Genomic DNA, 54517 nt, shown 5'->3' with positions numbered 1-54517 from the left:
GTCCGGGATGTCCACTTCGCAGGTGGAGACCACGGCCCGGCGGCGCAGCGTCAGCACAATGCGCGGGCTGCGCAGCACTTCCACGCCGCCCACGTTGCAGCGGATGTTGATTCCTTCGATCATGGTTATTCCGCCGTGATGATAAGTTCGTCTTCCTTTGGTTCGGCGGCCTGTTTGGCCTTCTCCGCCGCCTGTTCCGCCAGTTCCTTGCTGGTGGGCGTCTTTGCCTGTGCCTTTTCCGTCTTGACCACAGGCGGATTGTGCTCCACAAAGCCCAGCGTGGCCGTGATTTCGTCCGTGGCGTCATTCTCCGCTGTCTGGAGCTTGGAGAAAACCACCTGCCGCACGCCCCGCGCCAGCAAGTGCCGGTTCGCCACCGTGTAGATTTGCGGGTTCGCCTTGTCGTCCACCTTGCGGAACATGCCGGAAAGCGTTTCCAGTTTGTCGTAGCAACTGGAATCCTCGTCCGTCACCAGGTACAGCGAAATCATGATGTCGCTGTCCTCAAAGCCCTGCGGCGTCTTTTTCTTGCCGGAGGAACCGTCCACCTTCTGTTCATCGAAGCGGACCTTGCCGTCCACGCGCAGGGAACGCAAAATGCCCGGCACCTCTTCCCCGGCCAGAGTCACCACGCCGTCTTCAAAGGTGATCAGCTTCGATGTTTGTTCCTGCCCGCCATTGGCCTGACTCATGCCATACCCTCCATCATGGAAATCTCCCCTTGCAGATATTGGCGCATGGCCTCCCCGAAGTCCTCCGCGTTCTGGACATTGGGCAGGATGATGTCCCCGTAAATACTGATGGTCTGGCCGCCCGTATCGCCGCCGGTACGCCGTGAACCGCCGCTTTGTTCAGCGTCCGGCACGTCAAAGGACGGCGCTTGCGGAATGACCACTTCCGGCGTTTCCATCTCAGGCATGGAAGGCAGTTCCGGAGCCGCCATGGCCGGAGCTTCCGGCATGGCAGGAACCGCAACTTCCAGTCCGGGCAGTTCCGGCACGGCTCCCGTGCGCAGCTCCAGAGGAGCGGGAGAGGGCAGCGTCGGGGCTTCCATTCTCAGCGGAGGCACGGCGGGGATTTCCGCTTCCATACGCAAAGGCGGCATATCCGGCACTGCGGCCTGCCGTACGGCGGCAGACAGTTCCGATGCTGCCGGAGTTTTCGGAAGATCCGGAACGGCGTCCTTTGCGGGGGTGCCGAGACCGTTCCACCAGTTGCGGATGGCCCCGCCCACGGCGGAAAGCGCGCCGGACACTTTGGAAACAAGCCCGCCCTGGGCACTGGTCACACCCTCGGCAAGCGTGGTCATCATGCGCGCCCCGGAAAGCGTGAGCTGAGAAAGCGGCCCCACATGGGCGTCCGAAAACGGCAGGTACTCACGCACCTTGGTAAATACACCTTCCACGGATTCCACCACGGATGACGCCATGCTCTTGATGCCGTCCACAAAGGTGGAAAGCAGTTTCGCCCCGGATTCAAAGAGGTTTAGCCCGCCGAAAAATTCCAGCACGGCGTTCCAGGCTTCCGTTATCTCAGCCAGCAGGGACGCCCCGAAGCCCGCGATACCGCCCACAATGGCGTCCCACGCGCCGGAAACAATGCCCTTGATGCCTTCCCATGCCGCGCTCGCCGCGCCACTGGCCGTATCCCACGCGCCTTGCAGACCGGAAAGGATGGATACGCCGAAGCCCGTAATGCCGGAAATGATGGAATCCCACGCCCCGGTAATCGTGCCCGTGATGGCGTCCCATTTCTCTACGGTCCAGGCCGCTATGCCGCCCCATAAATCATTCCACCACGCGGCAATTTCATCCCAGTTTTGAACAAGCCACGCCCCGGCGGCAATCAGACCCGCGATAGCAATGACAACCAGACCTATGGGATTGGCGCTCATGGCCGCGTTGAGAACCCACTGCACGGCGGCCCACGCCTTTGTCGCGGCAGATACCGCCACCATGACACCGCGCACGGCCAGAAGCGCGGCTTTCCAGGCCACAAACAGCCCCAGCACATAGCCGAGTACCTTTCCGAGATTCGACCAGGCGAAGGGGTCCGCTGCCGCGTTGGCTTCATTCGTGGCCCCGCCAAGGTCCAGCAGCCAGCCGCACAGCGCCGAAACGCCGTCTATCAGGTGCCCGATGACGGAAGCAAACAGCCTCACTCCGTCCACCAGCCAGGCAAAGCCCGTGGCCAGTCCTTCCAGCACTCCGCCAGCGATCTCTCCCAGGGCCGCGCCGAAGGCTTCCCAGGACGAGGCGGCGCTGGTCACTTCGTTGCCCGTGAACAGGCCGAACAGACCGGAAAGCGCCTGCATGAGTTCGGCCACTGCCAGACGCACGGGCACAAAAATAACGTCGATGCGCGCAAAGGCATTGGAAAGCGCCTTGCTGAATCCCTTGAACACCGCTTGGATACGGTACACCACGCGGGAAACCGTGGTCACAAGCCCCACCAGTCCGGCGGCCTTGATTTGCGTGGCCAGTTCGCCCCGGATTTCTCCGCTGCCGTCCTTGAGCGTCTGGAACACGGAAAGCACGCCCTTGACCGTCAACGTGATCTTGTTCCAGCATTCGTGCAGGTAATCCGCCATACCGCCGAAGTTGGTACGGTATGCGGCATAAAGCAGCCCCAGCACGGCAATGGCGGCATATATCGGCGCGCCAAGGCCAAGCAGCGCAGTTTTCAGCGGCAGCAGGGCCTTGCCCAGCATGGCGGGCAAAGCCGAAAAGAACCACATGGACGCGGAAAGCGCCGTCAGCACCACCAGCGCCGTGCCCATGGCTCCGGCCAGTTGCAGCAACCATTGTCCTGCCCTGGTCTCGGCTGCGGCCCGCAGCATGTCCACAAATACGCCCAGCTTCTCCGCCGCCCAGCCGATGGACGGCAGAAAGGCGTTTCCCACAGATATGGCAAGATTAGTCAGCTTGTTGGACAGAAGTTGCAGCGTGTTGGCAACGGTCTTGCTGCGTGTGTCGAACTCCGCCTGCATGGAACCGGCGTAGTTGGCCTTGTCCCCCACAAGCTCGAACGCCTGAGAGAGATTGCCCATGTTCTGCAGAAGCGGCGCGATACTGCCCAGCGCTTCCTGCCCGAACATGGTTGTGAGCAGCGACATTTGCAGTTCTTTGGGCTTGGCCGCTATGGCTTCAAGGACCTTGAAAATCGTTCCCTGCGCATCGGTCTGCATGTCCTTTGCCAGTTGCGTGGCGGACAGGCCGATGGACGCAAAGGCGGCGGCCTGGTCCTTGCTCATGGCCGTGCCCTTGACCAGCGTGGTGGTGAAGCTCTTGAGCGCCGTCGCCGCCACTTCCGGGCTGGCCCCGGCGGAAAGGAAGGCCGCGCCGAGCGCCGCCACCTTCGTTTCCGACAGGCCGCAGACCATGGCCACCGCGCCCACGCGCTGGATGACTTCACCCAACGCCGGAGCCGTCGCGTTCATGTTGTTGGAAAGGTGGTTCACCGCGTCGGCCAGGGAATAAACCTGCGGCAATGTCAGATTCATACCCGCGCGCCAGTCGGACATCATCTTGCCCGCCTGATCGCCCGTAAGATCGAAGGCCACGCCCATTTTCGCGGCCTGTTCCGCGAACTCAGCAAGGTCCTGTTTGGCCACCCCGGACTGCCCGGCTGCGGCAATAATGGCCGCTATGCCGTCCGCCGCCATGGGGATGCGTCCGGCCATATCCATGACCGTCTTGTTCATGGCCTGAAATTCGGACTGCGTCTCGAAGTTGACCACCTTCGCCACGTCGGCCATGGCCGATTCAAAGGCCATGGCCTTGCTCGCCGCCATGCCGAACGCCCCCAGCATGACTCCGGCGGCCAGCGCCACCGGAGCCATGGCCAGGGCAAGATTGCCCATGCGCTGTCCCAGCGTCGCCACGCCGCCTTCCACGCTTCGCATGGCGCGCCGTACCCGGTCCAGAGGGCCGGAAATCATGTCCACCAGGGACAACGTGGCAAATACGCTGAAAACTTCCATCTTACTTCTTCCGCGCGGAACTTCCGCGCCTGTTGCCGTGAATCATGCGGGCCAGCGTGGTGAAATATCGCTCTTCCATCCACGCAGCCTGACCTACCTGTGCCCGCCATTCGGTAATGTCCTCAGACGGGGCACAGTGCAGCCAGTGAAGAATCAGCGCGTCCCCCTGCCCGAAGGCATCCGGGGGCGGCGCTAGTTTCCCAGTTCGGCGGAAATGCCCACGCCCTTGATGATGGCCGTGGCAAAGCTGGTGGCGATGCCGGGATACTCTTCCATGGCGTCCGTGAGCGCCTGCTTGTCGTCGGGATGAACGCAATCCAGCACCAAATTGCGGGACGCCTGCCCGGCGTTTTTCGCCGCCTTGTCCTGCAAACGCTGGATTTGCAGCTTGGTGGGCTTGGCAAAGCGGAAGGAAAGGGTCACGTCCTGCGCCTCTTCCGCGTTTTCCCCGGACCACGGGTCGGAAAAGGTGTGCGAGAAGGAAACATACTTGCGGTTTTCAAGCTGAGACATGGAAAACTCCTTGATGTTGCTGCGGGCGGGATTGCCCGTGTTTCCTCCAGCATGGCACAAAACAAAGGAGCGCGCCCGGAAAGGACGCGCTCCATGCGAACAGTTTTTGAACGGAAAATCAGGCCAGGGACGACGTTTCCTTCTTGGCTGCCGTGCCGTTCCACAGGATAGGCTCCAGGATAGTGAACTCACAGGAAATGGGGCTGGCGTTGTCGTCGCCCTGGGAGGCCCCGCCGCCGTCGAACTTCGTAATCTTGCAGCTTTTCAAGGTGTCCACCACCGTGCCCATGTCGTTGTTGGCATAGGCCACAATGATGGTGAACGGCGTGTGGTCATACAGACCGCCGTTGCCCAGCAGGCTTTTCTTGAAGATTTCCCATTCGTCACGGTCCAGCACCATGGAGCCGGAAGCCTCATAGTTGCCACGGCCCCAGCCACGCGGCACGGCACCGCGTCCGTAACGCGCTTCAATACTTTGACCGTCGGAATACTTGATTTCCGTAATGCCCACGGCTTCCCCGCTGGGCAGCACGACGTGCATGTCTTCCCAGTCGTAGTTGCGTCCGTTGATTGCCATGATGCCCCCTTATGCGGCCATGCGCGGGTCGAAGGTGGAACCCGCGTACACATAGCGCGGGTAGAGCTTGATCTGGCGGATGATGCCAATGCCTATCAGGGTAATGTCCACGGCTACGCCGTTGTTGGCTATGTCCTGACCGGAGGCAATGTCCACCACATACGCCGCAAGCTCCCTGGGGTTGGCCTTGACCATGGTATCCAAGGCGTTTTCAAGGCTGGCCTGCAAATACGCCAGTCCCGTGGCGGAATCCGGGCGCAGCGGGTCCCCGGCTTCGTCGTACATGCTCTTGAGCGCCGCCACGCGCATGAGCCGCACGGCCTTGAACACCGTGCGCAGCACTTCCTCGTAGCGGTAATCGCTGGTGGCGTCCGCCATGGTGCGGGAATCGCCCCAATACACACCGTCAAGCCCGGCGTATTTCTTCGCCGTCAGATATCCGGCATCTTCCAGCGTGCTCTGCACGGCTTCCCATCCTTCCGGCAGGGAAAGCTGCGATACCGGTCCGTCCTTCACGCGGCCCGTGGCCCGCTGCACGGGAATGGACATCACGCGCCCGGCCTGCAAACCGCCCGCGTTGCGCAGCCGGCTGGCTCCCGTGCTGTCCGTGACTTCTCCGTACTGGCAGCAGACGGTAACGAACCGACCGGCAAAGCCCTGTTTCTCCGCCAGCAGATATGCGGCAAAGTCGTTCAGGTCTTCACCGTCGCGCGGAAGGCGCGTCTCCATCTTGAAGTACGTCGGGCGTTGCAGGTTCCAGAGTTCTTCCGCCTTGGTCTGCGCCGCTGTCCAGTCCACGGAATCCGTCTCCCCGGCGATATGGACAAATTCCACATCATACAGGGCAAGCGGGCTTTCCAGGGCGTCCATCACGTCCATGATGGACGGAGTGGGAGCCAGCAGGCGGCATTCGTAGGTGGTGCCCGCTGTATAGCTCCCGTCCGGGAACGTCACGGTCACGCCGAAATCTGAAAGCGTCAGCTTCCCATCCACAGGGATAGTACGCTCACGCTCGAAATTATCCCCGCCGTCCGTGGAAATCTGATAAGTGCCCGTGTTCAGGCCGCCGCCTTTGACAATCTGGATCACCAGCTCAGCCCCGGCCAGCACTCCGCCTTTCTCCGCCGCAACCGTCACCTGCGGACTGTCTTCATCGCCCACACGGCTGACCGGACCCACGGCGCAGCGTACCGTCACGACGTATTCCGCGTCGGCTTCCAGCTCCGCGTCCTCCGGGAATACCAGCGTGGCTCCGGTCGCGTCTTCACTGGTGCCGATGACTACCTGTTCGGAAGAGGGGCTTGCTTCTCCGAAGGTTTTTCCGCCGTCTGTGCTGATCTTCAGCGTGGCCGTACCGATGGCGCCGGGTGTTTCGACCTTTACCACGATATCCGCATTCTTCGCCGCCACACCGGAGACCTGGGGCGTCACCTCGCTACCTGTGACCACGGCATCGCTGATGTAGCCCGCCTGCTGCCCCTGTACGGGCACGGCCACGATGACAGGTTCCTGCCCGCCCGTGACAAGCATGTCCCGTACATGCTCCACCAGCGGCCCCGTGCCCAGCATATCTTCAAGGTTAGTGCGCTTGCCGATAAGATACGCCTTGCCCACGGTTCCCTTGGAGCATACGCCCGCCACAATGGCCTTGCCGTCCACGCCGCCCGGCGCAAGCCCGGACGTGCCGTCTATAAGATAGGTCAGTACGTCGCCCATAGTTACCTCCGTCCGCCACCGATACGGCGGTATTTCAGCTCTTCCAGTGCCGCGCGGTATGCCGCATCGCTTACCAGCTTGTCGTCCGTCCAGTCCATAAAGCGCAGAAGCGCCGCCTGCTGCCACGAAGGCACACGGTGCCGGTCCGCCAGAACGGAAAGACTTTCCAGCGCCGATCCGACGTTTTTCTTGGCAGACGCCACATCTTTTTCCGTATCAGCGGGCGCTTCCGTCGCTTCCATTGTTTCCGGCGTCTGCTCCCGCGCTTCTTCGACATGCTCTTCCTCCCTTTCGGGAACAGTCTGTTCCATTGTCTGCTCCGTGGTCATCCCGACTTCGGGAGCCTGGACTTCCTCGTTCATCTTCTTTTTCGTAGCCATTCCGGCCTCCTTATGCTTTTCTGATATGAGGATTGATAGTAAAGGATGGGATCAGGTCCTCCCTTTCCTCCGTGGTGATGCGTCCGGTGAATGTCAGTACAAAAAGGCGGCTCGCCCTGGTGAAAACTTCTATGACCGCATCCCCCACGCGCTTGTCCGGCGGGCGGGAAAACGTCGCCTTCCGCACTTGGATTTTTACCCAGTTGCCCCGGCTGTCGTTGCCGCCGCGCGGAAGCGCCGCAACAAACGCATAGGAAAAACGCTCCAGCCATTCCCGGTCTTCACTCAGCACGTTGACGTTTACCGGCAGTTCCACCACATACAGCTCCCGCTTGCGCACCAGCATCAGCTTTTCCGTGCCGTCCTCGCCTTTCACCGTCTCCCGGCTCACCCCCAGCTTGCGCCCTGTGCGTGTGTACTTTTCCGGCAGGAACTGCATTTCCACGCGAGGACGGTCTATGGTCAAATTGTCCTTTTTCACCGCCGCCATGACGCGGCCTTCCGGCAAGCCCGCCGCCAGCGCCGCCCGCGTAATGACTTCCGTTGCAAATGCCTGCATTCGTGTTCCTCCTACCGGGAGAAGGCGTTTTTCATGAAATCGGCCATGACCGCGCGAACCTCGTCCATATCTTTTTCAGAAACGCCAAGGTACGGACGGGCCGGAATGTCCGATCCCGGATGATTGACCTTCTTCCGCACGATTCCTCCGAAAGCCAGCGCCTTCTTGCGTTTGGGCCTGATAACGTGCGGGGATGTTTTGCCACCTTTCTGATGAATGCGTGCGTAAGGAAGATTGCTGCCCACCATGACTCTGTCCGGCAGTGCAAGGTAATCCAGGGAGTCACGAAGCGCGCTGCTGTCATCCAGCGTCTTGCCGCCTTCCTCGCGTGCCCGTGCCGAGGGCTCCCATTTTTTGCCTTCCGGGTCTTCTTCCGCGTCAAAGCGTTCATGCGTGCCGGACAAAAGCGTGTCGCCCACCACTTCCATAAGCGCCAGCCGCCGTGATTCCAGTCCACGGCCCGCCGTTTCCAATGCCCGGTCAAGGCCGCCCCAGTTCAGGGAAACGCCGTTGCGCGCCGCCATCACAGCCCCCGCAAATCAAACAGCGGCGGGCGACTCACCACGGCAAAGGTGGGGTCTTCCCGGTCCGGGTTCGCTTCCGAAAGCGGCAGCTTCTGTTTGCCGGAAACAATGTCTTCCAGAAGGTCCGTGCAATACTTCCACTGTTTTTGCAGGGGGAGCCATTCGTTGTCGCTGCTCGCCTCCGTATCCACCAAGGACGTGATACCTTCCACTACGCGGTACGCGCTGATGACGGCGGTGATGTAACGCACCAGTTCCGGCACATACGGCCAGGGTTGCGGATAGCGATAGGAAAGCGCGTCGCTTACCTCCCCGGATACGGCTTCGATGGTGCGCTCCACAAGGCCGGGGTTTTGCTCCTCGCAGGCCGCCACATATTTTGCGTGCAGCAGGTCGATGATATGTTCTCTACGGCATAACAGCATCGGATCTCCTCATGGAGGGGAAGCGGAAAGCGGACATACCCTTTTCTCGCGTTTTGGAATATTTTTAGAATAGTCTAAAAACTTTCTCCTTCCCCACGCCCGCCCCGGAAAGAAAAACGCCTCTCCGGGGCGCTCAGGGCGTTTTCTCGCTAATCGACCACTATCGCCTTGCAGCTCGCCCGCGAAGGACGCGCCGGAAGAGGCTTCGCCTGTCCGATGAGCATGATGCCGCTGTCGTCCTGGCGGGGCACAGGCACAATATGCAGCGGCGTGGCCGCGTTGTTGGCCGAAATGGAGTCAATGGCGCAGTACCATACCTTGCCAGGCTGATTCTTCGCCACTGCCAGCAGGGTCTTGGGCTCCAGCTTAGGCAGCCATTCCCCGTCGTCTTCCGGGTTCGGATACGTTTCATCCATGAAGCGGATGGTGTAACCGCCCACTTCCGCGCGCCCGTCTTTCAGCTCCAGGCGGTACGGCTTGCTTTCCGCCGTGGACGTGTACTTCTCCACAATGTCCAGCAGCACGGCTGCCACGTCAGGCCCGGCCCAGAACTCTACGCTTCCGCCAAGCCCGGCGTGTTTCACTTCCTGCTCCATGCCTCGCAGCAGTCGGTACACGTCCGAAACTTTGGAAGAGGTCGTCAGCTTCGCGGCAGGTTCAAAGGAAAGCAGCGGGCCGTAGTCGATTTCATAGACTTCACGGCGTCCACCTTCCATGTCCACGGGCCAGGTCAGTTTGCCCGTGGATGCCACCACGGAACACATACCCTCAACGGTATTGCGCACGGTCTGGCGAATCTGATCCACCTTGCGCGTGCGCCAGGCCGTCAGCGCCGCCTTGTTCCCGAAAAGCACGCGCAAGTCGTTCAGCTCGCTGGCTGATACCGGAATCTGCACCTTGATGGGCAGCGGGGCCACGAACTCCATGTCCACGCTTTCGCCCTTCAACGAAACGGGCGTACCGTCACGCCGCACCACCGGAACCGACTGCACCACGGCTTTCAGCTCGGAAATACCGATAAGCGGCAGCGGATGCGTGGGTCTGTCTTTGAAAAGATTGTCCATGACCGTGGTTTCCAGCGGCGGCAGCGACTCCAGCGATGCCGCAATGGCATCCGGCGTAAAAAGTCCTTTCAGATGCGCAAGCATAATGATTCCTTTATGTTAGACTGTTTTAGACTACACGGCGAACACGCCGCGCCGCGCAAGGGAGGCAAGCTGGCCATTGGTAGGAACCTGGCCGTCCCCGGTCTTCAGAACACGCGCCTTGACCGTGCCGTGTACCACGCACGCGGCGGATTTCTCTCCGTTTTTCCCGGTGGGGTCGCAGGGCAGGTCCACCACGGCGCACGGCTCCGCCGTGTCCGCATACTTGAAAGGCGTGTACAGCACGTCGGACAGAACCAGCGTAACGGTAAGCGTATCCCCGGAAGAGGGCGAACCTTCCGGCGTCACGCCGTACTCCGAAAGCGTGGCCGACTGCCCCGAAAGTTTCCATTCCGAGTCGTAGGAAAAAACATAGGTGCCTACCTTGCTCCCTACCTTGGCCGCAAAAGTCGCGGCATCGACGCTGGCTCCCGTCACGCCGCTGCTTTCTTCCCCTATGGCGGCGCTCGCACCGTACACGTCCACGGCTTTCAGCAGCGTGCCCACGGCAAGGGAGGCCGTCACGTCTTCCGAAAGCGGCAGATGATGGATGATCGCGGGATGGTTGTCCGTGGCGGCCCGTTCGCCGCCGAAACTGAATGTTCCAAGATGCCCTTCATTCATGGCGTATCCTCCTACAGTTTGGCCGCCATCTTGGCGTAATCAAAGCCGGGTTCGCCGCCCGTATGGGACGGAGGCGCGGAAAAGTTGAAAGCCCGTTCATCCACGGGGCGTGCTTCCAGTTCGCGGAAATAGCGTTCTTCCATGCTCAGGCTTTCCGTTTTTCCGTCCGGGGCCGCAAAGTCCACGGTTCCCGTCTGCGTCGCCAGCTTGGCCGCAAAGTCCAGAACGGAGGCTTTTTCGGCGGGCTTCACCTTCCCGGCTTTCACCAGCTCGGAAACGCGCGCCTCCCGACGCTCGCCTTCCACCTTTTCTCGGTAGGCGGCAAAGTCCGCGTGCGCCTGGTCCGCCTTCTTTTCCGCGTCGGCTTTGGCGCTTTCGGCCTTTTCCTTGTCCTGTTTGCTGCTTTCAGCCTGCTTTTTCAGGCTCGCGTTTTCCGCTTTCAGCGTCTCAAGCTGCGCCGTGAGCTGACCCACCTGCCGTTGCAGTTCCTCAATACTCATGCTGTCTCCTTCGCCGCGCGGGGCGGCAAATTCCACGGTTATGGCGTCGCCGCCGTCTGCAAATTCCACAGCGGCCAGCCCGTCTATGGCCGGTTGCGCCGCTCCCAGAAGCGCCACATGCCGTAGGCTCACCCGGTCCGGCATCAGACTCATACTCACATGCCGGTAGCGCCCCCTGGCCACCAGGTCCCTAACTTCGTCCGGCACCTGGGAGAAGCTGGCGTACAGCCTGCCGCCTTCGCTTTTCAGCCGGTCCACCCAGCCGAAGGCCGGAGCCCTGTCGCTTTGCGGATGCCCGAAACAGAGCGGCGCGTCCCGTTTTTGCGGATCGTAACTCCGCGCTATGGCGTCCAGGTCTCCCGCTGTAAACGTCTGTTCGCGCCCGGAGCTATCCGTAAATGTCCCCGTGCGGGCTATCTCGATCCATTTGTTCTCCATGAAAAAAAAGCCCCTGTTTCCGTCACTATGACAGGAAAGCAGGGGCTCCGCCCGGAAAGGGCGCGTTCCATGCGAACTATTTTCAGACGCCTTCCGCGTCGTCTTTTCCGCACGATAAATGAGAATACTAGAAAGAATTTGATGGACAACAAAAAAGCCGCCTTTCGGCGGCTCTCCAACGCACTAGACTATTACCCAGCTACCATCCCAGGAAAAACTTTCAAAAGACTCTCTTTCCAGGGCTGGACCAGGCGGCGGCAGGACAAGCCCGCACTTGCCTGATGCTTTGTGTACGGCGCAAAGCACATAGCCATCATCTCGATTTTCTTTATCGGAATAGACGGCCCCTTCAATAATGAAAGTATCCGGTGTTTCCGCAAAAGTATTGCCGACCCAGAGCTTGGGATAGTCCGCATCTATATCTTGCGACAATCGCTGTCGAACAAGGTCTTTTGCTTCTGTTTCAGTCATGGCTTATTCCTTGCTGGCTACTTGTGCCCAGTCCATATCTTGATTCAGCTCCAGGTCATCCATCCTGTACCAGGAATAACCAAAACTCCTGTGGGCCTTGCCGAGTGTCTCATCACCGATTTTACCCGTTTGCGGATCCATGAAAATCAGCTTGCCGTTTATCTTTTCGCAAACCGTCGTGTGTCCGCTGCGACTTTTTCCCGGCCACGCCCATATTATGCCTACCCTTGCGCCATCTGGCAAGTCTTTCAGAGCCTTGAGCAAGTCCGTTTTATTCAAAACCGGATGCCTTCCCCAGACCCCTTTGACCTGCGGAGAATCGAAGCACTCATAGCCATAAAGGCAGGCATTTGCCTTCCCGTCATACTGGTTTCGTTTTGGCATAGCCGTTACAGGATATCCCCGCCGTCGTAATTCATAGACCGGAACACAGCGCTGACAGTTGATTTGATATGCCGTATCCACATGAAAATTGGGGTTCGCCTTTTCCGCCGCTTCCCTGTAGTCCATAGGCGGACCTTTCCTGATTCCGAGGGCTTTTTCCACGGTATCGGAAGTTGTCGAAGCCGGGCCGCGCTGTTCCGCATAGCTCTTTTTGTTCAGGTCCGGGTACTTTTTGAGGTCCAGGCCGTCCAGCCAGTCCATGCCCGGATTGCCACGGAAGCCCTTGTCCGCACCGGGAAAATGCACGAAATACTCATAGCCGGTCTTCGGGTCCTTCCAGACGCCGGATTTCGGCATCTCCTTCTGTACCGTCAGACCGCGCTTTTCCACTTGCCTGGAAGAAAGCGTCACCACATGACAATGACAACGGAAGCCGTTGGGCGGGTAGTTCGTTTTCCAGAACTCGTGATCCACGGGATAGACAAGCAGGTGCAGAATGGCATGGCTTGGCCGGGTGCGGACCATGCGCGCCACATATTGCAGATAGGGACGGGACGCCTTGACCGCCTGAATCTTTTTCCAGCGTCCGGCGGCGTAGGCCGACTGCATATTGGTTCGGAATATGAGTTCCACGCGCCGGTCGTGCCAGCCTTCCGCGCGTATGGCATCCGTGATGCGATCCCGGAAAGAGTCCAGAGTTTCCCCGTTTTCAAGCGCGGCCTGGATGCCGTCGCTCACCATTTGCACCAGGTCACGCCGTGCCAGTCCTGTGACATAGAACGCGCGTTGTCTCGCTCCTTCCGTCAATGCCCTGGCTTCCGCATCCGTCAGTTTGGCGCGTTGCTTCCACCAGGCTATGGCGGCTTCCGGCGTGACGCCTTCGTCAATGATTTCCCAGCCCGGCAGCTTCATGCGTCATCCTCTTCCTCTTCTTCCCGCACGGCTCCCGCACCGTGTCCGGCAGCCGCCGTCATGGTGAGGGCCAGGAACCTTTCCAGCTCGTCCGGCTTCATGGAGGGGGCCAGCAGTTCCGCCAGAGCTTCTTCCAGCTCGTCGAAACTCTTTGCCTCCCTGACCGCATTCTCAACTTCCGTGACAAAATCCGTGCTGGCACGGAGCGTGGAGGGCAACAATTTCCCTATGGCCGCGTCAAGCTCTTTCTGAGCCTTGTCGGCCAGTGTTTCTCTGTCCGCCGGAGCCGAAAAATCCGCGTTTCCCTCCATCGGCGGCATGGCTTCATCCTCAAGCGTGAACTCCTCCGGCTTGAGGCCAAAACGACCGGTGAAGTATTCCCGCGTGAACTTCGCGCCCATTTCCCGGATTTTCTTGCCAAGGTCAGCCTGCACGTTCAAATCTTCGGGTTCGTCATACTCTGCCAGCGGCGCAAAAACGCCAGGCCCGGCGTTGACCTGAGCATACAGCCAGGCGATCTCGTTCCAAGCGTCCGTGACCATGGCCTTGTCCGCGTCCGCCAGGTCGTCGGCCACACTCTTGTGCGCTTCCGTGGCCGCCAGACTGTTCTTGCCGTCGGTTTCAATGGTCAGCGTCTGCCCCATGAGAACCTTGCTGATAGCTCTGTCCTGCCTGGCCAGAAAGTCCTCATGAATCGCACCCTGCGTCTGCCCCGCGCTTTCCAGCTTGACATTCGCCCCGTGCGGGATGACGGCCACGGCATCCTGCACCATGCGTGAAAGCCCGCGCGCCATGTCCCGCTTTTCCGGCTCTTTTGCCTGCGCCGGGGCCTCGCCTACCACCCAGGGCATCCCGTGCCGTTCCACAAAGCGGGCGTAAAACGTGAGACCGCCGCGCTTGAAGCTCACCGGCCACAGGCAGCGAGAGAGCAGGCGCAGACCATAGGGATTGTCGTAGGTAGCATGATGCGTGACGAACACGAACTTGCCCGGAGGCAGGGGACGCGGGTCCGCGCAATACAGACCGTATTCCCCCACGAACACGGGATTGTTGCGGCTATCGAACCGGAACCAGTGATAAGGCTTCGGCACAATGTCCACGATATGCCACCAGTCCCCGTCGAAGCGCCAGACAAGTTCCATAGGCGTAAAACCGTAAAAGGGGGCATCCAGCATCCCGGTAATGATTGTGCGCAGGTTGGCGCGCTCAAGGTCCCGCATGAAACGCCGGTGCAGTTCCTCCGCTTCCGGTGTGGGCGTTTCGCCCTCCGGCGCTCCGGCACGAAACGACAGGTGAGGACAGTTCAATACCCTGTTCTTGCGGGAGAGCATGGCCGTCGTCACCTGGTCATCCGCAGAAAGTTCCCGCAGCACGTCCGCCTCGTCCCCGCGCTTGCGCAGCACCGGGTCCGGGTCAGGCAGGGTGTTCAGCCAGCCGTCCAGTTCCCCGAAAAACATCCCCGCGTTTTGCCGCGTCGCCAGTTCCGTGCTCAAATCCGCCGCACTGAACGGCACAAAGGTTCCGTCTGCGTTGTACAGTCCGCCGGTACTCATACCGCCTCCGCCAGCAGCGCCACACAGACCGGCAACAGCCAGTCCAGCAGCGATTTGCGGTTCCAGACGCGCGGATCGAACCCGCCCCACCAGGGCATATTGTCCCGGTGTCCGTTCCCGTAAGCGTCAATCCAGCGATATTCCGCCTGCGCATGTTCGCGCCCTGTATAAAACGCGGCGCACAGCCAGGCCAGCGCCGGAATATGGCAAAGCCAACCGGCGACAGCGAAAAGTAGTGTGATAACGGCATGAAGCATGAAAAAGACCTCCGTTTTCCCGCCATTGTGGCAAAAAAACGGAGGCCATGCCCGGAAAGGGCGCGAACCATGCGAAGGATTTTACCAGCCGTTGAAATTGAAGCCGCTCATGGGGATCCCCACATATTCCCACGGCTCCGAGCTGCCCAGCTCCCTGCGTGCGTCCAGCATCATGGCACAGGCCACGGCGCTGTCGCCGTGCCTGCCGCCTGTTTTGTCCTTTGTCCGCTGCTCAGGAACACGGGCTACGCCTTTCATCACTCGAAGACTGCGAAAATCCGAAAGTATGCCCGCGTCCTTCGGTAAAATCAGCGTTTTGTCCTCTATCCCCGCTTTGAGCAGCGGCATGGTCTCCCGATACCAGCCTTCGGAAATCATGACTTCCCGAACCCGGCCAGGCCCGTACTGCTGCCGGGCCGCTTCCGCAAGGGCCGAACCGTTCCCCCGTGCGTCCAGCGATACGCCGGAAAAACGCGGCAAGGCGTCCAGCACGGCGAAAAGAATCTGCTGTTGCGTTCTGTGCGGGCAGTTGCGCAGCTCCAGCACAAAGGGCGGCACAAGGCGCAAATCCTTTTCTTCCGTCGCGGGCCAGAATACGGAGAGGTCGCCGCTGCGGCCAAAGTCCACGCCGCAGAAATGCGCCCGGTCTTTCGGCAGGCCGGAGAGAAGAGGTTCAAGCTGTTCCGCTATCCAGCCTTTTGTGTAGCGTTCCGCCACCGGCAGCGGCCAGTCCACAAAGTCGCCGGCTGGCGGCGTCCATGTCAGCACGGGAGCCGCCTCCATACAGGCTTCAATCATGCCGGTGGTCAGATAGGCCCCGGAAGACTGCCGGGGAATGCAGAAAAGTTCTTCGTCCGCGCCGTCGCCATACGTCTTGATAAGATCGGCACGCCAGGCTTCTTCCGCCTCCGGCGTCCAGTCCTGCTTCGTCACCCGGCAGATACGCCGGTACAGTCCGGCGGAAAGCGCATCATCCAGTGTAATGCGGTGCAGACTGTAGGGCAGGTTTCCGGCGCGCACGTCCTGGATCAGCTCATTGAAAGGGTTTTCCGCCCCGTCATGCGTGGAAATGATGATGACCTGCCCGCCCCACATGAGCAGCGCCAGCGCCGCCTTCAAAAGTTCCGGCAGGTCTTCCACAAAGGCCGCTTCGTCGATGATGACGCGCCCCTGTTTGCCTCGCAGATTGGAAGGTCGGTTCGACAGCGCAAGTATCTTGTGCCCGCTGGCAAAGTCGATACGGAAAGCCTTGATTTCCCGCTCGTCCCCGTCGCGGAAAATATCTTCGTTCACCTTCCCGGCCACGATTTGCAACTTTTTCGCCCATTCCGCACAGGTGTCGATATACTCCCGCGTCATGTCCTGATTGAACGAAATATACAGCACGTCCATGCCGTCCCGACCGGAGGTCGAGGCTTTCAGCACGTCGTCCAGCGCCTGTGCCCAGGTCAGGCCGATACGGCGGGATTTTTCCACCACTTTGACCGGCGATTTGTCCCCCAGCCATGCCTTTTGATACGGCAGCAACACGTCGCCCAGTTCCATACGCGCCCCCTAACTTGTGCCGAGGATTTCCCGGATGGCCTGCGCGTTTTCCGGCGATAGCGCCTTGTCGCGGCTTTCTTCCTTTTCTTTCGGCAACCGCGCTTCCAGTTCTCCCAGAAGTTCCAGGCAGCGTTTCACGTCCTGTACCGTGGCGGCATTGATTTTTCCCGGATCGGACAAAGCCATGCCCACCTTGTTGCGCACGGCTTCACGCAACGCGGCCACAGCGTCCGCCTGCGTGGCAATATGAGGCCGTGCTTCCGGCTCGGAGAAGGAAGGTATCTTGCCCGCTGCCGCAAGTTCCGCCTGCTTCAATGCCAAGGATTCCAGGCTGGCCACGGCAAAGGCCACCTGCGAGGCTTCCTTGCCGTCCTCAGCCTCAAGCAGACGTTGCAAGATGGCCTTTCGCCCCATGACGGTGTTGAAACGTATCTCACTTTCCACCTGCGCCAGTTCCTCACGACGTTCACGCCAGCGGTATTTGTCCGCCCAGCGTTTCAACGTGGAAGTGGCCACGCCCGTCAGTTCGGAAACTCGCTCGAAGGACAGGCGATCCATGCAGTACAGTTCCTGAGCCCGCCACACGGTGCCCGGTTCATGTTCCCAGCCCATGTCAGTCTCCGAGTTCACGGCTCAGAATGGCTATACGCCTGTTCACGCCGTCAAGCTCCATCAGCCGTTCGTTCAGTTTGACGCCCAACGCTGCAATATATTCTCCCTGCAATTCTTCCAAAGGATGAATTATGGAAAGGGCTGACAGCAAGCTGTCCCGGTGGGACTGTATCTCAGCCTCAATAATCTTCCGTCGCCTCCGCAGCTCTTCCCGCTGCCCGATTTCCTCCAGCCTGCTCACATTTTACTCCTTGTTTCCACGATGGTGGAAAGGTGTTCCACAGCGCGCGTGTTATTCACGACCAAAGTCTGCAACGCATCGGTCATCCTTTCGTAATTTTTTACCAAGGTCACATTTTTGCGGTAATACTCCGCGACTTCGTCATGTTTTTTGTTCATTTCCCGCAAGCTGGTCTCAAATTTTTCTGTCATCACCCGCAGACTTTCCTGGGTATCTTCCCGATAGGCTTCCAGTACCTTGGACACTCGCTTGCCGTGCTTGTAGTCCAGGACAAAAATCACGGCAATGACGAGAGCGGGAATAGAGGCCAGCACAAGAAGGATGCCGGGCACGCCCAGAGAAAACAGTGCTTCCAGCAAAGGCAGCGCAGCACTTACGGCAGCAGACATATCACTCATAATTTTCCCCGTGCCTGCTCACAGCGCAGCGCCGCGTTCAGGCCGTCTATGTAAGCCCGGATTTTATCGTCCCTTTCCAATAAGCAGGAAATATTCTCCGGGCTGTCCAGCGGCTCCGTCGCGTCCAGGTCCGGCAAAAGCGGAGCAGACGGGGACGGGCAGTCGGGCAGGTTGATAACAAGCGGTGCGGCCTGCTTACCGCATCCGCTACAAAGGACGATTAAGGCGCTCAACAGCGCGACGGCGCGTTTCATCGTCCACCACCTTGGCCTTTTCTTCTACGGTGCGGGCACGCGGCCTGGCCTGCTTTACAATAGATGTTCGTTCCGCCGCGTCTCGCGCGGCTTTTGTCTCCCGGTCCAGGCACAGGCGGGCATTTTCCGCCTGCGCTTCCGCGTCCTTCCGGTACGCTTCCGCCGCTGTTTTCCACTGGTCGCGTTCCAAGGCTGTGGCGGCATGATGCAGCCTTTCCTTGTCAAGCGCGCCCTTAGTAAGCAACAGAGAGTAGGAAATAGCCACCAGCGCGAATACAGTTCCTATCCCGATCAGCCGGAGCATCATAACCGCGCCTCATCTTCCACGCCCGGCCCCCAGCCCGCCTTGATATAGGCGTATTGCCGTTCTTCCAGGATCAGACGGGGATAGTTGCGGTTTTCCTTCCACGCCGCTGCGGAACGTCCCGCATTGACATTTTCAACAGCTCCGAACCAGCGGCTCGCATCCATGTTCAGCTTTCGGGCTTTGGACTTGTCCCGGTTCACCCAGCCCTGGCCGCCGTTGTAGGCGGAAAGCGTGAACGCCATGCGCTCGTAAGCGCTCGCACCGTCGTTGCGTTCCCACAGCCACTTGTCATAGGTGCAGAGCGCCCGCAGGCTCCAGCCCGGATTAAACGGTTCTGGATTCCCCGTCTCCGGGGCGACTTTCGGCAGCCATGCCGCTGTGGACGGCATGAATTGCGCCAGACCCTGCGCGCCTACATGGGAGACCGTGCGATTGCGCCACCAGCTTTCCGTATGGACCTGAGCGGCGAAAACGGCCACAGGTGCGTCCATCCCCCAGGTAGCGTGCGCTGCACGAACAAGCGTTGCCCGGTACTGCTGCGCCGCGCGGGGTATCGTCACGTCAGCGGCGTGGGCCAAGGTTGCAAACAGCAGAAGCGCCAGCAGCCAACCCACGCCCAAAAGAAAACCCACGCTCAGGGTCTCCAGCGTATTGCAGGCGCACGCCGTCAGAAGCCGGACGTATTTCTTGATCCGCTCACGCATGACTACAGCCCCAGCGCCACGGCCAACACAAAAGCCGCAATAATGCAGGCCCGGCGGAGCATGGCCGCGCAGAACGGACGAAAGTAACCGGTGGCAATGGGAAAGTCCGGCTGGCCGTCATCCCCCGTGGCTTCCGGGTCTTCCCGCCAGTCTTTGTCCAGATAGGAAGACGGCAACGCATAGGGGAACGCCAGAAAGTCAAAAGCCATACCCGCAATGGCCGCCACCATGACCAGCGCCAGCTTGTAGGCCACAACAGGCCCCTGATAAGGAGAAAGGAAAACCAGTCCCGCCAGCAGAACAAGGCCGCTCACGATGAAAGCGGCCAGCAGATACCGGGGATTGCAAAGAAACTTCTTCATGAAAAACTGCTCCTTTCCGCGCTCGTTTCGGAATGACCCGCCGGAATAAATCCGGCGGGGAAGGGAGGAACGGACCGGACGCGAAAACGGCCCGTCACGGCAATCATGCCATGGCGGGCCGCTTCATGCCCGGAAAGGGCGCGAGCTATGCGAACTTTTTTTTCACTCGTCAAAATCACCTCGAAGTTCCTTGACCTCCTTGGACCGGACGCGGACAGGACTGTCCTTGAGCCGTATCAGTTTTCCCTCGGCTATATAGTCGTAAATGGTGCGCTCCGAAACATTCAGGCAATAAGCCGCCTGCCTCACGTTCAATATGTCGTGACGGTTGACCATTTCCTGCGGCGTCAAAGAATAGGGCTGTTCAGAAGGTATGCTGGAATAGCGTATGGGCAGCGGAAGGGGAAAGCCCGCCGGACGTTTAAGCGTACAGTGATCCGCGCATCCGATGCAGCAAAACACGTCTCCGCGCACGAACCAGAACGGCTTGCGCCGGTTCCCGCGCAATACGTGCGTGCAGCCGAGCCTTTCATACACACTGCGTTCAGGTTCAGCGTCGTAAGGGCGCCATCCTTCCCTGGTCAGCGTCACAATTTCCCGTATCCGCATTTTCGACATATCATCCCCCTTGAAACACCCTGAAAAACAGCTCCTTGCTTTCTCGTTCCGTCTGTTCCCGGCAGGAAAGGCACTCCCTGCGGTCAAGGCGGCGACAATGGGAACAACGGATTTCCTGCAACGCCTTTCCCACAACTTCCGGCGTCACGTCTCTGCCCCGTGGGCTTTCTCCGTCCTCGGAAAGTGCCGCCTGAATCCTTGCCGCCTGCTCATGCCATTTTCCAGGATAACGACCGGAAAGCACCAGATACACTGTTGCCCGCTTCATTTCCGGGTGTGCCCGGCAAAAGGCGTACACGCTCCGATAGCGGGCCAGCACCGCATCTTTCAGCTCACTGGCCGTCATCATGCCGACGCTTCCGCTCAAAAGACTTTTCCCGACGCTGTAAGTCCGATAACAGCGTTGAAATCTGCTCGCCGTTCTGCATCCAGACAAAGTAATGGATGCCGAATGCACGCTTGACCCTGGTATTCAGGGAAGTCATGGAGTAACCCAGCTTGCGCCATATCGCCAGAATCTGTCGTTTTTCTGCCGCATACGGCATGGAGTCCGTGATTTCTATAAAATCGGGGCGACTTAGCGGAGTCACGCGACCATTCCGACTTTTTGCGGGCGCTGTGTAGGTCACGCCGTAGCGCACGGCAAAATGCTGTACCAGTCGGGAAAGCTGATGGATAGTCATATCCTTGCGGCTGGATACGCCGAACTCTGAACGCAGCAAGGCCCGGAAGGCTTCCTCATCCATGTACGGAAGCTGCTTGCGGGCAATCTCAATCTTGCGATACAAACCAAGGCGCATGTGCTGGTTATCCACGGCGACGCTCCTTGTGTACGGTCACATCTTCCACCGGCACGAACACGCGCTTTCCTCCCAGCGAGACGTTGACAACCCAACGTCCCGCATAATCCAGAATCGGATCGGAGTTCGTCCAGGTTCCTTCAAAAAAGCCGTCCGCGCGCCGCACAGACACGCGGGAATTGCAGGGAATGTCAGGGGCCGGGGCGGGAGTTTCCAGCCCGCACAAGGCAAGTTCCGCCGCCAGACGGGCTATTCCGTCCCGGTCGAAGAAGCGCGGCACGCCGTCTTCCCTATCAAGCCAGCGCCGGGCCAGCCGCACGCGGTAAGAACCTTCCGGGCCGCCGTGCAACGGAGCCGGGGAAAGCTCCAGCTTCGCGCGATCTTCCCCGTTGCGCACGCTGATGGACGCGCAGAATTTTCGGTTGTCCTTCCGCATGATCTTACCTCATGGCGGTATGCTTCACGCGGTCTCGAAGTTCCGCTTTCTTGGCATTGTTGAAGCGGTCCACCGTACCCACCAAATAACCCGTGATACGCCGGATGCGCTCGAACTTTACGCCTTCGCCAATGTAAATTTTCCCGTCCCGCTCAATGCTGGGAAGGTTCGGTATTACTTCCGTCATTGTTCTGTCTCATGGCTGCTCGTCAGGCCCGGTGCGCCACCGCCGGACGACGGCCCATGCGGGGCCGTTTCGCTACAGAATATCCATGAATGCTTTTATGAAGGCTTCCGCCTGCGGTGCGACGATGGCGTTACCATAACCGCGCAGTCGTCCCACTCTGGCGGTAGTCCCATGAGCCAGCGGGCAAGAGCCGGGTTCAACTGGCCGCCACTTTCCATCCCGGCACAGGAGCCAGTCAGCATTTCGCCAGAAACCGTCAGTCGGCAGGGATACGCCGTTGCAGCCTGCCGTGGAAGCTGATCTGTCCTGTTTCTGCCGTCCGGCCTCTTCGTCGCCATGCCCGGTGTATCCTTCCAGTCCCTTGCCGACGGTGTTGCCCAGCCCGCCAGAAAAACCATGTCCTCCAGTCGACTTTTGCGATCGAACGCCCTTGACGGGTTGCCCGTGGAATGCCCCGTTTCCGCGGAACGCGGTGTCGGCCAGCCCGATAACTCCACCGCCGTCTGCAAGTTCAGCCCTCCCTCCCGATTTCTGGAGCCTGCTCCGGTGTAACTGTTCCCCGTCGGCGTAGGCCACCCAGTAGAGCCGTTGTCTGATATGCGGCGCGCCGAAGCCCGCAGCGCAGGCATCCACCGCCCCGCAGGCGTAACCCGCTCCTTCCAGGTCAGACGATACAAGGTCGAGCCATGCAAGGCCGTCACGGCTCGCAACCTGCTCGCCAAAGATTGTGACAGGCCGGCACTGGCCGATGAGATGGAAGAACGCGGGCCACAGGTGCCGCTCGTCAGCAGTCCCTTTTCTTTTGCCTGCCGCGCTGAAAGGCTGGCAGGGACAGGAACCTGTCCATACGGGACGGTCATCCGGCCATCCTGCGCAACGCAGAGCATGGGACCAGACTCCGATTCCGGCGAAAAAATGACATTGCCTGAATCCGGCAAGGTCGGAAGGCACGACATCTTCAATGCTCCTTGTGTCAACTTCTCCCGGCGCGATATGTCCGGCTTTTATCAGCTCCCGCAACCATGCAGCGGCAAACGGGTCTATCTCGTTATAATAGGCGCTCATAGTCATTCCCTGGCTGCTCGTCAGGCCGGAGTCGCCACGCTCCGGCGACGGCCCCAAGAGGGGCCGTTTCGCTTTAGCTATTCCTCGTCCGGAGCCGTATCGCTGTCACCCCTGAGCCATGCCAAAGTATCCACGATTCCCTGTTCATAACTCATGCCGGGATAGCGGGTGTCTTCGTCAATACCTTCCACGGCCCAGTTTTCCACGCGGACAATTTCGGTTTCAGTTCTTACGATTTTCATGGTCACATCTCCTTTTGGTGTATTCAGAACAACGAAAGTTGCTCCATTTTTGCCACTGTTTTTGTGTCAGTTTTGACACACACCGCACTATCCTTCTTTGGCTTCGGCGGCGTCTCCAGCTCGGAAAAGTGCCCGCGCAGCCATTGTGCCGCCTGTTCCTTATCCCAGGTCTGGATGCTCCCTCCCCAGACTAGGCTCCTCCGTGTTTCCCATGCTCCGCGTACTTCCAGGGCAAGATGATTTCCCCACAGCACTATCCCGTCCAGATTGAAAAACATGAGGTTCAAGGCAGTCATTCGTGCGCAGTTCAGGTCTATGTCCTGACCTACGAATATTGCCCGTCCGTTCTGCTCGAACGTCTGTTCCTTGGCCGCCGCTATCAGGCAGGCTCCCGCGCCGCAGGCGGGGTCAAGAACCTTGAAACGGCCCGTTTCCGGCGGTGCCGTGTGCGTTATCCTGGCCATAAGTCGCGCCACGGAAGACGGAGTGAAATACTGACCGGTGTAATGGTTCGCCGCGTATTCTTCATACAGCGGCCCCAGCGTTTCCTCACTTGTCGCCCGCATATAATCCAGAAGGTAGGCAGTGGCGTTAGCGAAGTGATCCGCCGCCCTTTGCCCCACCGGTTCCGTATTGCGGTACTGCCCCATGATTTCCAGATACGGCGGGTCGTCCCGTTGAAAGGCATAAAACATAAGCCCCACCCAGTCTTCAAACACGCGATAACCGTTGTGTCCCTTGCCGATTATGGCATCAAGTTCCTTGCGAACCGGGTTCAATCCCGGATTGACTCTCTGATTGCTTTTCTTGCTCATGGCTGCTCGTCAGGCCCTGCGCACCACCGCCGGGCGACCGCGCCGCCCTTGGAAGTGGGCGGGCGGTTTCGCTTTTACGGCTTCATTGCCTCTTTCAAATCTTTGCAGGCGGTGAACGTCACCGCCTTATGTGCCGGAATATCCAGCGTCTCCCCGGTTCGCGGATTGCGTCCATGACGGGCCGCAATATCTTTGCTTTTGAGCTTTCCCAGACCGGGCAGCGGGATTTCCCCGCCGCCCAGCAGTTCGGCGGCGGCCACGTCGCCCAGCGCGTCCAGAACGGTTTCCACCATGACGACGCTCACGTTCCTGTCGGGATGCGCCGTGCGCACCGCCTGTGCCACTGCCTTGATAAGTTCCTGTTTTGTCATAAGTCCTCCTGAGTTATGGAATGTTTCGATATACAATATCCCGGCTGTATCCGGCCCTGATAAGCAGCGCCCGCGCCATATCCCGGATGGTTCGGCAAGCCTTGTCACGCTGGCCGGGGCTTGCCTGCTTCCATTCCTGGTTCCGGGCTATCTCCGGCAGGTCTTCCGGCCTGAACCCCTTGTGCGTCACCACGTTATGCGCGTACTTTGCTGCTAACGCTTCCAGTTCGCTTTTTCTGTACAGGTCACGCCCCATTGCAGCTCTCCTAGACGGTTTCCGGCACCTCTTCTTTCTTGATTTCTATGAAGAACGTGTCCGATTGCTGCCGTTTCAGCCCCACCAGCTCCAGACGTTCGTCCGGCCAGCCCAGCGCCGCGTCCTTGTTGATTTCTTCCTTGGTGCGGATACCGTCCGAAAGGTTGTATTGATGCAGCCTTTCCAGTGTCATTTCCGCCGTCACGCCGCGCATCTGGACTATTTTCGTGCTGGCTCTGAACCCGATCACGCCGAATCCGAGGTCGAGGCTCTTGCTTTTGATGAACAGTTCCTGCCGGTTGAGTTTGCCGTACACCGTCACCGCGTCCGACAGTTCCTTGCGTCGCGCCTGCAATGGCCCGGCAAGCTGGCTGGCCTTGGCTTTCGCCCCGTCCACGGCTTCCCGCATCTCATTCTCGATAGCGGAAAGTTTACGGTCGATGGCTGCCATTTCCGCCAGCGCGCCCTCACACTGCGCCCGGTCAAGCACCATGTATGGGTCTGGCTTGATGCGCGCCATTAGCCCACCTCCCTGATGGAGCTTGCCGGGAACACGCCCGACGCGCTGATGCCCCGTGCGACCAGCCGCAGATTCATGGCGGGTGCGGCGATTTCCGCTTCTTCCGCCGTCCATTCCACGCTCACCACATGAAGGTTGTTTTCCAGGGCCTCCGCCTGTTCGGCGGCAGCCCTCAGATTGTCGCGGCAGCCGCGTACAAGGGCGGCCTGTTCTTCATTCTTCGCGTTTCCCTGTACTTCTCCAAGAGCGGCCAGAATGGATAAAAGGTTTTCTTTCAGCATGTTGCATTCTCCTCTATATTGTCGTTCTCATTTTCCGTGCGGTTTCTGTCGAACCGTGCCAACAGAATCTTGCAGGCGTCCGTAATGCTTTGTGCTGTTTTCTTTGCGTAGGGGTCGGCGCAGAGCAGAAGCCGGGCGATGGTGGCCGCCGCCGCACGCTCCCGCGCAAAGGGGTCTGTTTCCCGCAGAGGCGGATACGGCGTTTCCGGGTTCTTGTCCGCCTTTACCGTGGCCCGCCAGGTGACGGCGTTCCGATCATCTCTGCCAGCCCTCGCTATGAAGCCTTCCTCCGCCAGCCAGTTGCAGTAACGCAGCGCCTGCGTGTACGAAATGCGCGTCATCATTGCGCATTCCGATATGCTCCAGCCTGGCTTGGCCTTACGGACAAAACGCCACAGGGCTTCATAACTCTTCGCCTCGCGGGGACGATGTTTGAAGTCGTAGGTGAAACAGCCGGTGCGCGTCCGTTTGACTTCCCCGTGCCGCGTCATGTCGGAAATGCGGCTGCGCACAACGGCCTGTTCCGCGTCGTTTTCCAGCCCCAGCGCTTCGTACACAAGGCGGTAGCTGATTTCCTTTCCGCCTTCTCCCAGGGCTTGCAACGCCGCGCGCACCGCTTCCTTGCTGACTTCCTTGCGGGTATCCATGAAGGGCCTCCTACTTGCGTCGCCAGGAGCGCGCGGAAATAACGGTATCCAGCATCGGTCCGTCCACAGTGAAGTTTTCCGCCGCCTTCGCCGCCTTTTCGAGCAGAAGCATCATGTTGCGCACCAGCCGGAAGTCGCCTTCCGCCCGTTCCGCTATGCGTCCGCACAGTTCCGGCGGTATGTCCAGCGCTGCCGCCTTCATGGCGTACATGGCCACTTCCGCCGCGCTGATAGGCCCGAACTCCACTTCATGGGCTACGCGGCTCCATACACGGCGGCGTTCGGACAGAAGCCCGAAAATACCTTCCTCGCCTATCAGGATGATGGGCGCGCCCGTCATTTCCAGAATGTCACGCAAGTCTTCAATGCGCCCGATGGCCAGCCGGTCGGCTTCGTCCACGAAAATGGGCTTGCGATCCCGTTCCAGAAGTTCCACAATGGACTGCTTGCAGCGGTCCGCGCTCATGCGGGGCAAATCTCCGTTCTTGCCGCGCACTTCAAAAAGTACGCGCTGGAGGAACGCCGCCTGTGTCCAGCCTTCCCAGACTCGGATGTATGCGCCCCCGCGCTGGTAATGGTACTGGTCAGCCGCCACGCTCTTGCCGCGCCCGGCCTGCCCGTGGGCAAGGATGAATCCGCTGGTTCCCCGGCCCGCGTCCACCACGGCATCCACTGCCGTGTTGAACCGCGCCGTCGCGTCTGTGGGAATGATCACGTCTCGCATATAGCCTCCCTATGCCGTTGCGATATGGCTTTGTCTGTACAGCAGCTCCAGCTTGCCGTCATAGAGCGGCTTGAAATTGCGCTGGAACTGCGGGGTGTTCTCGAAATATTCCATGAAGGCCGCATCTTCCGGCACCAGTTCCGCGCCCCGCTCGTGAAGGGCCGTGAACAGGTAGTCGTACCTGGCCGGTTCGTCCGGGAACCGCTTGAAAATGGAAGGTTCGTAGGTAGGAGCTTCCAGTTCCGCGCGGGCCTGAGCACCGGCGGCCTTGGCGGCCTCGATGGCAGCCTTCTCCGTGGCGGAGAGCGCCGGAGACTTTCTGACGGGTTCCGGGGCGGGAATGGCCTTCTGAAACCCTGTAATCTGCCGCTGCCGGGCTTCCGGGAGAAAGACCGTTTCCGTCATCTGCCGTATTCCGGCCTTGGCTCCGCGTCCTTGCTGTGCTTTGAAGGCAAGAGCCTCCGTAAGGTCTTGCTGCTGTTCCGCCGTTCCCAGCACACGGGCGGCGGGATGGATACCGGCGGCAATCCCGTAATGGTAACGGTCGCGGGCCTCGCAAAGTCTGTGGCCTTCCAGGTCGTACACAAGCACCGTGTACGGCGAGAGCTGCCAGTCATAGCGAACCAGTACCGGATGACGGCGGTTGAACAGGGCTTCATGCCAGAACAGGCGACCGTCCAGCCGTATGCCGTCCTTGCTGATGGTGCGGACTTCTTTTTGCAGCATCAGCAGCGTGAGGCGCTCCATGTCCACGCCCGGCCCCCGGCCTTCCTCGAACACCTCTCCGGGCGTCCTGCCGCGTAAATGGGTGGAGGCCTGCGGGCGGGAAGCGTACAGTTCAAACCAATACGCCAGCCACTCATACGTTTCTTCCAGCGTGAGCGGGCGGCGGCCCAGCTTTTCATGGAGGCGGCGGTGCAGCTTTTCGTTCCGGTGCAGCCGCGCGGGCTTGTGGGCTATGTCCCATCCCGTATAGGACGGCGTAAGCTCTTCCAGTTCGTGCATGGTTCCGAAGAACCGTTCCACGGGCTTGCTCTGGCCGTGGTAGGGCCAGGCGTGGATGACTTCGCAGCCAAGGTCACGGTACAGGCCGAGGAATCCGGCCTGCTCAAAGTCCTTGCAGCCGTCGAAAAACCGCGCCCTGAACGCCTTGCCGTTGTCCAGGTAAACAACGCGGGGAAACTTCCCCAGACGGATGCAGGCCCGGCGGAACGCGCTGGAAATACAGGCCACATTTTCCGTCGCCATCACTTCCCAGCCCAGCGGGTAACGGCTTCCGCCGTCGAAAAACAGGAGCAGCGTCATGCGCTTGGGCTTGCCCGTATCCGGGTCTGTCGTCTCAAAGTTGAGCGTATGGCCGTCAGCGATCACCACGTCGCCCACGCCTACTAGCGACCAGTCTCGAAGAATGGATATAGCGCATCGGTCGTTCCACGCCTTTTCCCCGTTGCGCCACAACGTCCAGTCGCTGAAACACGTCTTGGAGTAGTTGGCTACCCAGCGCCGGATGGTATCGTCTGAGGGAACGGCCAGATTTTCCGCCTTGCACCGTTCTTGTATGATGCGGGCGCAGGTGCTGATTTGACGGTCTCCGTCCAGTATTTGTCCCAGGATGATGGTCTGGTGCCGTTCCGTGAGCATACTCTTGCCCCGATGGGCAAGGCCGCGCTTGTCGGCCAGGGCCAGGACGCCGCCGGAGTCCTTCCTTTCCAGCTTCCAGCGTTCCAGGCTCTTCCAGCTTACGCGCGGACCGAGTTCCTCAAGGAGCTTGCTCCATGCGCCGCCCTGATAGGCAAGGATAAAGGCTTGCTTCTGCCTGATGGTGCTGCCGTGCTTTGCCTGCCAGTCCAGATAAAGCCCCAGAAGATCGGCCTTTGCCAACGCCTTGTAACGGCGCTTGTCATCAAGGATGGCCTGTCTGGCGGGGGAGAGAAGCCGGGAAACTGCAACTGCGGGAAGGGCTGCCTCTGCTTCTATCGCCCGGCGTTCCTCTGCCGTCTGGAGGGCGCGCTGCGTCGCTTCTGGCATGGAGGAAACAAGCCACTCCTTCCCGCCGCCGCGTCCCTTGCGCGGGCGGAATTGCCAACCGCCAGACTTGGCCTGAGCATCTACCCCTTGTCGAGTAAGTCCCAATAAGGGGGCGAGAGCTTGAGATGTATATGCCTCCTTGAGTGCCATTGCCTTTTTCCTTCGCGTCGCCTTATGCGGCCTTGTCGCGCGTCTTGCGCGGGTCAAACAAACATTCTTCCGGTACACCTTCCCGGCGCAGGGCCTCCAATACTCGCGGACTATGCCGCTTACCCAACACTGTGGCGGAGACTGCTTCTGCGGTGACGCCGATACGTCTTCCCAGTTCCGCCATACTTAGACCGCGTGCATCCAGAATCGCCCGGATTACATAGCGAACTTCATAGCGCTGGCGTCCGCATTCTTCGCGGGTCATAAATCTTCCTCCAGTCTGCGCTTGCGTTGCCGGGCAGCCTTCATTTCTAGGACAGCAGCTCCATAGTCGCGAAGTTTTTTGTCTTCCTCCGTCATTAGGTCCAAACCCAACGCCTGCGCCGCAACGCGGATAGGCTCCACGTTTCCGGTGGCTCGACAGAAGGCCAGCAAGGCCAAGATGGATGGAGGGTGCGACGTGTCGGAGGGGGCCAGCCATTTGTCCAGTGTGGCTTTGCTGATGGACAGGGTATTGCCGCCCGTCAGCTTGATTCCCGCCCGCTGTGCTATTTCATTCAGGCGGTCGGCAAGCATCTTGCGACCTTCGCCTTCCGGCGCTCCGGCGGCATCGCGCATGGCGGTCTTGATGGCCGCCATTACGCCAGAAAGCCGGACTGCGTCGTCAAGTAAGGATAGCTGCTTCATGGCCTGCTCCTGTCCAAACGCCGCTCGCGCCTGGACGTTGATTTAATGGGACGGGCCGGATAAAGTCGGCTTTGCTATGTTGAAACTTCAACCGCCCGCAAGTTCTTTTTGACTAAAAAATGTAGTCAAGTCAATAAAAATTTGCTTGCAGGTTTGTTTTTGTTGGATTTTTTCTAACATACTGTAATTATTGTAAATATGCACTACTTTACAGTTGCATGTTTACTTGCAGGTTTGACAGCATGGAACATGCAAGCGCAGAAGACATTTTATCGCGTCTAAAAATTGCAGCAAAAGTATCCAAGGATACCGAGCTGGCACAGCTCCTAGGTCTCTCCCGTCAATCTATAGCTGCGGCTAGATTGCGTGACAGAATTCCAGCATCATGGCTTCCTAAGGCTTCAAAATTATTCAATGTTGATATTGAATGGTTATATTATGGGACAGAGAAGAGTGGCCCGCCTTCAGGTCGTCCCGAAAAAGACAATGCTACTTTATGTAGTCAAAATGAATCTGAGTGTGTTTATTGTCAAAATAAGGAAGAGTCCCTAAAAAAAATGGAACAGGAGCGAGATGAAATTTTTAAAGAAAACAGGGAGCTTATAGCCGAAAATCGACAGCTTTATAGAGAAAAAGAAGCGCTGCTTCGCGAAATCGGGGAACTGCGGGAGAAGGTTGCCCGACTGGAGGAGCGTAAAAATCGACTCGCTATCGCTTCGGATCAGCCTGCGCAAAATAGCGGCGTTGCATAATCAGAAAAGACAAAAAAACAGCCCTGCTTTTGTGTCAAAAACGACACGCGGCAGGGCTGTTGTATTCTCATTTGTCGTGCGGAAACGCTCTTGAAATAGCCTTCCGTTCTCAAGTCTTTTTTCGCGGCCTTTTTTAGACGCCGGACCACCATAAGCCCGCGCCTGGCCTACATATAGCCGACATCTAGCCGACTGGATGACGCCATACCGTCATTCTCATTTCTTCTGCCCCCCTATAGCCCCTTTAAAAAGGATATCTAAGGCACTAACCTGCCCGACTATCTCCGCTACTCTTGGCCATCAGGCTTTTCACCCGGAAATTTTTATCGCTCTCACGCATTTCATCAGCTCTCTCTGCGAGATCGTTTGGGCGTCTCTGGGCCAGTACACATAGCATAAAGGAATACCGTAGCGCTGCCGCAGTTGTCGGATATACTGGCTATCGTCAGGACTAGGTTCGGCATCACTGACCACCACCAGATTGTCGGCCTTGTCCGCCTTTGGATAATGAGCATATTCCAGCAATTGCCCCAAGGCCAGACGGATGGCCTCCCGGGCACTGTCCGCCGGCTTAATCTCTAGAAAACTTGTATAGTTATCTTTGCGAATTGAGATATCAACACGGTTATCCTCACAGAGCACCTGATAGCCCTGAGGGCCATAGATTGTTGCCAGCTGCAGTGCCAGACGATTCTGGATAGGTGCCTGCCGAGGAGAACATTCCTTGGCACAGATAGCCCGCCGCACGCGTATCGCTTCTGAGAATCTGGCCAGTTCTTGCGCAGAGGAATTCTCCTGCCCAGGCAGCATGTCCGGTGGGAAAACTTCCCCCAGATAGGCAGGATTCCAGCCATAGGCCACGGTATAGCGCCAGTTATTCATAATAAGTCGCTGCGGCTCCGGCAGGAAATGCAAGCTGTCCGGCTTGAAACGCATGCTGGCATACCCCAGTGGACTAGTCCGCACGGTCTTATCCGACAGGATGTCCACATTACCCTCGATGGCCTTCACGTCCTCCCGCATCGCATTCAGCCAACCCTTGCGGCGGAATTGTTCCACAGCCCATGCGGCTTCATCTTCATCGATAAGATGCGCCTGATCAATATAACCAACGAGCCATGCTCCGTTATCATAGGTAAAAAGATAGACCCGCATGTCCTGTCCGGCATATGCGTTATTCTTCGTCCATAAGGCTGTGATATGCGCGTAGCGCCAATCTCCGGGAAGACCCTTATATCCAGACAGGAGCCACTCCTTTCTGGAGAGCCATTCTTCAACACCAAAACCGTTAGTACCCGCGAAATCACCCAAGCCTTTTTTGTTGCCTGTAGGGCGTTTCCAGCTATCTGTATTAGGGCATATCCGGCAAAGTTTCGCTAACATGCTGTTCCTCCTGTCATGAATGTCAATAGCCTTGCTGGTTTATATGAAGCAGTTACCACTAGGGCATGCTAGGAGCAAATTTCAAAAAATACCTATGATCCTGCAATAAGAAGCAGGGAAGAGATCTCACTCTAAAAAACGGGCACGATCCCCAGGGATCATGCCCGTCCTCAGATGCGGCTGAAAAGGCTGCGCGCTACTGTGCCGCCTGTGCCTTGCCCTGCCCCTTGCCGCTGCCGCGCACGGGCATGGTGGCCCCTGTGCTCTTCATGATGAAACTGAACAGTTCCTGCGGGGTCATGTCGTTGCTGGTGGCGATATCAATGAAGATGCTCTCCGGCTTCAGCTCGCCCTTGAAATCGGCCTCGCGCATCTTCTGCAGGATCAGGCTGCAGTCCAGGCCCAGGAAGGCGCTGAACTGTTTCAAGGAGCTGGTCTCGGCATGGCCGAAGGGCGGTTCACCGTACTTGCGGGCCTGATAGTCCTTGATGGCATCGTTCCAACTGACCAGCTGCTGCATGGGCGGGATCTCCAGCAGGGTGCCTGCATAGACGAACAGGCAGATCAGGGCCGCTGCCAGCAGGGGTTTGCGGCTGCCGCCCCCTGCACCGCGGATGTAGTTCATGACCGGCTTCCAGTTCAGGAACGTATGCCACAGCCCGGCCACCAGAAAGAGCGCCCCGCCGGTGATGTGCAGATCGCCCCACTGGGCCTTGGTAAAGATGATGCGCCAGTCCGCCCAGTAGGCCACACGGCCTTCAGGCACCACATAGAGCATGATGGAACTGAGGATCAGCAGGACAAAGGAAAAAAACGTCGTCAAAGAAATGATCTTGCGTAACATGGTCATCCCCCAATGGTGTTTGATGGGGCTGCCTTTACGCTCTTCCACTCCTGTGTTCAAGATACTTTTCCACTTCTATAACGACAAAAAAGAGGAGACAGAATCACATCCTGCCTCCTCCAGCATCCCCAGCATGTCATGACTATGGGGAAACATATCTTTACTTTATATGTATAATATGCCGATATCACGGCAAAACATAGTTGTTTTTCAGAAACACGTCTTCCGGAAGGCCTGTCCTGCGCCCTCCTACGGCGTCACCTTGTAGCGTTGCAGGCTTTTGGGCACCCACCAGTCCTCGAAGTTGTACATGATGCCCGCCAGGGCGGGCTTGATGCCCATGAAGCGGTTCTGCACCACGGGCAGGGCATACGGCACATAAAGGAAGCAGTAGGGCTGATCCTCGTCCAGGATCTCCTGCACCTGATGGTACAGCGCGGTGCGGCGCTGGCGGTCCGGCGTGGAGCGGGCCTCTTCCAGCAGTCTGTCCAGCCCGGGGTTCTTGTAATGGATGAAATTCAGGCCCCCGGGCACGGCCTGCGAGGAATGCCAGACCGCGAAGATGTCCGGGTCCTGGGTGATGGTCCAGCCCAGGATGATGGCATCGAAACGGCCGGTGTTCACGAATTCCCGGATGAAGGCGGCCCACTCCACGGTGCGGATGCGCACGTCGATGCCCACGGCCCGCAGCTGGCTCTGGATGATGGTGGCGGTGAGGATGCGCGGCTCGTTGCCCTGGTTGGTCAGGATGGTGAAGGCCAGGGGCCTGCCGTCCTTGTCCAGGATGCCGTCGCCGTCGCTGTCCGCGAAACCGGCCTCGGCCAGCAGCTTGCGGGCCCGGTCGGGATTGAAGCTCACAGGGCGCAGGCCCGGATGATAGGCCCAGGTGCCCGGCTTGTAGGGCCCGAAGGCCGGTTCCCCCAGCCCCAGCAAGACGCCCTTGACGATGTCGCCCCGGTTGATGGCGCAGGAGATGGCCTGCCGCACCCTTCTATCCTTGAAGAAAGGATGCTCCAGATTGAAGCCCAAAAAATTGTAGACCGAGGCCAGATAGCGGTATTTGTGGAAGGACTCCGCCCACTTTTTCCCCGATGTCTGGCGCAGGTACTGCTGCGGGCTCAGCTCCATCACGTCCAGGCGCCCGGCGCGGGTCTCCATGAACATGGTGGCCGTATCCGGGATGATGCGGAAGACCACCTCGCTGATGTGCGGCCTGCCCAGGAAATAGGTGGGGGAGGCTTCCAGCACGATGCGCACGCCCGGTTCCCAGCGCTGGAGGCGGTAGGGACCGGCGCCCACGGGCTTGCGGGCGAAGGGGGTGGCGCGGATGTTCTGCCCTTCCAGGATATGCCTGGGCAGGATGGGGTTCATCCAGGAAGACACGGCCCGGGCGAAGAACCGTTCGTAGCGGACCTCGAAGCTGTAACGGTCCAGCACCCGGAATTCCTTGATCTGGAGGAAGTCGTCGGCATAGGGGCTGCCCGTGGCCGGATCGATGACCAGCTTGTAGGTGAACGCCACGTCCTCGGCCGTCAGTTCGGTGCCGTCTTCCCAAAGGATGCCCTTGCGCAGGCGGAAGCGCAGCAGACGTCCCTCGTCTTCCATGCTGAAGGACTCCGCCGCCCAGCATTCCGGCTCCAGGTCCTTGTTGAAGCGCAGGGGCGCCACATAGAGCAGGTCCGCCACTTCGTGGGAAGCCGAGTCGGCCGTCAGGTAGGGGATGAGGTTGGAAGCCTCGCCGATGCTGCCCAGCAGGATGCGGTCACCGTCCGTGGGGGCCATGCCGGCTTCCCCGTCGTCCGCCGCGGCCGGAAGCGGCAGGCAAAGCAGCAGAAGCAGCAGAAAAATCCTTTTCCAGAAGGCGGCGCCCCCGGCCGGAGAGCGCATGCCGGCGGCCCGGAAGGCCGCGGGAAATACCATCTTTTTTTTCATAAAATATTTTTTCATAAGTTACGAGCATCTATTGCCATTGAAGTGATGCCTGTGATATTACTCCCAAATCTATTATACTGCGATTTTTCAACGGAGCCCGCCCAGAAACCGGGCCGCGGAGAGCAAGCATGAGCAGATCTGAGCAGAACGTCGTCAGGGAGATGTGCCAGACCTTCCTGCACGACGCCGTTCCGGAGTATATCCGTGACACGGCTTACTATATCCTGTCCGAAGGCGGGGTGCAAAAAATAAATATCCAGGAGGGCGAGACCTGGGAGGCGCAAGGCGTCATCCAGGGCGAAGACCTCCAGGTCTATACGCCCAGCCTGACTTTCTCCATCACGGATCGCAGCACCCGCCACCAGTGCAACTGTTCGGAGTCCTTCACCAGCACATGCCGCCATGTGGCGGCTCTGGCCCTGCGTCTGCTGGAGGAACTGCGCAAGGAACAGGGCGACGCCGAAGAGGTCACGCCCCCTGCCAAGGACTGGAAGCAGAGCTTCCGCTCCTTCTTCTCCACGGACATGGAGCCCGAGCCCGGCAAGCACTATCTCATATTCCGCTTCCAGCCGGAGCAGGGCCGTCTGCTGGTCTCCTTTTTCCGGGGCCGCCAGAACAAGTCCGGCCTGTCCAGCGTGCATAACGAGATCACGCTCCAGCAGATCATCAACAATCCCGACTGGTGCGAGTTCTCGCCCCAGCTGCCGCATGTGGCCCGCCAGATAGGCCAGCACCTGGACTATTACGGCCACCGCGTGGAGATCCCCGACGGCCTGACCTCGTGGTTCTTCTGGGCCGTGCGCAAGGAATATTACCTGCTCTGGAAGGATACCGACCGCCCCTGCCGCATCGAAAGCACGCCCTTTGCCCTCAAGCTCAAGCCCAATTTCGACGACAACGGCTTCAGCTTCGACGTGCTGCTCAAGCGTGAGGGCCGCCCGCCCCTGCCCATCCGGGCCAACGGGGCGCCCAGCGACCACCTGCACGGTGCCGAGGCCCCCGAGGACGCGCCCATCACCTTCCACGGGCAGATGCCGCTCTGGGTCTGCTACCAGCACAACTTCTATCCCGTGCAGACGGGCCTGTACCCCTCGCTGGTGCACAACCTCATCTATGAACGCCCGGTGGTGCCGCAGGAAGAGATCTCCGAATTCCTGGACCGCGTCTGGACGCGCCTGCCCTCGTCCGAGCTTTACGAGCCGCAGCAGTTTTTGCGCATGATGGAGCCCGTGTTCCAGCCGGCCACCTACAATCCCAAGCTCTTCCTGGACGAGGAAGGCAGCCTGCTGACCCTGGAGATCGACAACATCTACCAGACCCGCCACGGCGAGTTCACGCTCAACGGCCCCAACCCCGATTTCCAGACCGGCAGCTACACCTACGAAGGCCAGACCTATCTGGTGCGCCGCCACCAGGAAGAAGAGGCCCAGCTCATGAACGAGCTGGCGGGCATGGATTTCCAGGCCCGTTCCAGCAAGCTCTGGTTCCTGGAGCCGGAAGAGGCCATCGCCTTCCTGCTGGACTCCTACCCCACGCTGGTGGAGAACTACCGCGTCTACGGCGAGCGCGCCCTTTCGCGCTACAAGATGCGCACGGCCAAGTCCACCATCTCCGCCGAGGTGGTGAGCAACGAGAAGGAAAAGTGGTTCTCGCTGGAGATCAGCGTGGATTACGAGGGCCAGTCCCTGCCCCTGGACAAGATCTGGAAGGCCTGGACCCGCGGCAAGCGCTATGTGCAGCTCAAGGACGGCTCCTACACCAGCCTGCCCGAATCCTGGCTGGAAAAGATCGCCCACAAGCTCACGGCCCTGGGCCTGGACCCCAGCAAGCCGCCGCAGACCAAGTTCAAGCAGTTCGAGGCCCCGGTGCTGGACAGCCTGCTGGAGGACCTGCCCGGCGCGCGCACGGACTCCTTCTGGAACAACCTGCGCGAAAAGATCCGCTCCTTCCGCGAGGTGCGGCCCGTACCGCCGCCCAAGGCGCTGCAGGCCAGCCTGCGCAGCTACCAGCTGCAGGGCCTGTCCTATCTCAACTTCCTCTCGGAATACGGCTTCGGCGGCATCCTGGCCGACGAGATGGGCCTGGGCAAGACCGTGCAGACCCTGGCCTTCATCCAGCATATGGTGGAGAGCCGCTTCGAGGGCCCCAACCTCATCGTGGTGCCCACCTCGGTGCTGCCCAACTGGGAGCGCGAAGCGGAAAAGTTCGTGCCCGGCCTGCGCCGCCTGACCATCTACGGCACGCGCCGCGAGGGCATGTTCAAGCACATCGCGGAATCGGACCTCATCATCACCACCTACGCCCTGCTGCGGCGTGACCTGGAGGAGATGGAGAAGTACGAGTTCAACACCGTCATCCTGGACGAAGCCCAGAACATCAAGAACCCCAACACCATCACGGCCCGCGCCGTGCGCCGCATCAATGCCCGCATGCGCCTGTGCCTTTCCGGTACGCCCATCGAGAACAACCTTTTCGAGCTCTGGAGCCTGTTCGAGTTCCTCATGCCCGGCTTCCTCGGTTCGCAGCATGCCTTCCAGCGCGGCATCGTCAAGCCCATCAAGGACGGCGACGCCGAGACCCTGGATTACCTGCGCACCCGCGTGCGGCCCTTCATCCTGCGCCGTACCAAGGCCGAAGTGGCCAAGGACCTGCCGCCCAAGGTGGAGAGCGTCACCTGCTGCGCGCTGGAAGAGGCCCAGGCCGAGCTCTACGCCGCCCTGGCCCGCAAGCTGCGCGCCCAGGTGCTGGCCGACGTGGACGAAAAGGGCCTGGCCAAGAGCCAGATGTCCATCCTGGACGCCCTGCTCAAGCTGCGCCAGATCTGCTGCCATCCGCGCCTGCTCAAGATCGACCTGCCCGGCTTCTCCAACAACCTGCCCTCCGGCAAGTTCGACGCCTTCAAGGACATGGTCATGGAGATCGTGGAAGGCGGCCACAAGGTGCTGGTCTTTTCGCAGTTCGTGCAGATGCTCCAGATCATCCGCCAGTGGCTGGAGTTCTCGCAGATTCCCTTCTGCTATCTGGACGGCGCCAGCAAGGACCGCTTCGAGCAGGTGGACCGCTTCAACAACAGCCCGGACATCCCCATCTTCCTCATCTCGCTCAAGGCGGGCGGCACGGGCCTGAACCTGACCAGCGCGGACTACGTCATCCACTACGACCCGTGGTGGAACCCCGCCGTGGAAAGCCAGGCCACGGACCGCACCCACCGCATCGGCCAGACGCGGCAGGTGTTCTCCTACAAGCTCATCTGCCAGAACACGGTGGAAGAGAAGATCCTCAAGCTGCAGGAAGCCAAGCGTGGCGTGGCCGAGGCCATCATCCCCGGTCAGGACACCTGGAAGTCCCTGACCCGCGAGGATCTGGAGATGCTCTTCGAAGTCTAGACAGTCCGGGCCGCCATACGACCGCAACGCGGCGCGGAAGCAGGGCCCTGCCCCGGCTTTCGCGCCGTTTCCCGTTTTCAGGGGGAAAAGCCCTTCCGCATGGCTCCGAAGGCACGCGGCACTCCCGCCAGCGGCCAGGCGGGGGGCTGCCCTTCCCTGTCCCGGGGAGGGCCCGGCAGATCCCCCTGCCGCAGCAGGCGCCGCCTGTCGCCCCAGGCGGGGCGGCTCCGCGACGGGCGCCCCCCCTTGCACGCCCGTTCCGGGGAGGCTATGCTTCTCCTAGCCTCCGGGCTCGTCATCCCTGCCTTTCCCGGCCCGGGGACGACTCTTTTTCCGGCAGACGCCTGCCAAGGAGACGCCGCATGGACGAAGCTGCCCCCTTCACGCCCCGCACCCTGCTCTGGCGCGGCACACGCTGCCTGCGCAATGAGTCCCCCTCCCTGCGCCCCTGCGGGCTCCGCCGCCTTTGCCGTCTGTTCGGCATCGACCTGGCCGCCCGCCGGCGGGAAGCGGATCTTGTCCTGTCCGTCTTCGCCGGGCTGGCCCCCCGGCACGGTCTGGACAAGGGGCTGGCCCCTCTGGCCGTCCTGGTCCATACGCTGGTGGAGCTGGGCGACGGGACGCCCGACGCGGGCGAGATCGTGCTCACCCATCCCCTCAAACGCCTCGATGCCGATGCCAACCGGCTGCTGGCCATGACCCTGACCCTGCTCACCGTGGGCAAGGGGCGCACGGACAAGGTGGAGCCCCTGCTCACCGGCATGGGCTGCGCCCCTGACGATCCCCGGCGGCGCACCGCCGTGGTGCTGGCGGCCATCGTGCAGGTGGCCCGCTTCGCCCTGCGCTTCGATCCGCTGGAGATACGCCTGCCCGGCGAGCCCCCTGTCCTCTTCCTCATCCGGGTCCGCACGCCCCTGCGCCTGCGCAAACAGCTGGTCATCCATGCCCCGCTCTGGGAACGCCTGTTCGGCAAGTCCTCCCTGGAATGGTTCTGGACCTTCGATGCCGATGCCGGCGCGCCCGTCCCGGCCCAGGCCCCGCCTGCCGGACAACTGTTCAGCAGCCATTTCAGTGCCTATCTGCAAAGACAGGCACGGGCCCTGCATGCGCTGGCCCGCAGCGACAGTGCCCTGGACGAGGAGCCCATCCACGACGCCCGCGTCATCCTGCGCAGCCTGCTTTCCGTCTTCGGCAGCCTGAGGCCCTATCTGCGCAAGGACTGGCTGGCCGCCGTGGATCCTGATCTGCGCGCGGCCCGCAAGCTGCTGGGCGGCGTACGGGACACGGACGTGCTTCTGGGCCACATCAGGGACTATGCCCTGCGTCCCGTCCCCGCCGATGCTGCCGGAACCGCCGCGGCAAGCGGGCAGGCCCCGGAAGGCGCTGCGCCCCTTTTCCGGCCGGAGGACCTGCCCGCCGGGCTGCGCGGCCTGCATGCCTCCCTGCAACGGGAACGCGCCACGGCCCTTGCCCGTGCCGCGGCCCATTATGCCTCGGACGCCTACCGGGAGCTGCTGCACAAGCTGGACGACACTGACGCGGCCCGGACCTGCCGTCCCGCGCTGGACCGCCGCGGCCGTGCCCGGCCCATGCTGCTGGCGGACATCATGGCCGCCGGCGTGGATCAGGCGGTGCGCAACCTCCTTGCCCATGACCGCTGGACGCACGGGCACCTGATCCCCGAGGACCTGCTGCACAACATGCGCATCGCTTTCAAGCAGCTGCGCTATCTGATGGCCTTTTTCGGCAGCCAGGGCGGCAGGAACGGCGAGCGCCTGATCCGCCTGTGCCGCCGCTGCCAGGAGAGCCTCGGGCAGATGCACGACAATGCCGTGGCCGCGGCCACGGCCCTGCGCCACCTGCAGCGCTTGCCGCAAGCCCGGCGGCATGCGGCCGATGCCGACGGTCTGGAGGAGTACGCCCACTGGTGCGAGGAGGAGATGCACCGTCATGCCATGAGCTTTCTGACGGACTGGACGGAAAGCGGTCGGGACGAGCTCTGCCGCCTGGCCCGCAGGCTCTCCCCGTCCGCGGGGGATACGCTGCCCCTGCTCCGCCCCGGCGACTAGACGCATGCTCCCCCGGGAGCGTACGGCACAAGGATCGGCAGTCCCAATAAAAAAGCGCCCTGCGCAGGGCGCGGCAACAGATCACCGGCAGGGCGGGATACCTGCTCCCTGCCCTCCGGCTTCCGGGGCCCCCTGCCCCTGTGAAGGATGCCGCCGCTAGCGGGACGTGCCCAGGAACTGGGTGGACACGAAGCTGGCGTACTGGTCGGTCATGCCGGTGATGAAATCCAGCACCCGCAGATACGAGACGTAGAGGTCATCCTCCCGGCGCGGCGCATGGCCGCCCATGAGCTGCAGGGCCTGCTGCTCCTTGTAGGTGAGCCGTCCGGGATCGCAGATGCGGCGATGGCAGGCCGGGATGAAGGTATCCAGCAGGCGCTTGTAGACGCTGTAGGAGCCTATCTCCAGTGCCGTCTTGTGGCTGTTCTTGAGGATGCGCCCGTTGAAGATATCCCTGGCCCTGGCCATATAGGCCCGGACATCTTCCGGCGCCATGTCCATGAGCGGGCCCTCGAATTCCCGGCGCATGATGCGCTCGTACTGGGCGGCGAAGGTCTCGAACAGGCTCGCGGTCACATGGCCGATGACGCGGGCCCGCACATAGCCGGCCCGCTCCCGGTCGGAGCCCATATGGTCCAGCCGCTGCGGATCGAGCTCCAGGCTGGGGGCCAGGGGCTCCACCACCTTCAGGATGTCCGCCAGGGTGATGATGTCCAGCTCGCGGGCGTCTTCCATGTCCACGATGCGGTAGCAGGTATCGTCGGCCGCTTCGGCCAGCAGGGAGAGCGGATGCCGGGCAAAGTCGCCCCGGCGCGTCTTCAGGCCCAGGGCGCGGAACACGTCCTCGAAGATGGCCGCCTCGGCCTGGTAGTAATTGAACTTGCACTTGCCGCCCCGCGCACGGGACTGCCAGGAATCCCACGGATATTTGACCATGCTGGCCAGCGTGGGATAGGTGAGCCGGAACCCGCCCTGGTCGCGGTTGTTCTCCACCACGTTGACCACCCGGAAGCCCTGGGCGTTGCCGTCGAAGCAGCGGAAATCGCTCTGCTGCGTCTCCTCCAGCGCATTCACATAGGTATGGTTGGCCGGGTCCCCGAACCAGTCGCGGATGGCGAACTCGCCCGCATGGCCGAAAGGCGGATTGCCGATATCGTGGGCCAGGCAGGCGGCCTCCAGGATCTGGCCGGGGAATTCCGGCGCGGCGTAGTCCGGCAGCTCGCCCCGGCGGCGCAAGAAATAGCCCGCCATGGCGCCCAGCGAACGCCCCACGCTGCTGACTTCCAGCGAGTGGCTGAGGCGCGTGTGGATGTGGTCGTTACGCACCAGCGGATGCACCTGCGTCTTGCGGGCCAGACGCCGGAACGAACTGGAATAGATGATGCGGTCCCTGTCCTTCAAAAAAGGGCTGCGGGCCGGGTCCAGCTTTTTGAAATCCACACCGCTGCCCCCGTAGCGCAGGGGAAGCAGCAGTTTGCGCCACTGTTCCTGAAAATTCATGGGACCTCCCGCTTGCCTGAAATGCTGGCACCGTGCCAGTACGTACAGAATCTGCCATGCCTGTATGCAGAACACAAGGGCGGCCGGGGCATGGTGGTCCTGCTCGCCTCCCCCGCCGGGCCAGGAACAGGGCATGCGGCCGGTGATGATGCCGGACAGGCACGGGATCCGGCCCTTTCTTCCGTACATCCCGGAGCCGGGGCGCCCCTCTTGACGGCCAGCCGCTTGCCACCTATAAGGACAGCACGCGCTCGTAGCTCAGGTGGATAGAGCAGGAGCCTTCTAAGCTCTTGGCCGGGGGTTCGAATCCTCCCGGGCGCGCCAATATTTCAGGGACTTGCGGAAATACGACTGCAAGTCCCTTTTCTTTTCCCCGCGCCATTCCCCGCACAGACCTGAAAAGGTCGGTTTTAAAGAAAAAACTTTTTCTTCAATGCTGGACCACTCTAACTGCTGCCCCCCTTGAAAGAAAACAGCGTTTATTTTAATCATAGATAGTAATTATGAAGTTCATTTTTTTGGGGGGTATCTTGGCTAGAAAAAAATTTATTGTGACAGGATTTGTTAGTGATTTAATTACTATTTGTATATTCATATCCCCTATCGCTCTTATACTTAAATTTATTGCAGATAATTCTGAAATTTTTAGATAGTGTCTACACGAGTTTAAGTTAATACCTTAAGCCATATCGCTATACAGCGTATTTGTGCAGCAGCCTCAAATGAAGTGAGCATCTTCGCATATCTTGTAGCGATACCGCGCCACCGTTTGAGATGGAGAAAAGCATTCTCCACCAAGTGCCTCACTCGATAGAGGCTCTTATCATACCAACGTTGCGTCTTACGATTCCTTTTGGGGGGAATAACAATTTCGCAACCAGTCTCAGTTGCTTTATCTATGAGCTCATTGCTGTCATATCCGCGATCCGCCAACAAACATTGAGCGGTAATACCGTCAATCAAGGCTACGGCTTGTGTGCAATCCGCTGTGGTACCAGCTGTAACAGCAACTCTGACCGGCATACCATGCGCATCCACGGCCAGGTGTATTTTACTGTTGAGCCCCCTTTTGTGCGGCCCATACCCTGATTACCGCCTCTAGCCCCTGCCGCATGGGGGTGGACTTTGCAATGGCTGGCATCGATCATCAACCATTCAAAATCTGGCTCATCAATCAATATTTCAAGGAGTTTTTCCCATACTCGTTTGTCTCGCCAACGAATAAAGCGTTGATGAACGGTTCCCCATTTGCCATATTCCGGTGGCAGGTCTCGCCACGGCGCACCAGTACGCAATATCCAGAAGACGGCATTGATAAAGAGGCGATTATCCTTTGCTACACCTCCCCATTGCCCGCTTTGCCCAGGTAGATGAGGTTCCAATAAGGCCCACGCAGCATCCGAAATGTCATGGCGGCGTTGAGGATTCGTCATAAGCACATCCTTGCAGAATTGATGCACTCCTCATAATATAAATCTCGTGTAGACACTACCTAGCAACATTTTTTTGCTTGTTATTTTAGCAGTTGCACTAATAACATTGTTATTTTTTATCTACTATATATATTCATCAATATATTTTCTAGGAAAAAGATTTACACAAATAAAAAATAGTGTTTCCGAATATATACAAGACTGGAATAATCTTAATAAATATATAGATGAATTAAAGATAAACCAATTTGGTTTAAATCAACTTAAACACGGAACAGCAAATCTTGAAGATAACAGTAAATGGAAGTATAGCCGTAAAGAACTGAAGAGTATGCGATATGCCCCCAATATTTATTACTGTTCGCGCTCAGTTTGTAGTAGTGCAAGCAAAGAACCTTTTAAGTATATTTGTAAATACTTCAAAATAATTCCTTCTGCTGATAGCTTAGAAAAAGCAGAGACAATGCTGAATAACTTTGAGGCTGTTAATGAAGGGAAACAGTATCTTATAGCTAAGAAAAATAGCATTTATAGGAGTATTGAGAAAGATATCCCCTTTCTTATCCGTAAATTTAGCAAAGGGAAACTCAATAAAGAACTTGGTTTTGAGCATACCGATTTTCATGACATATACTATCCATCATATATATTTAAATATATTTCATCTGGCGGAAATGCTGGTATGAGTTGTAAAATAGTTTTAGATACTAATACATTGAATGAATTCATTGTTTATCTCTCAAATATTGTCAAATTTAAGAAAAGCATTGCTGGACAGCGAGCTTTAATGACTAGTCGATTGCGGCATTACATTCTTGAACGAGACAACTATACATGCAAATTATGTGGGAATTCAACTAAATTTGAGCCGAATCTACTACTTGAGATTGACCATATAATCCCTGTTTCCAAAGGAGGATTGACAGAATTAAATAATTTACAAACACTCTGCTGGAGATGCAACAGAGCAAAAGGTGCTAACATCCCTCAATAATAAATCGTTGTTTTCTCAAAACCCAGTTTCATCTAGCTATAGCGCCAACAGCCACCAGCAGAACTCCGATGAGCCGTTTTTTGTGTTTCCTACAAAGAGCTGGCCCGCCGTTGCCGGAGCTATGATGCCTTCCCGCACGGCATCCAGCACAGCATCCGCGAAGGCGGGCAAATCTTCCACACTGCTGACAGGCGGCAACTCCAGCAGGGGCAAGGGCTGTTCCCGTATTTCCGGCAGCAGGCGCGCCCGCACCATTTCCTGCAACTGTACAAGCGCGGCCAGATCTTCCCGGCCGGCCTTTTCAAGACGGATCATGCATGGCCTCCTTTTCAGAGTGCAGCCTAGCAGGGGAAGGGGGCTGCCGCAAGCAGGCCCCCCTGAAACGGGCAACACTATGCCGCCCGGTCCCGCAGGCCGCTGTTGCAGTCAGCAGGCAGCAACAGCCACAGGCATAAAATATTTTTCCCGCACGGCCGTCCTGCGATGGAACGTTTTTTCCCCTCGGCACGAGCGCTGACAAGGGCAGGGAATTGTGGCATGGTCACGGCATGGAGACTGCAAAGCATTTCACCACCATCGGCCAGATCTGGGAACACCTGGACGGCCTTGGTTTCTTCCACATGGACCTGAGCCTGACGCGCATGGAGACGGCGCTCGCCCGCCTGGGCCTTTCCCGCCCGCCCTTCGTGGTGGCCCAGATCGTGGGCACCAACGGCAAGGGCTCCACGTCCGCCTTCCTGGACAGCCTGTCCCGCGCCCACGGCTGCCGCACCGGGCTCTATACCTCGCCGCATTTCCTTTCCCCCTGCGAGCGCATCCGCATCGACGGCGCTCCCCTGCCGGAGGCCCTGTGGCCGGAGCTGGCCACGGAGGTCCACGCGGCGCGACCGGACCTGACCTATTTTGAGTTCCTCACCGTGCTGGCCGTTCTGGCCTTTGCCCGCCAGGGCGTGCAGCTGGCCGTCATGGAAGCCGGGCTGGGCGGCGCCCACGACGCCACCACGGCCCTGGCCAGCGACCTGACCTGCGTCGCGCCCGTGGCCATGGATCATGCCGCCATCCTGGGCCCCACCCTGCGCGACATCGCCCTGGACAAATGCGGTGCCATCCGCCCCCGCGTGCCGGTGGTCAGCGCGCCCCAGTTCCCGGCCGCCGAAGAGGTGCTGCGCTGCCAGGCCGAACAGCTGGCCGCGCCCCTGCATATCGTCGATCCCCTGCCGGGCAACATGCCGCTGGGGCTGGCCGGGCCGCACCAGCGCATCAACGCCGCCGTGGCCCTGCACGCCTGGCAGGCCCTGGCCCCGCGCCTGCAGGTGACGCCGCGCCCTGATGCCGTGGCACGGGGACTGGCCCGGGCCTTCATGCCCGGCCGTTTGCAGTCCGTGCCCGCCACGGACCAGCATCCGCCCCTGCTGCTGGACGGCGCCCACAACGCCCACGGCATGGCCGCCCTGCTGTCCCATGTACGCCAGTCCGGTCTGCGCCCGCGCGCGGCCATCTATTCCTGCCTGGGCGACAAGGACTGGCACCCGGCCCTGATGTTGCTCAAGCGTGCCCTGGGCGACGCACCGCTCTTCATCCCGGCCCTGCACAACGAACGCGCCGCCGACGCCGCCCGGGTGGTGGCCGCCGCCAACGCCGCTGCCCCGGCCCACGCCACCCTGCTGCCCGATGTGCGCGACGCCCTGGATGCCGTGCGTGACCTGCCCGGCGACGACAGGGCCCCGGTCATCATCAGCGGTTCCCTGTACATGCTGGCGGAATTCTACAGCCTCTATCCCCACCTGCTGGAACAGCCCGCCCCCGCCCGGGGCGCCCGGGAGGACGCATGAACCATCTTTTCCGTGCCCTGCCGTCCATGGACGCCAGCCTGGATGCCCTGCTGGCGGCGGACAAGACCCTGCACGACCTGCCCCGACCCCTGCTGCGCGAGGCCGTCACCGATTTCTGGAACAGCCGCCGCGACGACATCCGCGCCGGACGCGTGCAGGATGCCGCCGAACTGGCCCTGGAGGCCTGCCTGCCCGAACTGCTGGCCTTCGTCCGCCGCACGACGGCGCCGCGCCTGCGCAACGTCATCAACGGCACCGGTGTGGTCATCCATACCAACATGGGCCGTTCCGTACTGGCCCGGAGCGCCCAGGAGGCCGTGCGCCGGGTCATCTCCGGCTACTGCAACCTGGAGCTCGACCTGCACAGCGGCGGCCGCGGCAGCCGTTACGTCATCATCGACGGGCTGCTCCAGCGCCTGACCGGCGCCGAGGCCGGCATGGTGGTCAACAACAACGCCGCCGCCGTCCTGCTGGTGCTGGACACCTTCTGCAAGGGCGGCGAGGTCATCGTCTCGCGCGGGGAGCTGGTGGAGATCGGCGGCAGCTTCCGCATCCCGGAAGTGATGGAAAAAAGCGGTGCCCGCCTGCGCGAGGTGGGCGCCACCAACCGCTGCCACCTGCGCGACTACGCCGCCGCCATCAATGAGACTACCCGCGCCCTCATGCGCGTGCACACCTCCAACTACCGCATCGTGGGCTTCCATTCCGCCGTGCCCCTGCCCGAGCTGGCGGCCCTGGCCCGGGAACACGGCCTGCCGGTCATCGAGGATCTGGGCAGCGGTTCCTTCATGGATTTTTCCGCCGTGGGCCTGCCCAACGAGCCCACGGTGCCCGAAGTGGTGGCCGGGGGCGCCGACGTGGTGACCTTTTCCGGCGACAAGGTGCTGGGGGGGCCGCAGTGCGGCCTCATCGTGGGCAGCCGGGAGCGCATCGAGGCCCTGAAAAAGAATCCCCTCACCCGCGCCCTGCGCTGCGACAAACTGACCATGGCCGCGCTGGAAGCCACGCTGCGCCTCTATTGCGAGCCCGAACGCGCCCGCCGCGAGATACCGACCCTGCGCGACATCTGCCGGGATCCCGGGGAGCTGGCCCGCGCTGCCCGCTCGCTGGCCGCCCGCCTGCGCCGCGCCCTGGGCCCCGCCTGCCGTGTCAGCCTGCGCCCCGATGTCTCCCGCGTGGGCGGCGGCGCCTTCCCGGAACGCGACCTGCCCACCACCCTGGTCTGCCTGGAGCCCGCCGCCATGAGCGCCACGGCCCTCAAGCAGGCCCTGCTGGAGACCACGCCGCCGGTGCTGGGCCGTCTGGAAGAAAAGAGCTTCTGCCTTGACCCGCGCACGCTCCTGCCCGAAGACCTGCCGCGCCTGACGGCCCTGCTCAGGCAGCTGCTGGCCGGCTAGACCAGATTTCGGCCCGCACCCCGCTCCACAGCGCCCTGCGGGCCATGCCTCCCGGCCATGCACCGGCCGGAGCATCACGCCCTGCCGTGGCTGCCGTCCTTCCGGCCGGCCGGGCAGCGGCGCCATGAAAAGGCAGCCACCGCCGCCTAAAGGATACTGGATATGAAAAAAGCAGAAACGCCTTCCCTCACCTACAGTCCCCGCAATGCCTGGGACGTGTACACCACCGCCACCCAGAAGCGCCAGATGGACGCCCTGGTCAAGCGGTACATGGATTTCCTCAGCCATTGCAAGACCGAACGCGAGACCGTGGCCTATGTGCAGAAACGCCTGCAGGAAGCCGGTTTCAGCGAGGACTTCAAAAAGAACTCCGTGTTCCGCAACCTGCGCGGCAAGGCCATCTTCGCCGCCCGCAAGGGCAAGATCCCGCTGCAGAAGGGCGTGCACCTCATCGCCGCCCATGCCGACAGCCCCCGCCTGGACTTCAAGCAGCGCCCGCTCATCGAACAGCCCGGCGTGGCCCAGGCCAAGACCCACTATTACGGCGGCATCCGCAAATACCAGTGGCTGGCCCGTCCCCTGGCCCTGCACGGCGTGGTGGTGCTGGAGAACGGCAAGAGCATCAGCGTGGCCATCGGTGAAAAAGCCGGCGAGCCCGTCTTCACCATCGCCGACCTGCTGCCCCACCTGGCCCGCAAGCAAAGCGGCCAGACCCTGGCCGAAGTCTTTGACGGCGAAAAGCTGAACATCATCCTGGGCCACAGCCCGGCCCCCGCCGCCGCCAAGAACAAGGACATCAAGGAGCCCATCAAGCAGCATGTGCTGGAGCTGCTCAACGCCAAGTACGGCATCCGCGAGGAGGACCTCGTCACCGCCGAGCTCCAGGTGGTACCCGCGGGCCCCGCCACCTATGTGGGCTTCGACAAGGGCCTGGTGGGCGGCTACGGCCAGGACGACCGCATCTGCGTCTTCACCGCCCTGGAGGCCCTGCTCGGCGCCAGGAACACCAACCGCCTCTGCCCCAACATGGCCGTCATGTTCTGGGACAAGGAGGAGATCGGTTCCGACGGTGCCACCGGGGCGGCCTCCCGCTTCCTGCAGTACTGCTTCGAAGACCTGGCCCGCGCCTGGGCCCCGGGCATCCCGGTCTCGCAGGTGCTGCTCAATACCCGCGCCCTGTCCGCCGACGTGGACGCCGCCTTCGACCCCGACTTCCCCGAAGTGCACGAAAAGCAGAACGCCGCCCAGCTGGGCCACGGCCCCGTCTGCTCCAAGTACTCCGGCTCCGGCGGCAAATACGGTGCCAGCGACGCCGATGCCGAGTTCTACGGCTATGTGCGCGGCCTGTTCAACGCCCGCAACATCCCCTGGCAGCCCGCCGAACTGGGCAAGGTGGACGTGGGCGGCGGCGGCACCGTGGCCCTTTTCCTGGCCGCCTACGGCATGCAGGTCATCGACTGCGGCCCGGCCCTCCTCGCCATGCACAGCCCCTTCGAGCTGGCCAGCTGCGTGGACATCCTTGCCACGGCAGAAGCCTATAAAGCCTTCCTCGAAGGTTAGTCCGCCGCTGTTGGAGCGGCTCCATTGAGAGGGGGCGGGGACGTTTTTTGTAAAAACTGTCCCCGCCCCCTCTCAAACTCTCCCCCACCCCTGAAAAAACGTTCCTCCGGCCGGCATGGAAGGTCTCCGTCGCTGTCTGGCAGGGAGGAATTTTGTTCCCTGACCGGCGAAAAGACAGGACATCATGCCGCCATGCCTGTTGCCTGTCCCACGGGACTATCTGCTATGCCCGACGGAGCGCAAGACGCCCGCCGCACACCTCACCCTATCCGGAAGCACGTCCCCTCTTGCCTCTCTCACGCCTGCCTGGTGGCGTATCACGACCATCCGTCCGGTATTTCCTGTTTCCCGCCACCGGACACCCGCTGACCAAAGCCCCAAACTACAAAAGCGGACATCCCAAGGGATGTCCGCTTTTCGTTTTACCCGCCGGTCAGCGACGGAGACCTTCCAGAAAGACCATATGAGCGGTTTTGGGGGAGGGGGCTCGAACCAGCCTTTCCCCGCTCCCTACCGTGCCACCAGCACCCAGGCGGGACCGGGGGCATCCAGATGGCTGGCCACGTAATTGGCGCGCTCGGAACCACCGCAGAACAGGTCGATGCGCCGCTGCTTGATGGCGCCGCCCACGTCCTGGGCAAAACCGATGCCGCGCAGGGGCAGGCTGCCGTATCTCTCGTCCGGCACGTTGACGCCAAAGGCCACCACGGCGCCCAGCGGGATATAGCTGCGGTCCACGGCCAGGGAGAGCCATTCGTCCACCACATGGCCCATGGCGCCGGTGGGGCCGCGGCTGCCGTAGCGGAAAAAGACGTAGCTGGGGTTCTCGTTGAGGATCTCGCGCACGCGCTGGGGATTGTCCTTGAACCACTGGCGCTGCTCGAAGATGTCGCCGCGCTTGAGCAGGCCCTTCTCGCGCATGATGCGGCCCGAGCTCTTGTATTTGTGGCCGTTCTGGCCCGCGTAGTTGATGAAGGCCTCGGTACCGTCATCGAAGACCAGGCGGCCGGAGCCCTGGATCTCCAGGAAGAACACGTCCACGGGGTCCGCGGCCCAGGCCAGTTCCAGCCCGCGCCCGGCCAGCAGCTGCTGCTCTTCGATCTGGCGGCGGGTGTAGTAGCGGCCCTTGTGGCGGCGCTTGTACTGCTTCATGTCCGGCGGCAGGGCGTAGATGGCCTGCTCATAGCCGGGCTTGCGGGTACGGCTGGCCCTGACGCGGGGCTCATAGTAGCCGGAATAGGCGATGCCGGAGGGGACTTCCACCCACTGGAAATTCTGGAGGAAGAGCTGCGGTTCGGCATCCAGACGGGGCAGCAGCGCCTGCAGGCGCAGCAGGGTGCGTTCCATGTCGCCCCAGGTCAGGCGCAGGCCGGGGCGGTCGATGGCCACGGCCCCGGCGGGCTTGCTCTTGACATAGCGCAGGGATTTCCGCACCGTAGGCGCCATCTCGCGCCATGACTGCAAGTCCTGGTTCCGGGGCGCAAGATGCTCCGTGAAGAATTCGGGCGACTCAAAGCCCACGGCGGGCCCTTTGGGGATCAGGTATTCCTCGTGCGTCTGCCGCGACCCGCAGCCGGACAGCGCCAGGGCGGCCAGCAGCACGGCGCACAGCGCCAGACGCGGGAGCCCCTTCCCCACACGCAAAGGAGTTTTCTGATGCATGACGATTTTCCTTCCCCGGCCATCTGGTTCACCCACCGGATCTCCTACGGTGAAACAGATACCATGGGCGTTCTGTATTACGCGGAGTATCTCCACATCTTCGAGAGGGCGCGCAGCGAATTCATCCGCGCCTGCGGCATGAGCTACCGTGATGTGGAGGAAAAGGACATCATCCTGCCCGTCCGCGAGGCCCAGTGCCGTTACCGTTCCCCGGCCCGCTATGACGATCTGGTGCAGGTGCACACGGCCATCAGCCAATGGGGCCGCGCGTCCATGCGCTTTGTATACGAGATGTGGAACGAGGACAAGACGCGCCTGCTGGCCACGGGCAGCACCCAGCACGCCCTGGTGAACCACCAGGGACGGCCGGTGGCCGTGCCGGACTGGCTGCGCGAGCTTCTGGGCAACCTGAACTAGGGACGGCCGGACCGCCACCTGCGAAAAAAGCCGGGGATACCCCGGCTTTTTTTATGGCTTCGGAAAAATTTTTCACAATATTTTTTGTTATTTTCCGCCTTGCACCGGCCCTATCTTGCGGCGGGGACAGAAAGGGCGTGCGCCGGGCACGGATTTTCGGGCTCCCGGGGTGGCCCCCGTCCCCTTCCTTGCACAGGCAGCCATCTATTTTGGCTTTCCGGGCGCAGATGTCAAGTTGAGCAAAACAGCTCGGGCACTTCCCTTTTTGGCCATGTCGGGCTATGGTTTTATTACTACCGTGTGAAAGGTCGCACGTTGCCCTCGTAAATCCGGCGGCCCCGGGCCCGCCATATCGCTTACTAAGGGAGTTTTAGCATGTCCAACCCCGTGGATACCCAACGTACTTACGCACTTGTAGGCACCGGCGGCTGCGGCAAAACGTCGCTGGCCGAGATGCTCCTCTTCAATAGCGGCGCTCTGACCCGCATGGGTGCCATTGAAGACGGTACCAGCTGCCTCGACTACGAACCGGAAGAAGTACGTCGCCGCGGCTCCATCCAGCCCGCGGTGGCTACCTGCCTCTGGAACAAGAACCGCCATTTCATGCTGGATATCCCGGGTGACGGCAACTTTACCGGTGACATGGAATGCCTGCTCAAGGGCGTGGACAGCGTGGTCTTCGTACTGGATGCCGTGGACGGCGTGCGCCCGCTGACCAAGAAATTCTGGAACCTCGTCCGTGCCGAGAACCTGCCCGCCATCTTCGTCATCAACAAGATGGACCGCGACCGCGCCGATTTCCAGATGGCCTTCGACGGCCTGGCCACCCTGGGTGTCAAGGCTGTGGCCCTGCAGGTGCCCGTCCGTGAAGGCGAGGCCTTTACCGGCTATGTGGACGTGCTGACCGGCAAAGCCTACGCCTTTGGCGACAACGGCGCCGTCAGCGAATGCGAGGTGCCCGCCGATGTGGCCGACGACGTGAGCCTGCTCCATGACCTGACCGTGGAAAACATCGCCGAAAGCGATGAGGAGCTCATGGAAAAATACCTGGAAGAAGGCAGCCTGTCCCTGGAAGACCTCCAGACCGGTCTGCGCAAAGGCACCGTGACCGGTGAGCTCTGCCCCGTGCTGGTCTGCTCCTCCCTGGAGAACAAGGGCGGCGTGGCCGTGCTGGAAGCCATCCAGGCCCTGCTGCCCGCCGCGACCGAACGCCCCGCCTTCGTGGACGCCCAGGGCCAGGAACGCGCTCCCGATCCCGAAGGTCCCGTGGCCGGCTTCGTCTTCAAGACCCTGGCCGACCCCTTCTCCGGCCAGCTTTCCCTGGTGCGCATCCTCTCCGGCACCATCAGTGGTGATGTCACCCTCAAGAACATGCGCAGCGGCGAGAACGAGCGCCTGGGCAGCCTGCTTTTCCTGACCGGCAAGACCCAGACCCCCTGCAAGGAACCTGTGGGCCCCGGTGCCATCGTGGCCGTGGCCAAGCTGAAGAACACCCGCACCGGCGACAGCCTGTGTGACGAAAAGCAGCCCTTTGCCCTGCCCATGCCCAAGCTGCCGCCGCAGCTCATCACCTACGCGCTGGCCCCCAAGGAAAAGGGCGATGAAGACAAGGTCTACTCCGCCATCCAGCGCCTGCTGGACGAAGACATCACCCTGCGCCTGGCCCGCGATGAGGAAAACGGCGACATCCTGCTTTCCGGCATGGGACAGCTGCACATCGAGCTTTCGGTGGAAAAGGCCAAACGCCGTTTCAAGGTGGACATCAACCTCAAGACGCCCAAGGTGCCCTATCGTGAGACCGTGCGCGGCAAGGTGCAGGTGCAGGGCCGTCACAAGAAGCAGTCCGGCGGCCGCGGCCAGTTCGGCGACTGCTGGATCGAGATGGAAGGTCTGCCCCGCGGTTCCGGCTATGTCTTCGAAGACGCCATCGTGGGCGGCGTGATCCCCCGCCAGTACATCCCCGCCATCGACAAGGGCATCCAGGAAGCGGCCGCCCGCGGTTTCCTGGCCGGTTGCCAGGTGGTGGACTTCCGCGTCAAGGTCTACGACGGCAGCTACCATACCGTGGACTCCTCGGAAATGGCCTTCAAGGTGGCCGGTTCCCTGGCCTTCAAGAAAGCCATGGAAAGCCTCAAACCCGTGCTGCTGGAACCCATCGTGCTGCTGACCGTGTCCGTGCCCGATGAATGCATGGGCGACGTCATCGGCGACCTTTCCTCGCGCCGCGGCAAGGTGCTGGGTTCCGACTCCGCCGCCGGCGTCACCGAGATCAAGGCCCATGTGCCCATGAGCGAAGTGCTGCGCTACGCGCCCGACCTGCGCTCCATGACGGCCGGCCAGGGCTTCTTCACCATGGAATTCGCCCACTACGAAGAGGCTCCCCAGCCCGTGGCCGACAAGGTCATCGCCGAACACCAGAAGGCCGTGGCCGGCGAATAGGCCCCACGCCCCCCTCTGCCGATCCAGGGCCACACGCTTCGTGCGGGTGGCCCTTTTCGTCTGCCTGCCGTTCCCGGCCAGGCGGGAAGAAGACGGCCCACGAAGGGCATGGTCCTCCGCGGGCAGCAAAAAAGGGAGGCTATCCGCGGATATCCTCCCCTTGCCCCAAAAATGGGAGCGGCTTTTACAGGGAAAGCAGGCCGGGAGCGGCATGCGGGGCCGTGTGGACCCTGCCCGCAAGGCTCATCTCGGGACGGATGCCCGCATTGCGTTCGATGAGCTCCACCGCGCGGGAGATCTGGCGACCGACACGGGATTCATTGGCTATCTCGCGTTCCAGCGAGGTGATGCCCTTGATGACCGTGGAGTGGCGGCGGTTGAAGCGCTCGCCGATCTCCTTGAGGGACATGTCCGTGTGCTTGCGGGCCAGATAATAGATGGTGTTGCGGGCCAGCACATACTGCTGCTTGTGCGAGCGGGATGCCAGCTGGCGTTCGTTGAGGCCGTAGCTTTCGCAGACCAGGCGCACGATGGAGGCGAAGTCCGGCCCGCAGTCCACGGTGGCGTACTGTTGCAGCACTTCCAGGGCCAGTTCGGGGTTGAGGCCGCAATTGAGCATGCGCGCCTTGAACACCAGGCTCTTGAGACAGGACTCCAGCTGCCGCACATCGCCCTGCAGGCGTCCGGCCAACAGATCGCAGACCTCGTCAGGCAGCAGCACCTGGAAGCTCTTGGCCTTGCGCTCCAGGATATGGCGGCACATCTCCGCATCGGGCCGCTCCAGGGGCGACACGATGCCGGAACAGAAATGGGAGACCAGCCGGCTGTCCAGCCTTTCCAGCTCGCGCGGGGAAAAGCTGCTGGTAAAGATGGCGCGGCCGCCGCGATCCTGCAGGCTCTTGATGACGGTCAGGACCATGTCCTGCATCTTTTCCTTGCCCTGCAGGAAATGCACGTCTTCCAGAAGGAGCACGTCCAGGTCGCGCAGACGGGCGCGGAAGCCCTCCACATCGTTGCTGCGCAGGGCCGACACATACCGCGAGGCCAGATCCTCGGCGGAAAGATAGGCCAGGCGGGCCTGGTTGCCCTGCTCCTGCACGGCGCGGCCCACGGACTGCATGATATGGGTCTTGCCCAGGCCGGAAGCGGAGCTGACGAACAGGGTCTCCACGCAGCCGCCGTCATGGCAGATATCCTTGGCCGCGGCCACGGCCATGGCATTGCAGGGCCCGACCACGAGATCGTCGAAACTGAAGCGCCAGCGCTGGCGGGCGCGGGGGCGCAGCGTGGGGGCAGGCAGGGGCAGGGAACACTGGCTGGGCTGAAGGGGCCGGGCCGGGCGGGCGGGCGCCGCGGACATCCCGTGCGCGGAGGCTGCCCCGGGGGCGACCAGCGGCGGCGCGACGGCGGCGGGCGCGAAGGGAGCGGCAGGGGCGGAAGGGGCACCCTGACAGGAGATGCGGATATCGATACACTCCGGCGCCACCTGCAGCACAGGGGCGGCAGCGGAACGCAGGGTCTCCTGCATGCGGTCGCGCAGCCAGCGGGCCACATATTCACTGGGTGCGGCAAGGCACAGGCTGTTCCCCTCGATATGGGCATCCAGAGGATGTATCCACACCTTGAAGATGCCGGGATTGAGGATGCCCCTCAAGTTTTCAGAAATCTTCTGCCACTGCTCTTGCATGCCTGTCATTGCCCGCCCAT

The 54517-nt window shown here is 60.7% G+C and carries 58 protein-coding genes, 1 tRNA gene and 3 other RNA genes (1 of these 62 cut by a window edge); 10 read left to right on the top strand and 52 right to left on the bottom strand.

The features are described 5' to 3' along the window. From DESPIGER_RS00315 to DESPIGER_RS00105, 44 genes are all read right to left on the bottom strand, one after another. Positions 1-123 carry the start of a hypothetical protein gene (locus DESPIGER_RS00315; protein ID WP_072331555.1) on the bottom strand. 675 nt of this gene lie to the left of the window's left edge, so 123 of the gene's 798 nt are visible here — the first part of the coding sequence; the start codon lies at positions 121-123; the stop codon falls past the left edge of the window. A gap of 2 nt (positions 124-125) precedes the next feature. Next, entirely contained in the window at positions 126-692 is a 567-nt protein-coding gene (locus tag DESPIGER_RS00310) for a hypothetical protein (protein ID WP_072331552.1), read from the bottom strand. Further along, positions 689-3832, bottom strand: a complete 3144-nt coding sequence (locus tag DESPIGER_RS00305; protein ID WP_231927586.1) for a phage tail tape measure protein — start codon at positions 3830-3832, stop codon at positions 689-691. Before DESPIGER_RS00305 ends, DESPIGER_RS00310 begins: the two co-directional genes overlap by 4 nt. 342 nt (positions 3833-4174) lie before the next feature. Then, positions 4175-4495 carry a hypothetical protein gene (locus DESPIGER_RS00300; RefSeq protein ID WP_006006610.1) on the bottom strand — a complete coding sequence of 107 codons (321 nt, stop codon included), beginning with the start codon at positions 4493-4495 and terminating at the stop codon, positions 4175-4177. Between the two features lie 118 nt (positions 4496-4613). Beyond that, positions 4614-5072, bottom strand: a complete 459-nt coding sequence (locus DESPIGER_RS00295; protein ID WP_006006609.1) for a hypothetical protein — start codon at positions 5070-5072, stop codon at positions 4614-4616. Between the two features lie 9 nt (positions 5073-5081). Beyond that, positions 5082-6788 (bottom strand): DUF2586 domain-containing protein, encoded by a 1707-nt coding sequence (locus DESPIGER_RS00290; protein ID WP_006006608.1) that lies wholly within the window; start codon positions 6786-6788, stop codon positions 5082-5084. Between the two features lie 2 nt (positions 6789-6790). Further along, positions 6791-7168, bottom strand: coding sequence for a hypothetical protein (locus tag DESPIGER_RS00285; protein WP_072331546.1), 378 nt, complete (start codon positions 7166-7168; stop codon positions 6791-6793). A 10-nt stretch (positions 7169-7178) separates the two neighbouring features. Then, positions 7179-7727, bottom strand: coding sequence for a hypothetical protein (locus DESPIGER_RS00280; RefSeq protein ID WP_006006606.1), 549 nt, complete (start codon positions 7725-7727; stop codon positions 7179-7181). An 11-nt stretch (positions 7728-7738) separates the two neighbouring features. Further along, the gene (locus tag DESPIGER_RS00275) at positions 7739-8251 is read right to left on the bottom strand and encodes a phage virion morphogenesis protein (protein ID WP_072331543.1); all 513 of its coding nucleotides are present in this window, start codon (positions 8249-8251) and stop codon (positions 7739-7741) included. After that, positions 8251-8676, bottom strand: a complete 426-nt coding sequence (locus tag DESPIGER_RS00270) for a phage protein Gp36 family protein (RefSeq protein WP_072331541.1) — start codon at positions 8674-8676, stop codon at positions 8251-8253. Before DESPIGER_RS00270 ends, DESPIGER_RS00275 begins: the two co-directional genes overlap by 1 nt. A 149-nt stretch (positions 8677-8825) precedes the next feature. Then, positions 8826-9824: a major capsid protein gene (locus DESPIGER_RS00265; RefSeq protein WP_006006603.1), complete on the bottom strand. Its 999-nt coding sequence runs from the start codon at positions 9822-9824 to the stop codon at positions 8826-8828. A 30-nt stretch (positions 9825-9854) separates the two neighbouring features. Then, on the bottom strand, positions 9855-10445 hold the full coding sequence (locus DESPIGER_RS00260) for a hypothetical protein (RefSeq protein ID WP_006006602.1): 591 nt from the start codon (positions 10443-10445) through the stop codon (positions 9855-9857). An 11-nt stretch (positions 10446-10456) separates the two neighbouring features. Then, positions 10457-11383 carry a phage protease gene (locus tag DESPIGER_RS00255; RefSeq protein ID WP_072331538.1) on the bottom strand — a complete coding sequence of 309 codons (927 nt, stop codon included), beginning with the start codon at positions 11381-11383 and terminating at the stop codon, positions 10457-10459. A gap of 183 nt (positions 11384-11566) precedes the next feature. Continuing rightward, positions 11567-11854 (bottom strand): hypothetical protein, encoded by a 288-nt coding sequence (locus tag DESPIGER_RS12725; RefSeq protein WP_006006599.1) that lies wholly within the window; start codon positions 11852-11854, stop codon positions 11567-11569. Between the two features lie 3 nt (positions 11855-11857). Further along, positions 11858-13150: a phage minor head protein gene (locus DESPIGER_RS00250; RefSeq protein ID WP_072331535.1), complete on the bottom strand. Its 1293-nt coding sequence runs from the start codon at positions 13148-13150 to the stop codon at positions 11858-11860. After that, complete coding sequence (locus tag DESPIGER_RS00245; RefSeq protein WP_072331532.1) at positions 13147-14703, bottom strand: phage portal protein family protein; 1557 nt, start codon at positions 14701-14703, stop codon at positions 13147-13149. Before DESPIGER_RS00245 ends, DESPIGER_RS00250 begins: the two co-directional genes overlap by 4 nt. Continuing rightward, a complete protein-coding gene (locus tag DESPIGER_RS00240; RefSeq protein WP_197678009.1) occupies positions 14700-14960 on the bottom strand; it encodes a hypothetical protein in 261 nt (86 codons plus the stop codon). The genes DESPIGER_RS00245 and DESPIGER_RS00240 overlap by 4 nt, the downstream gene beginning before the upstream one ends. Positions 14961-15041: 81 nt before the next feature. Further along, on the bottom strand, positions 15042-16505 hold the full coding sequence (locus DESPIGER_RS00235) for a hypothetical protein (RefSeq protein ID WP_072331529.1): 1464 nt from the start codon (positions 16503-16505) through the stop codon (positions 15042-15044). Positions 16506-16514: 9 nt separating this feature from the next. Then, entirely contained in the window at positions 16515-17117 is a 603-nt protein-coding gene (locus tag DESPIGER_RS00230; protein WP_006006588.1) for a hypothetical protein, read from the bottom strand. Position 17118: 1 nt separating this feature from the next. Further along, complete coding sequence (locus DESPIGER_RS00225; protein WP_072331526.1) at positions 17119-17358, bottom strand: hypothetical protein; 240 nt, start codon at positions 17356-17358, stop codon at positions 17119-17121. Beyond that, a complete protein-coding gene (locus tag DESPIGER_RS00220) occupies positions 17355-17756 on the bottom strand; it encodes a hypothetical protein (protein ID WP_006006584.1) in 402 nt (133 codons plus the stop codon). Before DESPIGER_RS00220 ends, DESPIGER_RS00225 begins: the two co-directional genes overlap by 4 nt. A gap of 207 nt (positions 17757-17963) precedes the next feature. Then, entirely contained in the window at positions 17964-18317 is a 354-nt protein-coding gene (locus DESPIGER_RS00210) for a hypothetical protein (RefSeq protein ID WP_072331519.1), read from the bottom strand. Further along, positions 18314-19021, bottom strand: coding sequence for a transglycosylase SLT domain-containing protein (locus tag DESPIGER_RS00205; RefSeq protein ID WP_083575220.1), 708 nt, complete (start codon positions 19019-19021; stop codon positions 18314-18316). Before DESPIGER_RS00205 ends, DESPIGER_RS00210 begins: the two co-directional genes overlap by 4 nt. A gap of 2 nt (positions 19022-19023) precedes the next feature. Next, on the bottom strand, positions 19024-19383 hold the full coding sequence (locus tag DESPIGER_RS00200) for a putative holin (protein WP_072331516.1): 360 nt from the start codon (positions 19381-19383) through the stop codon (positions 19024-19026). Positions 19384-19545: 162 nt separating this feature from the next. Then, positions 19546-20001 (bottom strand): helix-turn-helix domain-containing protein, encoded by a 456-nt coding sequence (locus tag DESPIGER_RS00195; protein ID WP_072331513.1) that lies wholly within the window; start codon positions 19999-20001, stop codon positions 19546-19548. A gap of 1 nt (position 20002) precedes the next feature. Continuing rightward, complete coding sequence (locus DESPIGER_RS00190; protein WP_231927585.1) at positions 20003-20350, bottom strand: hypothetical protein; 348 nt, start codon at positions 20348-20350, stop codon at positions 20003-20005. Next, a complete protein-coding gene (locus DESPIGER_RS00185; RefSeq protein WP_083575219.1) occupies positions 20334-20816 on the bottom strand; it encodes a phage protein GemA/Gp16 family protein in 483 nt (160 codons plus the stop codon). The genes DESPIGER_RS00190 and DESPIGER_RS00185 overlap by 17 nt, the downstream gene beginning before the upstream one ends. Then, positions 20809-21237: a hypothetical protein gene (locus DESPIGER_RS00180; protein ID WP_072331510.1), complete on the bottom strand. Its 429-nt coding sequence runs from the start codon at positions 21235-21237 to the stop codon at positions 20809-20811. The genes DESPIGER_RS00185 and DESPIGER_RS00180 overlap by 8 nt, the downstream gene beginning before the upstream one ends. Before the next feature lie 4 nt (positions 21238-21241). Continuing rightward, positions 21242-21424 carry an anaerobic ribonucleoside-triphosphate reductase gene (gene nrdD / locus DESPIGER_RS00175; RefSeq protein ID WP_006009413.1) on the bottom strand — a complete coding sequence of 61 codons (183 nt, stop codon included), beginning with the start codon at positions 21422-21424 and terminating at the stop codon, positions 21242-21244. Positions 21425-21433: 9 nt separating this feature from the next. Next, an RNA gene (locus DESPIGER_RS00170) (hammerhead ribozyme type II) lies at positions 21434-21499 on the bottom strand. Further along, positions 21497-22489 carry a DNA cytosine methyltransferase gene (locus DESPIGER_RS00165; protein ID WP_173783275.1) on the bottom strand — a complete coding sequence of 331 codons (993 nt, stop codon included), beginning with the start codon at positions 22487-22489 and terminating at the stop codon, positions 21497-21499. The genes DESPIGER_RS00170 and DESPIGER_RS00165 overlap by 3 nt, the downstream gene beginning before the upstream one ends. A 7-nt stretch (positions 22490-22496) precedes the next feature. Further along, positions 22497-22563: hammerhead ribozyme type II (locus DESPIGER_RS00160), an RNA gene on the bottom strand. Between the two features lie 3 nt (positions 22564-22566). Continuing rightward, positions 22567-22731, bottom strand: coding sequence for a hypothetical protein (locus tag DESPIGER_RS12720; RefSeq protein ID WP_156831589.1), 165 nt, complete (start codon positions 22729-22731; stop codon positions 22567-22569). A gap of 23 nt (positions 22732-22754) precedes the next feature. Further along, a complete protein-coding gene (locus tag DESPIGER_RS00155) occupies positions 22755-23546 on the bottom strand; it encodes an N-6 DNA methylase (protein WP_231927584.1) in 792 nt (263 codons plus the stop codon). Continuing rightward, positions 23543-23620, bottom strand: an RNA gene (locus DESPIGER_RS00150) — hammerhead ribozyme type II. The genes DESPIGER_RS00155 and DESPIGER_RS00150 overlap by 4 nt, the downstream gene beginning before the upstream one ends. Continuing rightward, a complete protein-coding gene (locus tag DESPIGER_RS00145; protein WP_072331504.1) occupies positions 23621-23917 on the bottom strand; it encodes an HU family DNA-binding protein in 297 nt (98 codons plus the stop codon). Positions 23918-23930: 13 nt separating this feature from the next. Further along, the gene (locus DESPIGER_RS00140; RefSeq protein WP_072331501.1) at positions 23931-24173 is read right to left on the bottom strand and encodes a hypothetical protein; all 243 of its coding nucleotides are present in this window, start codon (positions 24171-24173) and stop codon (positions 23931-23933) included. Between the two features lie 10 nt (positions 24174-24183). Then, positions 24184-24693 carry a host-nuclease inhibitor Gam family protein gene (locus tag DESPIGER_RS00135; RefSeq protein WP_072331498.1) on the bottom strand — a complete coding sequence of 170 codons (510 nt, stop codon included), beginning with the start codon at positions 24691-24693 and terminating at the stop codon, positions 24184-24186. Beyond that, positions 24693-24974, bottom strand: coding sequence for a hypothetical protein (locus DESPIGER_RS00130; protein ID WP_072331496.1), 282 nt, complete (start codon positions 24972-24974; stop codon positions 24693-24695). Before DESPIGER_RS00130 ends, DESPIGER_RS00135 begins: the two co-directional genes overlap by 1 nt. Beyond that, entirely contained in the window at positions 24968-25621 is a 654-nt protein-coding gene (locus DESPIGER_RS00125) for a hypothetical protein (protein ID WP_072331494.1), read from the bottom strand. Before DESPIGER_RS00125 ends, DESPIGER_RS00130 begins: the two co-directional genes overlap by 7 nt. Before the next feature lie 10 nt (positions 25622-25631). Beyond that, entirely contained in the window at positions 25632-26345 is a 714-nt protein-coding gene (locus DESPIGER_RS00120; RefSeq protein WP_072331492.1) for an AAA family ATPase, read from the bottom strand. A 9-nt stretch (positions 26346-26354) separates the two neighbouring features. Continuing rightward, entirely contained in the window at positions 26355-28523 is a 2169-nt protein-coding gene (locus DESPIGER_RS00115) for a Mu transposase C-terminal domain-containing protein (protein ID WP_072331491.1), read from the bottom strand. A gap of 22 nt (positions 28524-28545) precedes the next feature. Next, on the bottom strand, positions 28546-28788 hold the full coding sequence (locus DESPIGER_RS00110) for a helix-turn-helix domain-containing protein (protein WP_072331489.1): 243 nt from the start codon (positions 28786-28788) through the stop codon (positions 28546-28548). Beyond that, positions 28785-29210 (bottom strand): hypothetical protein, encoded by a 426-nt coding sequence (locus tag DESPIGER_RS00105; protein WP_006006557.1) that lies wholly within the window; start codon positions 29208-29210, stop codon positions 28785-28787. The genes DESPIGER_RS00110 and DESPIGER_RS00105 overlap by 4 nt, the downstream gene beginning before the upstream one ends. A gap of 242 nt (positions 29211-29452) precedes the next feature. Here DESPIGER_RS00105 and DESPIGER_RS00100 point away from each other — a divergent pair, with 242 nt between their 5' ends. Next, positions 29453-29962 carry a helix-turn-helix domain-containing protein gene (locus tag DESPIGER_RS00100; protein WP_072331487.1) on the top strand — a complete coding sequence of 170 codons (510 nt, stop codon included), beginning with the start codon at positions 29453-29455 and terminating at the stop codon, positions 29960-29962. Between the two features lie 309 nt (positions 29963-30271). Here the strand turns inward: DESPIGER_RS00100 and DESPIGER_RS00095 are convergent, their stop codons facing one another. The 3 genes from DESPIGER_RS00095 to DESPIGER_RS00085 all read right to left on the bottom strand — a co-directional run bounded on the left by DESPIGER_RS00095 (position 30272) and on the right by DESPIGER_RS00085 (position 33971). Then, a complete protein-coding gene (locus tag DESPIGER_RS00095) occupies positions 30272-31345 on the bottom strand; it encodes a hypothetical protein (RefSeq protein WP_156831588.1) in 1074 nt (357 codons plus the stop codon). A 196-nt stretch (positions 31346-31541) separates the two neighbouring features. Next, complete coding sequence (locus DESPIGER_RS00090; protein WP_072331483.1) at positions 31542-32195, bottom strand: DUF4405 domain-containing protein; 654 nt, start codon at positions 32193-32195, stop codon at positions 31542-31544. Positions 32196-32438: 243 nt separating this feature from the next. Beyond that, positions 32439-33971 (bottom strand): peptide-binding protein, encoded by a 1533-nt coding sequence (locus tag DESPIGER_RS00085; protein WP_231927675.1) that lies wholly within the window; start codon positions 33969-33971, stop codon positions 32439-32441. Positions 33972-34249: 278 nt separating this feature from the next. On the opposite strand from DESPIGER_RS00085, the gene DESPIGER_RS00080 reads away from it, so the two are divergent. Together DESPIGER_RS00080 and DESPIGER_RS00075 are read left to right on the top strand one after the other, a co-directional pair. After that, positions 34250-37507 (top strand): DEAD/DEAH box helicase, encoded by a 3258-nt coding sequence (locus DESPIGER_RS00080; RefSeq protein ID WP_072331480.1) that lies wholly within the window; start codon positions 34250-34252, stop codon positions 37505-37507. A gap of 362 nt (positions 37508-37869) precedes the next feature. Beyond that, complete coding sequence (locus DESPIGER_RS00075; RefSeq protein ID WP_072331477.1) at positions 37870-39576, top strand: CHAD domain-containing protein; 1707 nt, start codon at positions 37870-37872, stop codon at positions 39574-39576. Between the two features lie 156 nt (positions 39577-39732). On the opposite strand, the gene DESPIGER_RS00070 is transcribed toward DESPIGER_RS00075, so the two are convergent. Further along, positions 39733-41076, bottom strand: coding sequence for a deoxyguanosinetriphosphate triphosphohydrolase (locus DESPIGER_RS00070; RefSeq protein WP_072337405.1), 1344 nt, complete (start codon positions 41074-41076; stop codon positions 39733-39735). A 247-nt stretch (positions 41077-41323) separates the two neighbouring features. Here DESPIGER_RS00070 and DESPIGER_RS00065 point away from each other — a divergent pair. Then, a tRNA-Arg gene (locus DESPIGER_RS00065) sits at positions 41324-41400 on the top strand. A gap of 342 nt (positions 41401-41742) precedes the next feature. Here the strand turns inward: DESPIGER_RS00065 and DESPIGER_RS12575 are convergent. Beyond that, positions 41743-42509, bottom strand: a protein-coding gene (locus DESPIGER_RS12575; protein WP_156831586.1) for an IS5 family transposase whose coding sequence is annotated in 2 segments (ribosomal slippage) — positions 41743-42149 and positions 42149-42509 — 768 coding nt in all. Because the reading frame shifts where the segments join, the coding sequence is not laid out codon by codon here. 73 nt (positions 42510-42582) lie between these two features. On the opposite strand from DESPIGER_RS12575, the gene DESPIGER_RS12570 reads away from it, so the two are divergent. Next, positions 42583-43503: an HNH endonuclease gene (locus tag DESPIGER_RS12570; protein WP_156831585.1), complete on the top strand. Its 921-nt coding sequence runs from the start codon at positions 42583-42585 to the stop codon at positions 43501-43503. A gap of 36 nt (positions 43504-43539) precedes the next feature. Here the strand turns inward: DESPIGER_RS12570 and DESPIGER_RS00040 are convergent, their stop codons facing one another. Further along, a complete protein-coding gene (locus DESPIGER_RS00040; protein WP_072331463.1) occupies positions 43540-43818 on the bottom strand; it encodes a hypothetical protein in 279 nt (92 codons plus the stop codon). 233 nt (positions 43819-44051) lie between these two features. Between DESPIGER_RS00040 and DESPIGER_RS00035 the strand changes: the two genes are divergently transcribed. The 3 genes from DESPIGER_RS00035 to DESPIGER_RS00025 all read left to right on the top strand — a co-directional run bounded on the left by DESPIGER_RS00035 (position 44052) and on the right by DESPIGER_RS00025 (position 48292). Further along, complete coding sequence (locus tag DESPIGER_RS00035; protein WP_072331460.1) at positions 44052-45335, top strand: bifunctional folylpolyglutamate synthase/dihydrofolate synthase; 1284 nt, start codon at positions 44052-44054, stop codon at positions 45333-45335. Further along, positions 45332-46732 carry an L-seryl-tRNA(Sec) selenium transferase gene (gene selA / locus DESPIGER_RS00030; RefSeq protein ID WP_072331457.1) on the top strand — a complete coding sequence of 467 codons (1401 nt, stop codon included), beginning with the start codon at positions 45332-45334 and terminating at the stop codon, positions 46730-46732. The genes DESPIGER_RS00035 and selA overlap by 4 nt, the downstream gene beginning before the upstream one ends. A gap of 162 nt (positions 46733-46894) precedes the next feature. Beyond that, positions 46895-48292, top strand: coding sequence for an aminopeptidase (locus tag DESPIGER_RS00025; protein WP_072331454.1), 1398 nt, complete (start codon positions 46895-46897; stop codon positions 48290-48292). A 510-nt stretch (positions 48293-48802) separates the two neighbouring features. On the opposite strand, the gene DESPIGER_RS00020 is transcribed toward DESPIGER_RS00025, so the two are convergent. Then, positions 48803-49954 (bottom strand): MltA domain-containing protein, encoded by a 1152-nt coding sequence (locus DESPIGER_RS00020; RefSeq protein ID WP_083575215.1) that lies wholly within the window; start codon positions 49952-49954, stop codon positions 48803-48805. Here DESPIGER_RS00020 and DESPIGER_RS00015 point away from each other — a divergent pair. Next, positions 49949-50371 (top strand): acyl-CoA thioesterase, encoded by a 423-nt coding sequence (locus tag DESPIGER_RS00015; RefSeq protein WP_072331452.1) that lies wholly within the window; start codon positions 49949-49951, stop codon positions 50369-50371. The genes DESPIGER_RS00020 and DESPIGER_RS00015 overlap by 6 nt on opposite strands. 375 nt (positions 50372-50746) lie before the next feature. Beyond that, positions 50747-52810 carry an elongation factor G gene (locus tag DESPIGER_RS00010; RefSeq protein WP_072331449.1) on the top strand — a complete coding sequence of 688 codons (2064 nt, stop codon included), beginning with the start codon at positions 50747-50749 and terminating at the stop codon, positions 52808-52810. 184 nt (positions 52811-52994) lie between these two features. Here the strand turns inward: DESPIGER_RS00010 and DESPIGER_RS00005 are convergent, their stop codons facing one another. Then, positions 52995-54506, bottom strand: a complete 1512-nt coding sequence (locus DESPIGER_RS00005) for a DnaA ATPase domain-containing protein (protein WP_072331446.1) — start codon at positions 54504-54506, stop codon at positions 52995-52997. Positions 54507-54517: the final 11 nt, after the last annotated feature.

Source organism: Desulfovibrio piger, from assembly GCF_900116045.1.
Classification (GTDB): domain Bacteria; phylum Desulfobacterota; class Desulfovibrionia; order Desulfovibrionales; family Desulfovibrionaceae; genus Desulfovibrio; species Desulfovibrio piger_A.
Note: the sequence above shows the minus strand (reverse complement) of the source record. Positions and strands in the feature narration are given on the sequence as shown.

Bases quoted from the DNA above. Each gene is read 5' to 3' on its own strand.
- DESPIGER_RS00265 (WP_006006603.1), bottom strand. From the start codon at position 9,824: ATGCTTGCGCATCTGAAAGGACTTTTTACGCCGGATGCCATTGCGGCA.
- DESPIGER_RS00205 (WP_083575220.1), bottom strand. From the start codon at position 19,021: ATGCGTGAGCGGATCAAGAAATACGTCCGGCTTCTGACGGCGTGCGCC.
- DESPIGER_RS00075 (WP_072331477.1), top strand. From the start codon at position 37,870: ATGGACGAAGCTGCCCCCTTCACGCCCCGCACCCTGCTCTGGCGCGGC.
- DESPIGER_RS00260 (WP_006006602.1), bottom strand. From the start codon at position 10,445: ATGAATGAAGGGCATCTTGGAACATTCAGTTTCGGCGGCGAACGGGCC.
- DESPIGER_RS00145 (WP_072331504.1), bottom strand. From the start codon at position 23,917: ATGACAAAACAGGAACTTATCAAGGCAGTGGCACAGGCGGTGCGCACG.
- DESPIGER_RS00230 (WP_006006588.1), bottom strand. From the start codon at position 17,117: ATGGGCTGGGAACATGAACCGGGCACCGTGTGGCGGGCTCAGGAACTG.
- DESPIGER_RS00010 (WP_072331449.1), top strand. From the start codon at position 50,747: ATGTCCAACCCCGTGGATACCCAACGTACTTACGCACTTGTAGGCACC.
- DESPIGER_RS00250 (WP_072331535.1), bottom strand. From the start codon at position 13,150: ATGAAGCTGCCGGGCTGGGAAATCATTGACGAAGGCGTCACGCCGGAA.
- DESPIGER_RS00100 (WP_072331487.1), top strand. From the start codon at position 29,453: ATGGAACATGCAAGCGCAGAAGACATTTTATCGCGTCTAAAAATTGCA.
- DESPIGER_RS00270 (WP_072331541.1), bottom strand. From the start codon at position 8,676: ATGCTGTTATGCCGTAGAGAACATATCATCGACCTGCTGCACGCAAAA.
- DESPIGER_RS00285 (WP_072331546.1), bottom strand. From the start codon at position 7,168: ATGGCTACGAAAAAGAAGATGAACGAGGAAGTCCAGGCTCCCGAAGTC.
- DESPIGER_RS00240 (WP_197678009.1), bottom strand. From the start codon at position 14,960: ATGCTTCATGCCGTTATCACACTACTTTTCGCTGTCGCCGGTTGGCTT.
- DESPIGER_RS00040 (WP_072331463.1), bottom strand. From the start codon at position 43,818: ATGATCCGTCTTGAAAAGGCCGGCCGGGAAGATCTGGCCGCGCTTGTA.
- DESPIGER_RS12725 (WP_006006599.1), bottom strand. From the start codon at position 11,854: ATGACTGAAACAGAAGCAAAAGACCTTGTTCGACAGCGATTGTCGCAA.
- DESPIGER_RS00290 (WP_006006608.1), bottom strand. From the start codon at position 6,788: ATGGGCGACGTACTGACCTATCTTATAGACGGCACGTCCGGGCTTGCG.
- DESPIGER_RS00125 (WP_072331494.1), bottom strand. From the start codon at position 25,621: ATGGATACCCGCAAGGAAGTCAGCAAGGAAGCGGTGCGCGCGGCGTTG.
- DESPIGER_RS00115 (WP_072331491.1), bottom strand. From the start codon at position 28,523: ATGGCACTCAAGGAGGCATATACATCTCAAGCTCTCGCCCCCTTATTG.
- DESPIGER_RS00120 (WP_072331492.1), bottom strand. From the start codon at position 26,345: ATGCGAGACGTGATCATTCCCACAGACGCGACGGCGCGGTTCAACACG.
- DESPIGER_RS00020 (WP_083575215.1), bottom strand. From the start codon at position 49,954: ATGCATCAGAAAACTCCTTTGCGTGTGGGGAAGGGGCTCCCGCGTCTG.
- DESPIGER_RS00155 (WP_231927584.1), bottom strand. From the start codon at position 23,546: ATGAGCAAGAAAAGCAATCAGAGAGTCAATCCGGGATTGAACCCGGTT.
- DESPIGER_RS12720 (WP_156831589.1), bottom strand. From the start codon at position 22,731: ATGAAAATCGTAAGAACTGAAACCGAAATTGTCCGCGTGGAAAACTGG.
- DESPIGER_RS00080 (WP_072331480.1), top strand. From the start codon at position 34,250: ATGAGCAGATCTGAGCAGAACGTCGTCAGGGAGATGTGCCAGACCTTC.
- DESPIGER_RS00095 (WP_156831588.1), bottom strand. From the start codon at position 31,345: ATGTTAGCGAAACTTTGCCGGATATGCCCTAATACAGATAGCTGGAAA.
- DESPIGER_RS00025 (WP_072331454.1), top strand. From the start codon at position 46,895: ATGAAAAAAGCAGAAACGCCTTCCCTCACCTACAGTCCCCGCAATGCC.
- DESPIGER_RS00275 (WP_072331543.1), bottom strand. From the start codon at position 8,251: ATGGCGGCGCGCAACGGCGTTTCCCTGAACTGGGGCGGCCTTGACCGG.
- DESPIGER_RS00195 (WP_072331513.1), bottom strand. From the start codon at position 20,001: ATGTCGAAAATGCGGATACGGGAAATTGTGACGCTGACCAGGGAAGGA.
- DESPIGER_RS00090 (WP_072331483.1), bottom strand. From the start codon at position 32,195: ATGACCATGTTACGCAAGATCATTTCTTTGACGACGTTTTTTTCCTTT.
- DESPIGER_RS00005 (WP_072331446.1), bottom strand. From the start codon at position 54,506: ATGACAGGCATGCAAGAGCAGTGGCAGAAGATTTCTGAAAACTTGAGG.
- DESPIGER_RS00180 (WP_072331510.1), bottom strand. From the start codon at position 21,237: ATGCGGAAGGACAACCGAAAATTCTGCGCGTCCATCAGCGTGCGCAAC.
- nrdD (WP_006009413.1), bottom strand. From the start codon at position 21,424: ATGACGGAAGTAATACCGAACCTTCCCAGCATTGAGCGGGACGGGAAA.
- DESPIGER_RS00210 (WP_072331519.1), bottom strand. From the start codon at position 18,317: ATGATGCTCCGGCTGATCGGGATAGGAACTGTATTCGCGCTGGTGGCT.
- DESPIGER_RS00310 (WP_072331552.1), bottom strand. From the start codon at position 692: ATGAGTCAGGCCAATGGCGGGCAGGAACAAACATCGAAGCTGATCACC.
- DESPIGER_RS00235 (WP_072331529.1), bottom strand. From the start codon at position 16,505: ATGGAACTGGGCGACGTGTTGCTGCCGTATCAAAAGGCATGGCTGGGG.
- DESPIGER_RS00300 (WP_006006610.1), bottom strand. From the start codon at position 4,495: ATGTCTCAGCTTGAAAACCGCAAGTATGTTTCCTTCTCGCACACCTTT.
- DESPIGER_RS00105 (WP_006006557.1), bottom strand. From the start codon at position 29,210: ATGAAGCAGCTATCCTTACTTGACGACGCAGTCCGGCTTTCTGGCGTA.
- DESPIGER_RS00035 (WP_072331460.1), top strand. From the start codon at position 44,052: ATGGAGACTGCAAAGCATTTCACCACCATCGGCCAGATCTGGGAACAC.
- DESPIGER_RS00110 (WP_072331489.1), bottom strand. From the start codon at position 28,788: ATGACCCGCGAAGAATGCGGACGCCAGCGCTATGAAGTTCGCTATGTA.
- DESPIGER_RS00165 (WP_173783275.1), bottom strand. From the start codon at position 22,489: ATGAGCGCCTATTATAACGAGATAGACCCGTTTGCCGCTGCATGGTTG.
- DESPIGER_RS00295 (WP_006006609.1), bottom strand. From the start codon at position 5,072: ATGGCAATCAACGGACGCAACTACGACTGGGAAGACATGCACGTCGTG.
- DESPIGER_RS00085 (WP_231927675.1), bottom strand. From the start codon at position 33,971: ATGGCCCCCACGGACGGTGACCGCATCCTGCTGGGCAGCATCGGCGAG.
- DESPIGER_RS00280 (WP_006006606.1), bottom strand. From the start codon at position 7,727: ATGCAGGCATTTGCAACGGAAGTCATTACGCGGGCGGCGCTGGCGGCG.
- DESPIGER_RS00070 (WP_072337405.1), bottom strand. From the start codon at position 41,076: ATGAATTTTCAGGAACAGTGGCGCAAACTGCTGCTTCCCCTGCGCTAC.
- DESPIGER_RS00135 (WP_072331498.1), bottom strand. From the start codon at position 24,693: ATGGCGCGCATCAAGCCAGACCCATACATGGTGCTTGACCGGGCGCAG.
- DESPIGER_RS00255 (WP_072331538.1), bottom strand. From the start codon at position 11,383: ATGGAGAACAAATGGATCGAGATAGCCCGCACGGGGACATTTACGGAT.
- DESPIGER_RS00220 (WP_006006584.1), bottom strand. From the start codon at position 17,756: ATGAGTGATATGTCTGCTGCCGTAAGTGCTGCGCTGCCTTTGCTGGAA.
- DESPIGER_RS00130 (WP_072331496.1), bottom strand. From the start codon at position 24,974: ATGCTGAAAGAAAACCTTTTATCCATTCTGGCCGCTCTTGGAGAAGTA.
- DESPIGER_RS00015 (WP_072331452.1), top strand. From the start codon at position 49,949: ATGCATGACGATTTTCCTTCCCCGGCCATCTGGTTCACCCACCGGATC.
- DESPIGER_RS00190 (WP_231927585.1), bottom strand. From the start codon at position 20,350: ATGATGACGGCCAGTGAGCTGAAAGATGCGGTGCTGGCCCGCTATCGG.
- DESPIGER_RS00200 (WP_072331516.1), bottom strand. From the start codon at position 19,383: ATGAAGAAGTTTCTTTGCAATCCCCGGTATCTGCTGGCCGCTTTCATC.
- DESPIGER_RS00140 (WP_072331501.1), bottom strand. From the start codon at position 24,173: ATGGGGCGTGACCTGTACAGAAAAAGCGAACTGGAAGCGTTAGCAGCA.
- selA (WP_072331457.1), top strand. From the start codon at position 45,332: ATGAACCATCTTTTCCGTGCCCTGCCGTCCATGGACGCCAGCCTGGAT.
- DESPIGER_RS00245 (WP_072331532.1), bottom strand. From the start codon at position 14,703: ATGAGTACCGGCGGACTGTACAACGCAGACGGAACCTTTGTGCCGTTC.